Source organism: Bacteroides faecichinchillae JCM 17102 (assembly GCF_000614145.1).
GTDB classification, from domain to species: domain Bacteria; phylum Bacteroidota; class Bacteroidia; order Bacteroidales; family Bacteroidaceae; genus Bacteroides; species Bacteroides faecichinchillae.
The window spans coordinates 1-57,671 of the sequence record NZ_BAKK01000025.1; the positions used below are offsets into that span (position 1 = coordinate 1).

Genomic DNA, 57,671 nt, shown 5'->3' on the forward strand with positions numbered 1-57,671 from the left:
GTAGCTGAATAAAAGAGATAAATAAAATCTACTCTTTAACCAAAAACCGGTAATTACCTTGCCCCACCTTTACTTTACAATAATTATTTTCAATACCCAGCACTTCAATACCAGAACGTGAAGCTAATGTCTTTCCACTCTCTGTTATTTTAGGATCAGAATGATACACAGGTATATAAATCGTCGCTTCACTTCCGACAGGTATAGAAACATTTAATTCTAAAGAACCAATATTCTGTCGAACTTCTGACACCAGTTTACCATAGGGGGTCATATTTGAATAATAGACTTCCGACAATTTCTGAGGTAATGCAGGTTTTATGATAACACGTTTATATCCAGGTGCATTCTCATCTACTTTTACTCCTGCAAGAGTCCGATAAAACCAGGTTAATCCTCCACCAAACATTGGATGATTATGTGAGTCTTTACCATTCCATTGTTCCCAAGTAGTAGTAGCTCCCTGCTTAATCCAATAACCGTAACTAGGAAAATCAGATTGATTCATAACCTCATAAGCCACATCATTCAACCCATTTGCAGCCAAAATTTCAAAAAAGAACTGAGTACCAAAAATTCCCGTATTCAAATGATTCTTATATTTTTCTACTACCTCCTGACGCAAAGTCGCTACAACATCTTTATATGATTCTTCCGGAACTCCCATCACCAAAGCGAAAATATTACTACCATAATCACCATACGTTTTCTTTTCTCTATCATAAAATTTACGATGAAAAGCTCCTTTGACTCGTTCTGCTAACTCTGAATAATATCTAAAATCAGTAACGTTACCTATAGCCTCAGCAGCTTTTGCCGTATAATCAGCACAACGCCATAGATAAAATGTATGCACCAATTCTTCCAAAGGGATAGCAAATGCAGGTGCCCAGTCACCTAAGTTCAGCCAATAATTTGGTTCTTTCGAGTTACAGTTGGTGCTCTTAGCTAACATTGTTCCATCAGCAGTAAGCCATGTCAACATATAACGCACTTGTTCTTTCATCGCCCAATAATTGGCTTCTAACATACGCCTATCTCCATAATGAAGATAAAACTCCCAAGGCATAATATTCATAGCTGCTCCCCACGGAACGCCCCCACCACAACCAGGTTGCCATGGTGCTCCATTGGGTACATACCCTGTTTCGATATTTTGCACGTCCCTTATATCACGAATCCACTTCTGATAAAACGCAGCAGCATTGAAGTTATGCATTACCGTAACACACGCCACTTGTCCGTCTCCTGTATAAGCAGAACGTTCCCGATGCGGACAATCACTGGCTACACCTCCATGCATATTATCTAATTGACTACGTTGCCATATTTCATTAATCTGGTTAAACAGCGAATTGGACGTTTTGAATTCTGACGAAATTTTCACATCCGTATTTACAGCCTCAGCAATTACATTCTTTGCAGACAGATCAGAAAGACCACTTATAATAGCTTTACTAAAAACATACCAAGTAAACCGGGGAGCATAAGACTCCTTCCCTTCACCTTTTAAAATATACTGTTGAATCCCCAACGGAGATTCACAAATATATTTAACATTTAAAGTATCTCCCTTTTGTCCCCTAATATCCTTAAAATGTATCCATCCAGATATCTCTTTACCAAAGTCAACTTCATAGACTGAAGCTTCCAATTTTTTAAAAGAAATCGGCCGAAGAGCTTCTATAATCTTATCTGTAGGAGCAGTATGGGCAGTTAGCATTCCAATCGGAGCCTGGCGCAATACTGCATAATTCCACGTTGAATCATCACATTTTGCGGTTGCCCAATCTTCCACTTCCGCATTTGCATCGTAAATTTCCCCATCAAATACCCCATCCATTATGATAGGAGATTCTTTTACTTTCCACGTCTCATCCGAAGCTATAATATCTTTACTTCCATCCTTATAAGTCACTTCTATCTGACAAAGAAAACGGGGTGAACCGAACGGACATACCCAATGACTCACGCAATCATAAAATCCATTCCCGACAATAGCTCCCGCTACATTTTCTTTTTCCTGCAACAAACCAGTAATATCATACGCTAAATACATCACCCGATAATTACGGAAACGATTGTCAATAGCAATATTTGCATATTTAAGATCATCCCGAACCGTATAATTGGTAAAGTTCGGTACAAGATAATCATCTCCTACCCTTTCACCATTTATATAAAGTTCAAAATATCCCAGTCCAGTGACAAAAACTTTTGCCGAAACAATATCCTCCTTCACATTAAATAGTTTCCGAAAAAGTGGGGATGGATAAGAGGGATACACAGTTGAGTTAGGTTTAAGCGTCTTCTTAGGTGCCTCGCCTTGCCAGGGTACACCAATCCATTTTGCTTTCCATTCGTCAGCAGACAAAAGTCCCATGCCCCAATAAGCAGGCTCACTCCAAGCAGACGCCTCTTCTTGTCGGTTCCAAGTCATGACACGCCACCAATAATCCTTTGCAGATTGTAATTGTTGTCCTTCATAAGGAATCAAATACGAATCTGAAGAACTTCTTTTTCCACTATCCCAAACGTCAAACTCACCATTCAATAATTTATCTTTTGAAGAAGCGACCACAATGCGATAAGCTTTCTGAACTTCACCGCGGATCTGTTTTGAAGTAACTTCATTGATCCACGACAAACGAGGAGACGGAACATCGACTACAGCCGGGTTCTCCATATATTCACAGGTCAGTGAAACTGGTTTTAGTTTGGCATATCCCACTGACACAGCAAACAATGCACAAAACAAATACAAAATTCTCATTGAGTTCAAATTCTTCATGGTATTAAGATCGGTTATTTTAAGGCGTGTATTCTTTTCTACTATTTTTCTTTTCTATGCTTCACACGTTTAAGTAAGATTTGATCAATCTCAGCCAACTCATCAAACGTAAATTCCAAATTATCTAAAGCATGTAGATTATCGTCTAATTGCTTCACAGAACTTGCTCCTACAATTACTGACGTTATCCGTTTATCTTTAAGTGTCCATGCCAATGCCATCTCCGCCAACGTTTGACCACGACGATGAGCGACTTCATTCAGTTGCCGGATAATCTCCACTTTTTCAGGAGTTACCTGTGAGCTTTGTAAAAATCCGGTAGGACGTGCAGCACGTGAATTTTCCGGAATCCCATTCAAATATTTATCTGTCAATAGTCCCTGAGCCAAAGGAGAGAATGCAATAAAACCAGAACCATTCTTTGCTGCCAGACTAAGATTTTCTTTCTCAACCGTACGATCAAACATATTATAACGATATTGACTAATGAGACAAGGCACACCTGCATCTGACAGCATTTCGTAAACTAAATATGCTTTCTCAGGAGGATATTTAGATATTCCGACGTACAAGGCTTTTCCTCTTTCTACAATGTCAATTAGTGCTTGAACTGTCTCCCTGATAGGAGTGACCTCATCATAACGATGAGTATAAAATATATCAAAATACTCTAAACCAGTACGACGAAGGCTTTGGTCAATACTTGCCATCAGATTTTTTCGTGAACTATTTCCACCATAAGGCCCTGCCCACATTTCATGACCAGCTTTAGAAGAGATAATCATTTCATCCCGATAGCCCTGAAAGTTTTCTTTCAGAATCCGACCGAAGTTTATTTCTGCACTTCCAGGAACAGGACCATAATTATTTGCCAAATCAAAGTGTGTAATACCATGATCGAAAGCATATTTAATTATATCTGTTGCTACATCAAAGTCGTCCACACTACCAAAATTATGCCACAATCCCAAAGAAATCACAGGCAACTGCAAGCCGCTCTTACCACAGTATTTATATTGCATCCCATCATAACGATTGGATGCCGGCTGATAATTTACAGAATCATTCATATGATTACTCATTTTAACTTTGTAATTTACAAAGAAAAGATTTTTTTTTTCAATAAACTTCCAATTGCCCGACATTTGTTCGCCTATAATGTAATTTATATATATAAACGTCTAAATGAGAAAGTATCAGAACTGGAAATAAATGAATGGCTGAATTTCCGTACTTTTCATTTGAATCACGAGATAAATCAATGCTACCATCAACAATGCCTTTCCTAAGAACGGTAGACGGATAACTCCACGACAAAGTGCATTTTCCCAACGGTCGGGCGCAAAATGGAGTAAAAAACCGAGTAACATCAAGCAAATACGCGCCAGTATCCCTCCAACAATTGTGGAAAAAGTTGCGGATTGAAAGCCATAAATATTTGCTTCAACATATCTATCGAATTATCAAAATCGGCATTACGGAAGAAAATCCAGCAGAAACAAACAAAATTAAAAGTGATTATGACTCCGAATACACGCCTCCAGCCATGACTCCCCTCTCCTTTCTTACGTCCAGTAAAAGTTATCCACATTTTATGTACAGCCAAAGCAATGCCATGGAAAGTTCCCCAAAGCATAAAGTTCCAAGAAGCTCCATGCCAAAGACCACCCAAAAACATGGTAATAATCAGATTTAAATATTGACGGAACTTTCCTTTCCGGTTTCCTCCTAAAGATATATATAGGTAATCGCGCAACCAACTGGACAAAGAAATATGCCAACGACGCCAAAATTCGGTGATAGAAGCAGATTTATATGGAGAATTAAAGTTTAAATTGAAATGAAATCCTAATAACAAAGCTATACCGATAGCCATATCACTATAACCAGAAAAGTCGCAATATATCTGTAAAGCATACCCGTATACTCCCATCAGATTTTCCACACCCGAATAAAGCGTGGGATTATCAAAAATTCGTTCTACAAAATTGATACTGATATAATCGGAGATCACTGTTTTTTTGAACAGACCGGATGCTATAAGGAAAATACCTCGTCCAAACATTTCCTGCGAAACAAAAAGCGGTTTTCGGATTTGAGGAATAAAATCACGAGCACGCACAATCGGTCCGGCTACCAATTGCGGAAAAAAGGATACATAGAAAGCATAATCCAGCAAATTTCTCAACGGTTTTATCTCCCGGCGATAAACATCAATGGTATAGCTTAATGATTGGAAGGTAAAGAAAGAAATCCCCACCGGCAAGAATATATCGAGCGTAGTAAATTCGCCCCCCATCAAGGAAGCAATAGCCCCTCCCAAAAAGTTCGTATATTTAAAATAAACGAGAAGACCCAGATTAATACATAGACTCAACGTCACCAGCCCTTTACGTTTCCAACGTCCCACTGTATGATCCATCCATTGCGCTAAAAGAAAATCGCAGACTGTTACAATAGCAAGTAAAAAGAAGTATGTGCCACTGCTTTTATAATAAAAGTAATAGGAAAAAAGAGTAACAAACAGGATACGGGCCGTATTCTTTCGTTGCAACAACACATATACTATCATAAAAGCAGTAAACAACCAGAGGAAGATACCACTACTGAATATCATTGGTGCTTGTGGATCATAAGTCAGCACCTCTTTGAGACGGCTGAAATCTATATCAACGGGTAACATAGTCATTATAAGCTTGAATTAAGGCTTGATATAATAGATTCCCCTGTAGAACATATCCTTCGGGTAAATAATGTACATGATCGGGACGCATCAGTTGTGCCTCCGTCCAATTAAGACAAGCGCGTTCACGCCCACCTACGACATCATACATATCCCACACTAATAAGTGATGGTCTTTAGCATAACGGCGAATTGTTTCTGTTGCTGTCGCTGTACGAGGGTTTATTGAATATGTACGTTTTCTCCGACGCTGACGAAAACTTTCGTAAGAACCGGGAGGAGTAGTCAGTAATATAGGAACCTCGGGAAGCCTGTCACGCAACAATTTAATAAGTTCATCCATCTGATTATAATGTACATTAGCGTTGTAACGCCGACTATGGCTTTCATTTGTCCCGAAAGAAAGAATCAACAGTTCGGGCTTCAGTGCAACAATATCAGCAATGCGGTCAGGATGAGTAAATGTCAGACATGTAGCTCCATTTACTCCCATATCTGTATAGGAAATAGCCCCAAAGGCTTCTTTCAGCAGTGTACCCGTAGTCTGCGGATAAATATGACCGCGAACATGGCTATCACCAATATGAACAATGCGCACTGTGTCTTCTGAGATCCCAGCATGTACTTGTCGGAGACGTTCAAAGATAGGAATAAACAAAGCAATACTATCAATAACTTCATTCCGTCCGGTCTTTTTGAAAGCCGAAGGGAAAAAAAGTTGTGGCAGAGAAATGGTATCGGCCATCCAAGTCATTTCCCGCATTGGCTTCACTGTCTTCAAAGATTTTGTTAAGGAAGGACGGGCAGGCATTTGATCTTGAGCTATAACCTTCGACAGAAATCCGGAAACAGTTATACATATAATCAAAAAACAGACAAACAACCGGTTACTCTTTCTCATAAGAACGCCTCCTGTCGTACTGTTCCTTTCCATATATCAACGTCTCATACAATAGCTTTGCCAAATGTTTGCCACCCCGGAAATTTATATGTGTATAATCATAATTTGCCATAGCAGGTTTGGCATTTACCATTTTAACCATACTTCCATCGCCTCCCATTGCCTCAAACATATTCCAAAAAGCAATACTACTTTCCGCTGCTATACTCTGTTGATAACGGATCAGATTCTTGACTCCCGGCATTGTACGTAGATCTCCATTCTCATTTTTAGATTCGCGATCACCAATACTCAACAATAACACTCCGGCTTGAGGGAAATTCTTCTTTATATGCTCGATAGAAGTAAGCAATCCTTTCTTATAATTATCATAATTACGTCCATATTCCGTAGCTACATTCAATCCGTATTCCAAAATAACCAAGTCGTAAGGTCGCTGATGATTGAATTGCCTCATCATCTCTGCCGGTATTCCTCGGAGAGAAAGTCCAGAACTTCCACGCAAAGAGAAATTATCCAGAATGATTCCTTTCTTACCATCCATTGCCACGCCATAAAAAAGAGTGGAATCCGCCTCATTCACTGTCCATCGTACCGAACCGATACGCCCATCCAAATACATCTGTTGCAATTTATTAGAGGGAGTGAATGAATGAGTCTGTTCTGCCCCCCGATTGACACTAACGGAAAGTCGCATATCTCCTTTATTATAGAAGAAAATAGATGTTCGCTGACAAGTATCAAGTAAAGAGGCATATTTGCTTTGTCCATGCAGTTCAACGTAAGCTCCTTTCCTAGGAATAAAATAGTGTCCGGATACTCCTTGCTTTTTCCTATCAAAAGAAATAGTATCGGTTACTGCATGGCTCGACCATCCTCCGAAAGTTTGTCGTACCGTAGGCCGATACCCATTCGTAATTGATGTGATTGTCACAAAACCTACTCCGCACCCACCAAAGCGTTTTTGAAGCATTTCACGTAAGTCAGCAGTAAAAATATCCGCTTCTATAAAAGAATCGCCAAATACAGCGATACGTACCATATTATCTTCGGAACCATTGGCATTAGTAGAAGAAACACGGTCAAGTGCTTCATAGAAAGGGGTCATACCTCGGCTGGTGGAATCACTATAATCCTCAATACAAGTCAGACCCGTCCGGCAAGTATCCACAAAAGCAGGTTTTACTACAGGTGGAAGAACGATACTATCTGAATCGGCAACCACTTCTTCCGGTTCCGGATAGCGCAAGTCTCCTAAAAGATCGACACGCCTCATAGTATGACCGGCAATTGATATTACCGGTAACCAATGTAATCCTATCAGAATGATAAATACAAGCAAAGTTAGCCAGAGCGAATATTTCAGATAATTTTTCATAATCTACCTTACGTTCAAATTTTTGAAACGACTGCAAAGATAGACAAAAGCGACAAAAAGAAAGGAGAATCTACATTATTTAATGCGATTCTCCTTTCCATTTATTTATTCACTGTATGGGTGTCAGATCGTTCGTTCAATATTCCAAACAAAAGCTCGTAAACCTAATTGCTCGGTTTCTAGGTCCATCTTATGCAATGTATCCAATAATGGATCGACTTTATTATCATCAACTACTGTAAGGATTGCCGAACACATACTTGGCCATGCATGGCTACCAAAATGCGGATCACCAGTCTTCGAGCCACGCCCCTGAACCTTCTCCAAATAGCTGAAGCCACGACAATTCAAGCGATCTAGCAATGCAATAATACGTTCAAAATAGGCCTGATCGAATGTTATTAATACTGATTTCATATTTCTTTTCTATTATTTCTTAATATAGTCACTTTTATTTTCCCGGAAGTAAAGATCCAGTTCACGCTGACGGCGTAACTTGCGACGTTGGTTCTTGATTCCTGTACCGGCAAATACACAATATAGTGTCGGAATCAGAATCAATGTCAATATGGTTGATACGCTCAAACCGCCAATTACGGCAATCGCCATTGGGCTCCACATTTCCGAACCTTGACCTCCACCGATAGCCATCGGAATCATACCGAGTACGGTAGTAGCAGTAGTCATTAATACCGGACGAAGACGACTCTTACCAGCCGTTACTACAGAATTCATGACTGTCAAACCACGTTCACGACAAAGAATGATATAGTCAATAAGCACAATACCGTTTTTCACCACAATACCGATCAACATAATTCCTCCCAACAAACTCATGACGCTCAATGTACTTTTTGTGAAAAACAATGCCATCAAAACGCCACTAAATGCAAACGGTAGAGAGAACATAATGATGAACGGATAAGTTAATGATTCGAACTGTGCCGCCATTACAATAAATACGAGGACAACAATCAAAACGGCAAGAGTTCCCAAATCACGAAACGAATCTTGCTGATCTTCGTACGAACCGGCCACCTGAATAGAAATTTCACCGGGGATATCCATTTTATTGATAATAGCATTACCTTCATTTACTATATTACCCAATGCTTCTTTACCGGAAATAACAGCAGATACAGTTACAATACGTTCACGGTCTTTACGTTCAATAGTAGGAGGGGCAAAACGCTCAACTACTTTACCCACATCTTTCACACGAACAGCTTCACCTTGACTGTTATAAATCAGAATATTTTCAATACTTTCCAAGCTAGTACGATATTCTGGCGCGTAACGAACCTTAATGTCATACTCATCACCATCTTCACGATATTTCGAAGCCACTGCACCATTTATCCGGTTACGCAAATAGTTACCGGCAGTAGCCAGGTTCAACCCATGCATAGCAAGTTTCTCCCGGTCAAAGTCTACCTGATACTCTGGCTGGTAGTCACTACGACTAATATTTACTTCCGATACACCTTTTAAAGCCTGCAATTCACGCTTCAAACGAGCTGCCACACTATCAGTGATCGCCATATCATATCCGTATACTTCAAAGTCAGCACTTGCCTGAGCAGACATACCTGTATTACTACCTCCCAAAATTACTTGTGCTTTACTGAATTCCGGATAAGCCTTCAGGTCTTCACGCATCTCGTCACAGACTTGCTCTAATGAAATATCACGATCTCCCGGGTCTACCAAACTGATATTAAAGGAAATAATATGTGAACCGTTGTCCTGCATAGAAGCCCAAGTATTGTCTGAGTCTGCCTGACCAACAGTATAGTTACATACTGTCATGACACCCTTATATTTCTCTAACCATTTCTGGGTCAGTTTTTGGGAAAGGTCTTGCGCTATTTCTTTTCGTGTACCAATCGGTAATTCCAGTTGTACAGCTATACGAGCATTATCCTGTGCCGGGAAGAACTCGGTACCAATACCTTTGGCACAAAGTAAACTAATAATAAAAAAAGCAATACAACCCACAATCACAACCGGACGATGACGTACTGCCCAGTTCAGCATCTTTGCATACCATACGTCAAGCCTATCCAGAGTTTTCTCAATCGGAGTAAAGAAGAGTTTGAACATCTTTGATGGTTTCTTCTGCAAACGAAGTAACTGGGAACAAAGCATCGGAGTCAGTGACAAAGCAGCTACGGTAGAAATAAACATAATAGCACACATCATCCACCCTAACTGCTTGAAGAGTACACCGGACATACCACTAACCATTGTCAGCGGAAAGAATACAGCAATCATCGTCAATGTAGAAGCTATTACAGAGATAGCCACCTCATTCGTTCCATGTACGGCTGCTTGTTTCGGGTCCGAACCACGTTCAATATGGGTCGTTACATTCTCAAGTACTACAATCGCATCATCCACCACCATACCAATTGCAATGGATAGTGATGATAAGGAAATGATATTAATTGTATTTCCGGTAACTGCCAAATAAATGAAGGAGGCAATCAATGAGAGCGGAATGGTAATACAAATAATCAACGTCGCACGCCAACGTCCCAAGAAGAGGAACACAACGATCACAACAAAGAGCAACGCATAGACAACAGTTTCTGTCAAACTGTCAATTGTGTTCAAAATGTTGTCTGAGGTATCGACAATCACACCCAGCTTCACATCGCTCGGCAAACTCTTTTGTAGTTTCGGAAGTGCTTCTGCTACCTTCTTTGAAATTTCTACGGAGTTAGCACCTGACTGTTTCTGAACAATAATCATGGCTCCCTTAACACCATTATTATATGTTTCCTGCGCACGCTCTTCTACAGTATCAACGATTCTGGCAACATCACGCAAGAATACATTAGCTCCGTTGTGTGTACCAACTACAACATCTTCCAGCTGCCGGGAATCGTCGAACTCACCTTCGACACGTAATGAGTACGTCTCACTACCAATGTCAAAGTTACCACCCGGAATGTTCTTATTCTCAGCTCCAATAATCGAACTAATCGTTTCGATTGTCAGATTATAAGCTTCCAATTTATTCGGGTCACAATATACCTGTATCTCTCGTTGCGGTGCACCACTGATTGAAACGGTACCGACACCCGGAATACGTGCTAACGGATTGACTACACGGTCGTCCAATATTTTATAAAGAGCGGATTGACTCTCATTGGCCTGTACTGAAAGCAGCACAATAGGAATCATATCTGTACTAAACTTGAAAATAATCGGATTCTCAACATCGTCAGGAAGTTGAGAGCTTACCATATCCAACTTGTCGCGTACATCGTTTGTTAGTACATCAATATCATTACCAAACTCAAATTCCAACGTGATCAATGACATATTCTCGGAGGAACGAGAGGTGATATGTTTCAAATTACTCACCGCATTCAACGTGTTTTCCAACGGGCGAGTCACATTATTTTCTATATCCGACGCACTTGCACCGGGATAGGCGGTCATTACCATAATCGTGTTTGTATCAATATCCGGATACAAATCGATAGGTAATTTGGACAAAGAGAAAAGACCAAAGATCACCACTGCCAGGAAGCAGAGGGAGGTCATAATCGGTTTCTTAACCGCACCTTCGTATAAACTCATTTCTTTAATTTAATTATTTTTCAACATCTACTTCTGTTCCATTCACTAGACGTGCCTGACCAGCAACGACTACTTGTGAATTATCAGGGACACCGGATATCAACTCATATTCTGATCCCATACGTCTGCCTAATTCGACTTTGTTATAAGATACTTTACCGTCTTTGTAAACAAATACATAACGATCGCCTGAACCAGCCTGCTTCACAATTGCCAAATCTGGAACAACGACGTGATCTGCTGTTCCGAAATTGAGAGTAGCACGAGCAAACATTCCTGGACGTACGCGCTGGTCTCTATTATCAAGTTTGATTTCTACTTGGAAAGTACGTGTAGCTGCGTCGATAGTAGGATAAATCAGGCTAATCGTTCCTTTAAATATCTCGTCACCATATACATCTAATTTCAAATCCACTGGTGCACCCTTCTTTACTTTTGTGAAGTAAGTTTCAGATACGTTGATTAAAAGTTTCACCGGAGTAATTTGTTCGACTACTAGCACAGGACTACCACCACTATACATATCACCATTATCATAATTACGAGCAGTAACAACTCCATTGATCGGACTTAATAATGCTGTATTTTCCAACAGGTTCTTATAAGCGGTCTCCTTCACATCCAACTGCATTTTAGCTGCATCCCATTCTGATTTGGAAGCACCACCTACTTTATAGAGTTCGTCAATGCGATTAAATTCAATCTCCTGATTGTCCAGCTGTAACTTTGTCTGTTTCAGGTTTGCAGCATCCATCTGCACTAACTTCTGCCCCTTTTTTACGCGATCACCTACTTCGACAAAAATCTTATCGATACGCACTGGTGATGAAGGAGCGATATTGTTCTTCACTTCTGCTTCTACTGTTGCCGTATACTCTTGTATTTGCTCTACGGGACGAGCCATTACATCAGCCACCTTCACCTTCAGCTTCTCTTCTTCTTTCACAGCTGCCTTTTCTTTCCCACCTGTACATGAAATCATAAATACCGTCAATAACAGGGCTACTAATTGGATACCTTTTTTCATATTCCTTAGTTGTTTTAGTTGTCTATCTTTGTTCTTTTCCCAAAACCTGGTCAAGATCTGCTCTAGATACCAGGTAATCATAAATTGCTTGATTGTAAGTCAGCTGCGCCTGAGTTAACGATACCTGCGAACTATTCAGTTCAAGCACTGTTCCTTTACCGATATCATAACGCTTCTCAGCAATCTGAACTGCCTTTTCTGCTTGCATCACATTCTCTTTGTTACTAGCTAACTGTTCCGAACTGGCAGTCATATTATTGCGGTAACTCGTTATCTGCATATTCAACTTTCTTTCCGTATCGATACGATTCCAATCGAGCTGTCGCATTTGAATCCGGTTAGATTTCAACTTAGTGAAATTGCTTGCCCGATACAAAGGAATACTCAAATTAAACATCAAAGAGGAACTATTGCTCCAGTTATACTTCAAGAAATTAATATTCGGATTATACAGAGACTGATATTGATAAGAGAAGCTCATTGACAATGTAGGCATGAAGTTTGCCCGCAAAGATTTTACATTCTTCTCCAACAGTTTCATGTTCAGGTCCATCTGCTTCATTGTCGTATTATCCTCCAATCCCAGATGTTCTTCTGATAGTCGATTAGCGAAAACAGCAGTTTCGTAATTTGTCAGATTGTCATTGATCTTAATATCTACATTCGCAGTAATGCCCATCAATACTCTCAACTGTAATTTTGCCAAAGTAATAGCATTCTCGGCGGAAATCAGATTAGGCTTAATGCTACGCATCTGTACTTCCGCACTGATCTTATCAAATTCACTAACACTTCCTTGTTCAAATTTTGCTTTCACTACATTATAATTGTCTTCTGCTACTTTATAACTTCCTTGAAGTACATTATAACTATCTTGTGCAAGCATCAACTGATAGTATGCCTTACTAACCTGATTTATTAAATCCTGTTAGATGCACGCGACTTCTCCACAGCCAGTTCTATGTCTGTTTTCGTCATCGACATAGCCCGATAAACAGACGGTACAAACAATGGCAGATTAATACTCAACCCTGCATTTGCTGTATTAGTGTTGTCTTGTCCCATTTTGAACGACTGATTGTTCAATTTCATTTCAGCTGCTTTAATCGTATGATCTAACGTTCCCGTCAGGCTAGCCTCGGGTAATAAGTTCTGCCAGGCTTCTTTACCTGCCACTTTTTTCAAGGCTATTTCATCTGCAGCCACTTTCATCGTTGGATTCTCATCCAATGCGATTTCTATGGCTTTATTCAACGTCAGAACCAACGTGTCCTGCGGTGAATCTGCTATCTGAGCCTTTGCAAGACCAAATGCTCCAACCGCTATCGCTGTCAAAAGTAACCTCTTGCCTGTCAATTTCTTCATTCTGTTCATAATCTCATTCTTAATTAATCCTTAATTGTTTGTCACCGGAATTCAGTCATTAATATGCCCGATCCGGTTTTTACGATATTCTTGTATAAAGTCTTCTAATACTTTCGCTCCTTTTTCTGTTGAAATTCCCCGTATATATGTGAACATAATGGATTCGTACACTTCAATAAAAGGATACTCACTGCAAATATCTGTATTCAAAAGAACATCAAATTGCTCACGTACCAGTAGATTAACGATCGCAAAATTGACATCCGAACGGAAAATTCCTTGTTCAACACCCGATTTAAAGAAAAACATAGTTTTCTCTGAATCACTATCCTGACGATCTTGCATCATTGCATATACCTTTGGATATTTCTTAATGTCTTCAAAGAAACGCTTATTCGTCTTATGGAAGATTTCTATACTCTTCTGGAAAACAGCAAGAATCACCTCCAATACATTCGATGAATGCTCATATACTTCCTGCAGATATTTATCCCTATCTTGCTGAATCTTCAAAATACTTTCTTTCAGCAACGTTTCTTTATCTGCAAAGACTTCATAAAGAGTACGTTTTGATATTCCTAAGGCTGCCGCAATATCATCCATTGTAATGCACTTGATACCTTTTGAAGTAAATGCTTCTGTTGATGTCATTATGATCCGTTCTCTCAATTCCGCCCTTTGTGAAGCGTCTTTTCCATGTTCCATCATCACTCGTTTTCTATTTGGTTAGACTCCTAGTTTTCTTCAATTTCACCTCAATAATAGGAAAAACGGAACAAAGATATATAGAAAACTCAATTAACAGATTAAGTTTCCATATATTTATAGCCTTATTGATAAATATTATCATTCTAACAACAAATATAAAAACAAGTGTTAATAGGAAATGCGGAGCAAAAGTAGAAAAGATAGAGAAATAGCGTAAAGTTTTCTAGCCATCTAAAGGATGAGAATCGACAAATGCCGGATAAAAGTCGATAAGAAAACGACTTTTTATCCGGCATAACAGTTACCAGTATTAACGAGATGAAAAAGGATAAAGAATGTGTTAGTACTCTAACTCCGTTCTTTCTAAAAAGGCAACCGTCTTATGTTTCTCTTTATATATTTATTATCTTTTATAAATTGTACTTCTTTCCTTTACTCTTAGGAAACACTCCCGAAATAACGACGTTTTCCAAAGGTTATGGTAGTCGATTCCTTAAACAAAATATTCTAATAAATCAACGATATTATATTACTATAATAAACCGAACAAAGTTTATATCTTTTCACGACTTCTTTTAGCCCCAAAGATACTTCCAGAATATCTTCTATCCACTTCCGGATATATCGTGTGAAATATGTGAACTATCGCCTTCAGCTATGATAGAAATAATCCCTACTCTATAAGTAGCTTTACGCTGTGAAACATTCATTTCTCCTAAATTGGAAAAAACAAACAGACGTTCTTGTAATTTTTCGTCTTGAATAAGATTAAGTTTCAATCGTTTTGCATTCAAAAGCGTATTGAGTATGTCAAAAGCAATATCTCGAAAATTTATGTACATCCATTCTTTTGCGGATATCTGAACATTATTAGCAACATCCATTTGTACCGAAATACGCCTATTGAACTGATTATGGAATTGGCTGGTCACCATGGAGTTGGTTACATTAATACGCAAAACACTGAGACGTGGTGAAATAAAAAAATTCTAACATATATCTGGATTCAATAACATAAGCTTGCTCATGAATCAGCTTTCTAAGGCATTGTGTAACCAGACTATATTGCATCATTTTTTGCCAATTCTGGCCTGTTCCACCATACAAAAGTAACTTATAAAAACATATAATAATACTATTGTCAATTATCGTCTGAAAAGCTTTTACCTCAATATATCTATCATGCATTCTTCAATAGACTTTAAGATCATTTTTTTTGCCGGACGGAAATAGTATCTGCAATTTCCGATACAAGGTTTTTCTATTAATTCAATAGTGAGTTGCTTAGTTGGTTCAGAAAGGATATAACGTAATGTATTATTGGGTGTTACAGGAACTTTTCCCGAGGTAAGTATATAACCACGGTTGGAAGCTCTCCGGATACCTTCTACAAAAGTTGGATAGAGAAGTAATGTGTCGCCAAGAGTCATTCTCATAATAAACAGAATCAAAGATTACAAACCGTAAACAAGACTGTCTTATAACTCTTCGCAAGATAAGAAAAAACTTATATAAAGACAAGAAAATCAACTTATTTATTATATGAAAATTGATTAGCTTTAGTTCTAGTAAATAACAGTATTCAAATGAGTCTCAAAACCAGAATATAAAATAGGAATTTTATAAAAATAGCTACTTCTTTTGCTTTTGTAACATCAATAGGTATTTAAAAGTGTTCTCCGCTTCCTGACTACCATCATTCAGATAAGCCTCCTTCCAATCCGGATATTTTTTTAGTAATTTGAGCATTTCTTCTTGCCCCAGAAAATCAATTTTACCAATTTCACCATTGAGTACGTAACATACACGTTTGGTTACCAAACCTGATGCTGCCAAAGCATCTCCAACATTACCTCCAAGTTTTACATCGTCCGCCTCTACAAAATTCTCACCAATCTTGGAACCTAAGGGCATCGCACAAAAATAAATATTATTACCCAACTGAACTGCAGGAGCATACCAAGCTCCAAACCGTAACTTCTTATAGCGCAATTTACGACAATTTACATAAAGATCTCCTTCATTTGTACGCACAGCAAAACAACGCTTCTTCAATAAACGACACATCGACTCATCCTCACCAGCCGTTATCCGGTAATCAGCCCCCCCTGATAAGACAATCTGATTCCTAGAACGCTTTTCAACCCTTAATACAGCAACTGTATCACCATCCTGAGTGAGTAATTCTTTCAGATTGGAATAAATAACATTTTGCGCAATTGATGGAAGACTAATTGCACCTAAAAGTAACCATAAAATACATCTTCTTTTCATAAGCTATCCTCCTTCTCTCTTACTTAACGCCTTTTTGTGTGGAAAGTTATATATTAAACCGCATAAAAACAAGTTTGGAAAAAGAAAAAATGTAAAATGATAAACGATAATACTCTCTCCAGAAGGAAGATCATACTCTGCTATATAACCATGCAGAAGAAATAGATGTATTTATACGAACGTTAATAAACAGTAAATCTACATTTATGAGTGATAATCTTCTTTCTTAACCTTTACAATAAATAGTACCTTTGTCCAAAGCTAATTTATTTTAAGTAAACTAATTTATGGAAACATTGGAAAACATCATAGAAAACTATCAGAAAATAATCCTCGAATCAGAGCAGGAATTACAAAAAACCCGCAAGCAGATCCGAAATATCAGCTTATTACGATTATTTATGTTTATAGAAGCCGTAGTAGCTGCTTTTTACTTTTGGGATAAGGGTTGGGAATATATCCTTCTTTTTTCTTTTTTTCCTCTCCTCCTGTTTATCTGGCTAGTGAAACGGCATAATCGATGGTTTTATAGAAAAGACTTTTTAAAAAAGAAAATAGAGATTAATGACCAAGAACTCTGTGCTATCCAATACGACTTTTCTAATTTTGACGGTGGTAAAGAATATATCGATCCATCTCATCTCTATACTTTCGACTTGGATGTATTTGGAGATCACTCACTCTTTCAATACATCAACCGAAGTTCGACTCCTATTGGCAAGCAACAACTTGCCGAATGGTTCAACCACCATCTCGAAGATAAAGAAAGTATTGAACAACGGCAAATAGCCATACGCGAATTATCTTTAGACCTGGAATTTCGGCAAAAGTTTCGCGTATTAGGTTTACTATACAAAGGGAAATCTGCTGATATTTTCGAAATCAATCAATGGGCTGCCAGTGCTAGTTATTATCGCAAACACTCATTTCTTAGAATATTACCAAGTATAGTCACTATTGCTAATATGTTATGTATCAGTGCTTCTATTTTGGGAGTTATTCCAGGTAGTATTGCCGGAGTAGTATTTGTATGCTTTGTCACATTTAGTTTCATTTTCTCAAAAGGAATTACTAAAATGCAGGTGACTTACGGAGAAAAGCTGCAAATATTATCTACGTATGCAGACCAAATTCTTCTCACTGAGAAAAAAGAGATGCATAGTTCTATCCTAAAAGAATTAAAAACTGAATTAACCAGCAAAAATCAAACAGCTTCACAAGCTGTACATAGCCTCTCCAAACTGATGAATGCACTTGACCAACGCAATAACTTATTAATGAGTACTATCTTGAATGGTCTCTTATTTTGGGAGTTACGACAAGTAATGCGAATTGAAAAATGGAAAGAATCTCATGCCTCTGATCTTCCTCGTTGGTTAAAAGCTATTGGAGAATTTGATGCGTATTGTTCGCTAGCTACCTTTTCCTACAATCATCCGGAGTTTATCTATCCGCAAATAAGCTTGCAATCATTTCATCTACAAGCAAAAGCTTTAGGACATCCACTTATGGATCGAAATAAATGTGTTAGAAACGGAATAAGTATAGAAAAACGTCCATTCTTTATAATTATTACGGGGGCAAATATGGCAGGAAAAAGCACTTACTTACGTACGGTAGGAATCAACTATCTTTTAGCCTGCATAGGTGCGCCTGTATGGGCCAAACAGATGGAGATATTTCCTGCCCGTCTTATCACCAGTCTACGGACAAGTGACTCACTGACTGATAACGAGTCTTATTTCTTTGCAGAACTAAAACGACTAAAATTAATCATTGATAAGCTTCAAACAGGGGAAGATTTATTCATTATCCTCGACGAAATTCTAAAAGGAACAAATTCGGTAGATAAACAAAAAGGTTCTTTTGCTCTTATAAAACAATTTATGAATATGAATGCTAATGGCATTATCGCCACCCATGATCTATTATTAAGTAGTTTGGCAAATTCCTTCCCAAAGAATATCCATAATTATTGTTTTGAAGCAGATATCACTAATAACGAACTGACTTTTTCTTATAAAATGAAAGACGGAGTTGCACAAAACATGAACGCCTGCTTCTTAATGAAAAAAATGGGGATAGCCGTCATTGACGACTAAATCCCCATCAAATTTAAAGAATCAAAATCTTATTAATTCATTTTACTTTTTGCAAGAAAAGCAGCCACAGTTGCAGCCTCTCCATTCGTAAAATAATGAACAGTAGTTATGGGCTGATATGTATAAGGAACAAATTGAGACAACTGAACAGCGGCAAATTTATTATCCTCAGAAAGTATTATGTCCATACGAAGATTCCCGCTTGTTTCACTTTTGATTTCTGAATCTATCGAAAAATTTCCAGAATTCACTAGTTCTTTCAACTTATCCATATGCTTTAAATCAAAGAAAGCACTCCGCTCTTTAGCAACACTGCCAGTTGGAACATAAACAACTTCTTTTGATTTCCAAAACATACGGAATATTCCAATAAGGAATAAACCTGTTCCCAATACCATTAATATCATACTAACTGTAGATGACTTATCTTCCAACTCAAAAGTAGAAACAAAAGATAAGATACCTATTAATAACATTATACATGAGAATACAATTCCAGAAATACTCGTACGTTTAGCGATATCAGGATGTGAAGAAGCAAATATAGTTGCATCAATAGTTTGAGTTGCCATATTATTTGAAATTTTGATTATTAGTAAAAATAGATAATAAAAGGTCTGCTAATATATAATCATTACATAGAAGCAATTAACAAGTTTACACTAATAATCAAACTCCTAAACAATAATATGCTTTAAAGTAAATACATAATATTCACACGATGGTTGACAATAGTACGAAACCGTTGTTGCGTAGATTTTTTCCCGATGCAATGATAAAGAATTCTCTCTTTCTGCACAATTTTGTAGGAAGTTTTTTAATAAAAAGAAATATTCACTGGTTTGCACACGTTGTATACGTGAGACTACAACCTGATGACTTTGCAAATTGTTAGTCAATTCTGCAACAGGCAAATATGGGAATTCCGGGGCACCGATTTGATCTTGATGTACTATATGAACTACAGAGGTATACTCTGCTCGTTCCAATTTTTCATTGGAAATATTGCTTGCAATCCCATGCAGGACAACTGTTAGCAACAGAAATAATATTACCTTTACAAATCTTGCCATATTCTTCTACAAATATAACAGAATATTTATGAGAATTGTTCACCCTGAAAATCTTTTAATGTATCTTTAGAAAATAAACAAAAAAGACTACTCCATTATGAGTAGTCTTTTTTATATCTATAAGAATAACTGTTGAATTATTCTGCTGATTCAGCTTTTGGTTCTTCAGTTGCAGGAGCTTCAACAGCAGGAGCAACTTCAGCACTCTTCTTAGAACGACGAGTACGAGTAGTTTTCTTAGCAACTTTCTCTTTAGCCATGTTTTCATTGTAGTCTACCAACTCAATGAAACACATTTCAGCATTATCACCTAAACGATTACCAGTCTTAATAATACGAGTATAACCACCTGGACGATCAGCAATCTTAACTGAAACTTCTTTGAACAATTCAGTTACCACAAACTTATCTTGCAAATTACTAAATACAACACGACGAGAATTTGTTGTGTCGTCTTTAGCTCTTGTAATCAAAGGCTCAACAAACTTCTTCAAAGCTTTTGCCTTTGCAACAGTCGTAGTGATTCTTTTGTGCTTGATCAAAGAACAAGCCATGTTAGATAACATTGCACTTCTATGAGAAGCAGTACGACCTAAATGATTGAATTTTTTATTATGTCTCATTTTTTATTCTTTATCTAATTTATATTTAGAAATATCGGTTCCAAACGACAGATTCAGACTTTCCAGCAAATCATCCAGCTCGGTAAGCGATTTCTTTCCGAAGTTTCTAAACTTCAACAAGTCAGTCTTATTGAATTGTACTAAGTCACCAAGTGTTTCTACATCAGCAGCTTTCAAACAATTGAGTGCACGAACAGATAAGTCCATATCAACAAGTTTAGTTTTCAACAACTGACGCATATGCAATACTTCCTCATCAAACTCTTCATTGCCATCAGAATCATTACTTTCAAGCGTGATCTTCTCATCTGAGAACAGCATAAAGTGATAAATCAGAATTTTTGCAGCCTCTTTCAGCGCTTCCTTCGGGTGTATAGAACCGTCGGTAGTAATTTCAAGTACCAACTTTTCATAGTCAGTCTTTTGTTCAACACGATAGTTTTCTACCGCATACTTGACATTACGTATCGGTGTATAAATAGAATCAATTGGAATTACATTAACATCCGTACAAAATTCGCGATTTTCATCAGCGGGAACATATCCACGACCTTTGTTAATTGTAATATCAATCTGCATAGTTGATTTGGAATCTAAATGACAAATAACTAATTCCGGATTTAACACTTCAAATCCAGTCAAATACTTACCTATGTCACCTGCTTTAAATTCACTAGAATTCTCGACAGTGATACTCACTTTTTCGCTCTCGAACTCTTCAACTACTTGCTTAAATCTTACTTGTTTCAGATTCAAGATAATGTTGGTAACATCCTCTTTTACTCCCGGTACACTAGAAAATTCATGCTCCACACCATCAATTCTGATAGTAGTGATAGCAAAACCCTCTAATGAAGAGAGAAGGATACGGCGTAATGCATTACCGACAGTAATACCAAAACCCGGTTCCAACGGACGAATTCGAATTTACCGAATCTGGAGTCCGCCTCCAACATTAATACTTTATCAGGTTTTTGAAATGCTAATATCGCCATGAAATTAATTATTTATTTAGAATACAATTCAACGATCAAATGTTCTTTAATGTTCTCAGGAATGTCTGCTCTTTCAGGTATATGTAACAACTTACCAACTTTTGAAGTTTCGTCCCACTCCAACCAAGCATATTTACTATGATTGAAACCTGCGAGAGAATTAGCAATAACTTCCAAAGATTTAGATCTTTCACGAACACCAATCAATTGTCCTGGTTTTACTGCATATGAAGGAATATTTACCACTTCACCGTCTACTGTAATATGCTTGTGACTAACCAACTGACGAGCAGCAGCACGCGTAGGAGCAATACCCAAACGGAATACTACGTTGTCAAGACGACCTTCCAACAACTGAAGCAATACCTCACCGGTAATACCTTTAGCTGTTGCTGCCTTCTCAAACAAATTACGGAATTGTTTTTCTAAAACTCCATAGGTGTATTTTGCTTTTTGCTTTTCACGAAGTTGCACACCATATTCAGAAGTTTTTCTTTTTCTAGAATTACCATGTTGTCCGGGAGGATAGTTCTTCTTTGACAAAACTTTATCAGCTCCAAAGATTCCTTCACCGAATTTACGGGCGATTCTTGATTTTGGTCCAGTATATCTAGCCATTTCTTTTAAATATTTAATTGTTTATTCATGAACTCAATTTGTTGCAGCCGCGATTGCAGAGAAGAAATTATTGCAATCCAAAAACAAAATCAAGATCATTTTAAGTTAAAGGTAAATTAAACTCTACGTCTTTTCGGAGGACGACAACCATTGTGCGGAAGCGGAGTTACATCAATGATTTCAGTAACTTCGATACCAGCTCCGTGGATAGTTCTAATAGCAGACTCGCGTCCGTTACCTGGACCCTTCACATACGCTTTTACCTTTCTCAGGCCAAGATCAAATGCTATTTTAGCACAATCCTGGGCAGCCATCTGAGCTGCATAAGGAGTATTCTTTTTAGAACCTCTAAATCCCATCTTTCCCGCAGATGACCAAGAGATAATCTGCCCTTCACTGTTTGCAAGAGAAACAATAATATTGTTGAAAGATGAATGAACATGTAACTGTCCATTAGCGTCTACTTTCACATTTCTCTTCTTAGCTGCAACTGTTTTTTTTGCCATATCAACAATTATTATTTAGTAGCTTTTTTCTTATTAGCAACGGTTTTCTTTCTACCTTTACGAGTACGTGCATTATTCTTAGTGCTCTGACCTCTAACCGGCAGACCAATACGATGACGTACACCACGATAGCAACCAATATCCATTAATCGCTTAATATTCAATTGGATTTCAGAACGAAGATCTCCTTCTACTTTAAACTCTGCACCGATAATCTCACGAATCTTAGCAGCTTGTTCATCTGTCCAGTCTTTAACTTTCAGATCTTTGTTTACACCAGCTTTATCTAAAATTTTTGCTGAACTACTGCGACCTATTCCATATATATAGGTCAACGCAACTTCACCTCTTTTATTCTGAGGCAAATCTACACCAACTATTCTTATAGCCATATACTAAATTATTTTTTTTGCAAAAATAATAAATTATCCTTGACGTTGTTTATACTTAGGATTTTTCTTGTTAATAACATACAAACGGCCATTACGTCTAACGATCTTACATTCTGGCGTGCGTTTCTTTAATGATGCTCTTACTTTCATATCTTATTTTATTTATATCTAAACACAATTCTTCCTTTCGATAAGTCGTAAGGAGACATTTCGACTCTCACTTTATCACCCGGCAGGATTTTGATGTAATGCATCCTCATCTTACCTGATATATGCGCAGTAATCTCATGTCCGTTTTCTAATTCAACACGAAACATTGCATTTGACAATGCTTCAACTATAACTCCATCTTGTTCTATTGCAGATTGCTTTGCCATACTATATTGCTTTATCTCCTAAAACTTCCTCAATGAATTTGAACGAAGACAATATATCTGCCTCACCAGATCCAACGGCTACCGTATGTTCAAAATGCGCTGCGCACTTTCGATCTCTGGTTCTCACAGTCCATCCGTCACGTTCCATAATCACTTGTCTGTCGCCCTGTGTTATCATTGGCTCAATCGCAATGCAAAGACCTTTTTTCATCAAAGTGCCATAACCTCTTTTACCATAATTAGGGACCTGAGGATCTTCGTGCATTTCTTTGCCAATGCCATGACCAACAAACTCACGCACTACACCATAAGAATGAGATTCACAATATTGCTGAATAGCATATCCGATATCTCCGATTCTTTTGCCTTGCACTGCATTCTGAATGCCAATATATAACGCTTCTTTAGTTACCTTCAATAAATTACGAATTTCTTCGTCCACCTCTCCTACACAAAAAGTATAAGCAGAATCACCACAAAAACCATTCATATAAGCTCCACAATCCACAGATACAATATCACCGTCTTTTAAAATGATATCACCAGGAATTCCATGTACTACTTGCTCATTTACAGAAGTACAGATTGAAGCGGGAAATGGTTCACCATATTGATTCGGAAATCCTTTAAAAGTTGGAGTTGCTCCATTATCTCTAATAAACTCTTCGGCAACTTTATCCAACTCACGTGTAGTAACACCAGGTTTCACTAATTTGGCAACTTCAGCTAATGTCTTACCAACAAGTAAATTGCTCTGACGAAGCAATTCTATTTCATCTTCTGTTTTAAGAAATATCATTTCCAATCAAAGAATTAATATGCCGCCACACCAGCACGTCCCTTAATACGACCAGACTTAAGCAAACCGTCATAATGTCTCATCAACAAATGACTTTCTACTTGTTGCAATGTATCAAGAACAACACCAACAAGAATTAACAAAGATGTACCACCGAAGAATTGAGCAAAACCGGCCTGCACTCCAAATACACCAGCAAAAGCAGGCATAATAGCAACCAATGCCAAGAAGAAAGAACCAGGCAAAGTTATATGGGACATAATATCATCAATATACTCAGCTGTTTGCTTTCCTGGTTTGATTCCCGGAATAAAACCATTATTTCTCTTCATATCCTCAGCCATCTGAGTCGGATTAATTGTAATTGCAGTATAAAAATATGTAAATAATATAATCATTACCGCAAAAACGAAATTATACCAGAAACTTGTATGATCAGTAAACGCATGCAAGAAGCCACCTGCTGCATTATCACCATTGGAATAACCGATAAAAGCGATTGGAATAAACATAATTGCCTGAGCAAAAATAATCGGCATTACACCAGCAGCATTCACCTTCAAGGGAATATACTGTCTTGCACCACCATATTGCTTATTACCTACAATTCTCTTTGCATACTGTACAGGAATTTTTCTAGTACCTTGCACCAAAAGAATAGCAGCACCAATCACTAATAACAGGAACACTACTTCAATTATAAACATGACCAGACCACCGCTCTTATTCGTAACTCTAGAAACAACTTCCTGAATTAAAGCATCCGGGAAACGAGCAATAATACCAATCAAGATAATAAATGAAATACCATTACCAATACCTTTATCAGTAATTCTTTCACCAAGCCACAAAATAAACATACTACCTGCTGCCAAAATAACAGTAGAGGTAAACATAAACAGAGTCCAATCTAATGAAGCATTCAAGGAAGTGCCAGTCTGCGCCCTAAGATTGAGCAAATAAGAAGGAGCCTGAACTAACAATATAGCAATCGTCAAATAACGAGTATATTGATTCATCTTTCTTCTGCCGCTCTCACCTTCACGTTGCAGTTTTTGGAAATATGGTACAGCAATTCCTAACAACTGAATTACGATAGATGCAGAGATATAAGGCATAATTCCCAATGCAAAAATAGATGCATTAGAGAATGCTCCTCCAGAAAACATATTTAACAAGGCCAAAAGCCCTTCACTTGTTTGTTCGTGCAATTTTGTCAGCATAGCCGGACTAATACCTGGCAATACTACATAAGACCCAAAACGATAAATTGCCACAAACAATATGGTGATGAGGATCCGCTGTCTCAGATCCTCAATCTTCCATATATTCTTTAATGTTTCAATAGCTTTTCTCATTGAATCAGAGTTTTACTACACTTCCACCAGCAGCTTCGATAGCAGCAATTGCAGTCTTAGAGAATGCATGAGCTTCTACTTCCAGCTTATTAGTTAAAGTTCCGTTACCTAATACTTTTACCAACTGATTTGAAGAGATAAATCCTGCTTCAATAAAGTCACTTAAACCAATTTTTACCAAATTCTTAGCTTCAGCAAGCGTCTGAATAGTATTCAAATTAATAGCTTTATATTCCACACGATTAATATTCTTAAAACCAAATTTAGGTACCCGACGTTGAAGAGGCATCTGCCCACCTTCAAAACCAATCTTCTTAGAGTATCCAGATCTTGATTTAGCTCCTTTATGACCTCTTGTAGAAGTACCACCTAGACCAGAACCGGTACCACGTCCTATTCTCTTTCTTGTCTTAGTAGATCCCTCTGCAGGTTTTAAATTACTTAAGTTCATATTGTAATTCGTTTTTTTTATTCAACAAATAATTACTTAACAATGGCAACCAAGTGTTTTACTTTATCTACCATTCCAAGAATTGAAGGAGTGCATTCGTGTTCAACCACACGATTCAGCTTACGAAGTCCCAGTGCATCGAGAGTTCTTTTTTGATCAGCCGGAGCACCAATTCTACTTTTAACTTGTTTAATCTTTATAGTTGACATATCCCCTCCTTATCCTCTAAATACTTTTTCAACACTAATACCTCTGTTCTGAGCTATCATTCTTGCATCACGCATTTCACTCAAAGCCTCAATTGTAGCTTTAACAAGATTATGCGGATTTGAAGAACCTTTAGATTTTGCTAAAACATCAGTAATACCAACACTTTCCAATACAGCACGCATTGCACCACCAGCTACAACACCAGTACCATGAGATGCAGGTTTGATAAATACTTCAGCACCACCAAATCTAGCTGATTGTTCGTGAGGAACTGTCCCCTTCAATACAGGTACTCTAACAAGATTCTTTTTAGCTGATTCAACACCTTTAGCGATAGCAGCTGTTACTTCACCTGCTTTACCAAGTCCCCAACCGATAATTCCTTCTTCGTTACCTACAACAACGATTGCAGAGAAACTAAAAGTTCTACCACCTTTGGTAACCTTAGTAACACGATTAATAGCAACCAATCTATCTTTCAGTTCTATATCGTTAGTAATCTTAACTCTATTATTAACTCCTGCCATAATGATTAAAATTTAAGTCCACCGTTACGAGCAGCATCAGCTACTTCTTTTACTCTCCCATGATATAAGTAACCATTACGGTCGAAAACAACAGTTGTAATACCTGCTTCCTGAGCCTTTTTAGCAATCATTTCACCAACTTTAGCAGCTTGTTCTTTCTTTGCAACTTTTTCAGTCATCCCCAAAGAAGAAGCAGCAGCTAATGTCTTACCAGAAAGATCATCGATAATCTGGACGTAAATTTGCTTGTTACTTCTAAATACACTCATACGCGGACATTCAGTAGTACCTGAAATTTTATTGCGCACTCTATATTTGATCTTAACTCGTCTTTCTATTTTTGTTGTCATAATGTTCAAATTTTATATGAATTACTTAGCACCGGCTGATTTACCAGACTTTCTGCGAATAATTTCGCCAACAAACTTAATACCTTTACCTTTATATGGTTCAGGCTTACGGAAAGAACGTATTTTAGAGCAAACTTGACCAAGCAACTGTTTGTCACACGATTCTAATATAATAAGGGGGTTCTTATTTCTTTCAGACTTAGTTTCAACCTTCACCTCAACAGGCAATTGAATGAAAATATTGTGTGTATAACCTAAAGCCAGTTCAATAATGTTACCTTGATTAGAAGCACGATAACCAACACCAACAAGTTCCAGTTCTTTTTATATCCTTCTGATACACCAACAACCATGTTGTGAATCAAAGAACGATATAAACCATGGAAAGCATGTTTTTGCTTTGGGTTATCAACCATTTCTTTTTCATTTTCTGTTAAAATAACGTGTCCGTCTTCAATGGCAACATTGATTGCAGGATTCACATATTGCTCATTTCGCCTTTCGGTCCCTTTACGGTAACCACATCATCCTTTAGAGTGACAGTCACTCCTGCAGGAATACTAATGGGTAATTTTCCTATTCTTGACATTGCTAATTCCTCCTAATTAATATACATAACACAAAACTTCACCACCGATCTTCAGTTCAGCAGCTTCTTTGTTAGTCATTACACCTTTGGAAGTAGATATTATAGCAATACCCAACCCATTAATAACACGCGGCATATCTTTATAACCAGTATACTTACGCATACCCGGAGAAGATATTCTTTCTAATTTTTTGATTGCATTAACTTTGTTAACAGAATCATACTTCAAGGCAACTTTTATGGTTCCTTGAGGACCATCTTCTACAAACTTATAATTAAGAATGTAGCCTTTCTCAAAAAGAATCTTGGTGATTTCTTTTTTCAAATTCGAAGCAGGAACTTCAACAACTCTGTGCTTTGCACCAATTGCGTTCCGTAACCTCGTCAAATAATCTGCTATTGGATCAGTCATATAAAAATAAATTAAATTAATCAGGACTTCCCTGACAATATTTAAACAATAATTACCAGCTTGCTTTCTTCACGCCAGGAATCAGCCCGTTAGATGCCATCTCACGGAACTGAATTCTTGAAATTCCGAACTGACGGATATAACCTTTTGGACGACCAGTCAGTTTGCAACGGTTGTGCATACGAATTGGATTAGAATTCTTTGGCAACTCTTGCAATTTCTGTGCAGCCTCAAAAGCATCAGCAGGATCACCTGTTCTTACGATTTGCTTCAAAGCAGCTCTTTTTTCGGCGTATTTGGCTACTAATTTAGCACGCTTAACTTCACGTGCTTTCATTGATTCCTTTGCCATATCTATTAATCTTTTTTAGCGTTTTTAAAAGGTAAACCAAATTCCTTCAGCAATGCATAACCTTCTTCATCTGTCTGCGCAGAAGTTACAAAGGTAATATTCATTCCGAGAATTCTCGTAATACTATCGATATTTATTTCAGGAAAAATGATTTGTTCCTGAATACCAAGGGTATAGTTACCTTTACCATCAAACTTACTTTCAATACCTTTGAAGTCACGTATACGAGGAAGAGCTACACGAACTAATTTTTCTAAGAATTCGTACATTCTTTCGCGACGTAAAGTTACCATCACACCAATAGGCATTTTCTTACGCAATTTAAAATTTGCAATATCTTTACGGGAAATGGTAGCTACAGCCTTTTGACCTGTAATAGCCGTCATTTCATTGATTGCTACTTCAATAATCTTCTTATCAGCAACAGCCATACCCAAACCTTGATTGATGACAATCTTCTTAAGTACGGGTATCTGCATTGAAGAAGAATACTGGAACTGTGATTTCAATGCAGGTGCTATACGCTCTGCATATTCTTTCTTAAGACTAGCAGTATTACTCATTACTTAATCTCCTCTCCTGATTTTTTAGAATAACGCACTACAGTTCTTTTTCCATCCAAAGAACTTACTTTTCTCCCAATACGCGTTGCTTTACCTGTTTTTGGATCAACCGGGTTCAAGTTTGAAATGTGGATAGAAGCTTCTTGCTTCACGATACCACCTTGCGGGTTCTTAGCACTTGGTTTTGTACTCTTAGATACCATATTGATACCTTCAACGATTGCACGACCTTTACTAACAAGAACCTTCAATACACGACCAGTTTTGCCCTTATCTTCACCAGCATTTACGTAAACTGTATCGCCTTTTTTAATATGTAATTTACTCATTACTCAAATCTTTTACAAATTAAAGTACCTCAGGCGCAAGTGAAACAACTTTCATGTTTGTAGCACGAAGTTCTCTTGCTACAGGACCGAAAATACGACTACCTCTAATTTCACCTGCATTATTCAGCAACACGCAAGCATTATCATCAAAACGTATATAAGAACCATCAGGACGACGAATTTCTTTCTTTGTACGTACAATCAAAGCCTTTGATACTGCACCTTTTTTAACATCACTAGAAGGGATAACACTCTTCACTGAAACAACAATGACATCCCCCACTGAAGCATAACGACGACCTGTACCACCCAAAACACGGATACACAAAGCCTCTTTAGCTCCACTGTTATCACATACTGTAAGTCTGGATTCTACTTGTATCATAATTACTTAACTCTTTCAATTATTTCTACTAATCTCCATCTTTTAGTCTTGCTCAAAGGACGAGTTTCCATAATGCGTACAGTATCACCGATATTGCATTCATTCTTTTCATCATGAGCATGGTACTTCTTCGTCTTACTAACGAACTTACCATATATAGGGTGTTTTTCCTTAAATTTAGAAGCAACTGTGATAGTTTTCTCCATCTTATTGCTCAACACAACCCCTGTTCTTTCTTTTCTTAAATTTCTTGCTTCCATCAAGCTGATCATTTATTATTAAGTTCTCTCTGGCGTAACTCAGTTTTCATACGCGCAATAGTCCTGCGTAATTGTTTTATTTGAGCAGGATTTTCCAAAGGAGAAATAGAATGATTAATAACCATTTGGTTATAATTTGTTGTTTCTGCCTCTACTCTCTCTACCAAATCACTAGTAGACATTTCTTTAATTTCTGCAATTTTCATAAACATTACGCATTTTGATTTTGGATATCATAATCACGTCTTACGACAAACTTCGTTGTAATAGGAAGCTTTTGAGCAGCTAAGCGCAATGCTTCTTTCGCGATTTCGTAAGATACTCCTTCAGCTTCAATAATGATTCTACCTGGAGTCACAGGAGCCACAAATCCTTCCGGAGCGCCTTTACCTTTACCCATACGTACATCAGCTGGTTTTCTAGTGATCGGTTTATCCGGGAATATACGGATCCAGATCTGTCCTTGACGTTGCATATATCTTGTTACTGCAATACGAGCAGCTTCGATCTGACGGCCTGTAATCCATTTAGTCTCCAAAGCCTTTATGCCAAAAGAACCGAAGGCCAGTTGGTTACCTCTTTGGGCATTACCTTTCTGACGACCTTTCTGTTGTCTTCTGAATTTTGTCTTTTTCGGTTGTAACATAGTTTCCTAAAATTCAAATTCGTTTAGCGATTATTTTTCTTTCTTTTGAAGTTTTTTCCGCCGTTGCTTCCACCATTGTTTCCACGACCACTTTCTTTGCTTTGTGTAAAGTTCGGAGCTAATTCTTTCTTACCAAACACTTCACCTCTACAAATCCAAACTTTAATACCTAAAAGACCCACTTTAGTCAATGCTTCTGCATGGCAGTAGTCAATATCAGCTCTGAAAGTGTGTAACGGAGTTCTTCCTTCTTTATACATTTCAGAACGAGCCATTTCAGCTCCATTCAAACGTCCTGAAATCTGAATTTTGATACCTTCAGCACCCATACGCATTGTATTTGCGATAGCCATCTTAATGGCACGGCGATAGGCAATTTTACCTTCTACTTGGCGAGCGATGTTATTAGCAACAATCACAGCGTCAAGTTCAGGCCTTTTCACTTCAAAGATATTGATCTGAATATCTTTGTCGGTAACCTTCTTCAACTCCTCTTTTAACTTATCAACTTCTTGGCCACCTTTACCGATAATAATACCCGGGCGAGCAGTACAAACAGTAATAGTAACGAGCTTCAGCGTACGTTCAATTACGATTCTTGATACACTTGCCTTTGCAAGTCTTGCATTAAGATATTTACGGATTTTGCTATCTTCCAGCAAAGAATCTCCGTAATCATTTCCACCATACCAATTAGAATCCCATCCTCTGATAATTCCTAAACGGTTGCTTATTGGATTAACTTTTTGTCCCATCTACCTTAATTTTGATCTTCGTTATTACTTTTAGAACCAACGAACAATGTTACGTGATTTGAACGTTTGCGAATTCTGTAACCTCTACCCTGTGGTGCCGGTCTCATTCTTTTCAAAGTTGCGCCACCATCAACAAAAATCTTAGTTACATATAGCTCTCCACTTTCTGCTTTACGTTCATTTTTCTGCTCCCAGTTAGCAATTGCAGAGCGAAGCAATTTTTCCACTCTTGCAGCAGCTTCTTTTGAAGAAAACTTCAAAACACCAAGTGCTCTGTTCACTTCCATACCGCGAATCATATCTGCAACCAGACGCATCTTACGCGGAGAAGTAGGAACATTTTGCAATTTAGCAAAATACATGGTCTTAAGGGCCTCTTTTCTTTTTTCAGCCGATATTTTTTTTCTTGCTCCCATTATATTTATTACTTTATTATTTCAAATAATCCTGTTATCTTTTCTTGTTACCAGCGTGTCCTCTGAATGTACGAGTTGGAGCAAATTCGCCCAACTTGTGTCCTACCATATTTTCGGTAACATAAACAGGAATAAATTTATTTCCATTGTGAACTGCAACTGTATGGCCTACAAAATCAGGCGAAATCATTGAAGCTCTGGCCCAAGTCTTTACTACGACTTTCTTGCCCGATTCATTCATCGCAAGAATTCTCTTTTCAAGCTTTACGTTAATATATGGACCTTTTTTTAATGAACGACTCATAGTTTACTCAATTAATCAGATTACTTTTTTCTTCTCTCAATAATGTACTTAGACGATTGTTTCTTAGGAGCTCTAGTCTTAAGTCCCTTAGCATACAATCCTTTACGAGATCTTGGGTGACCTCCGGAAGCACGTCCTTCACCACCACCCATTGGATGATCAACCGGGTTCATTACAACACCACGGTTACGAGGACGACGTCCTTGCCAACGAGAACGTCCAGCTTTACCCGAACTTTCCAGTCCATGATCCGAGTTACCAACACTACCGATAGTAGCTTTACATGTGCTAAGAATCTGTCTTACTTCACCTGAAGGCAATTTAATTACACAATATTTACCCTCACGAGAAGTCAACTGAGCAAAATTACCTGCTGATCTAACCAGAGCCGCGCCCTGTCCCGGACGTAATTCAATATTGTGAATTACAGTACCCACCGGTATGTTCTGAAGAGGAAGAGCATTACCAATCTCTGGCGCTGCGTTTTCACCTGACATCAAAGTCACACCAACTTGCAATCCATTGGGAGCAATAATATATCTTTTTTCTCCATCAGCATAAAACAACAAAGCGATACGAGCCGAACGATTCGGATCATATTCAATTGTCTTAACTACCGCTGGAACACCGTCTTTATTTCTCTTGAAATCGACAATTCTAATCACTTTTCTATGACCGCCACCAATGTAGCGCATAGTCATCTTACCTTCGTTGTTACGACCACCAGATGATTTTTTACCATATACAAGTGACTTTTCTGGTACTGATGCAGTAATTTCTTCGAAAGTACCAATAATTTTATGTCTTTGCCCCGGTGTAGTGGCTTAAATTTACGTACTGCCATTTTTATTAAATATTGCTATAAAAATCAATAGTATCTCCTTCTTTCAATGTCACGATTGCTTTTTTAAAGGCATTCGTACGACCATTGATGATACCTGCTTTGGTATAACGGCTCTTATTTTTGCAGCATACTTCACAGTATTCACATCAACTACAGTAACATTATAAAGAGCTTCAACTTCCTTCTTAATTTCCAGTTTGTTAGCTTCAGGACGCACAACAAAGCCAAAACGGTTCAGCTTATCAGTGATTGCAGTCATTTTCTCTGTTACCAACGGTTTAATAATAATTCCCATTATTTAAGCCTCCTTTTTAAATTAAGATATTGTCAATAGCTTGCAAAGAGTTTTCTGTAAGCACAACAACCCCAGCATTTAATACCCTGTAAGTATTTAATCCTGAGATAGTCTGTACGTTAACACCCTCAATGTTACGAGCTGACAAATATACGTTTTTATTTGCTTCCGGTAAAATCACAAGTAGCTTTTTATCGGAAACTTTAAGATTTTTTGTCATTGCAACAAAATCTTTTGTCTTAGGAGCTTCAAAAGTAAAGTCTTCTACGACAACAATTGCATTGCTTTGAGCTTTATAAGACAAAGCTGACTTACGAGCCAATGCCTTAACTTTTTTATTCAACTTGAAGAAGTAATCTCTTGGTTTTGGACCAAAAACACGAGCACCACCTACAAGTACTGGTGAATTCATATCGCCACGACGAGCTCCACCGCCACCTTTTTGACGGCCGATTTTACGAGTTGAACCACTGATTTCGCTTCTTTCTTTTGACTTATGAGTACCCTGACGCTGATTAGCCATAAATTGTTTTACGTCCAAATAGATAGCGTGGTCGTTGGGCTCAATTCCGAAGATAGATTCGTTTAACGTAACCTTTCTCCCAGTGTCTTCACCTTTAATGTTATATACGTTAACTTCCATTATTTCTCAATTAAAACGATTGAACCTTTGCAACCCGGGATAGAACCTTTAATCAAAAGAAGGTTATGATCCGCGATTACTTTTAATACCTGCAAGTTTTGTACAGTGACTCTGTCGCCACCAAGCTGCCCCCCCATGCGCATTCCTTTGAATACTTTTGCAGGGTAAGAACAAGCACCAATAGAACCCGGTTTACGAGCGCGGTTATGCTGACCATGAGTAGCCTGACCTACACCACCAAAACCATGTCTTTTTACTACACCCTGAAAACCTTTACCCTTAGAAGTACCAACAACATCTACAAAGCTAGCGTCATTGAACATCTCTACGGTAATGGTATCACCCAGATTTAACTCTGTTTCAAATTCTTTGAACTCAGCCAAGTGTCTCTTTGGCGTTACTCCAGCTCTTTTAAAATGACCCATCAACGGTTTAGTTGTATGTTTCTCCTTTTTGTCTTGGAAGCCCAACTGAACAGCTGCATAACCGTCTTTTTCTACAGTTTTAACCTGAGTAACAACACAAGGACCTGCTTCGACAACAGTGCATGGTACATTTTTACCATCGGCACTGAAAACGGATGTCATTCCGATTTTTTTTCCTAATAATCCTGGCATTTCACTAATTTTTAATTATCAAACTTTAATTTCTACTTCTACACCACTTGGTAATTCCAACTTCATTAGAGCGTCTACAGTTTTAGCTGTTGAGCTATAAATGTCGATCAGTCTCTTGTAAGAAGAGAGTTCAAACTGTTCACGAGACTTCTTATTAACGAAAGTCGAACGGTTTACAGTAAAGATACGCTTATGCGTAGGTAGAGGAATTGGACCACTAACAATAGCACCTGTAGCCTTTACAGTTCTTACAATCTTCTCAGCTGATTTATCAACCAAATTGTGGTCGTAAGATTTCAATTTAATTCTAATTTTCTGACTCATTATATTTTTTTATTAAGATAATTATAAATAAAATAAAGCGGCAGACTAAGAGTCATTCGCTAGTCTGCTGCCTTAGATATTTTAGAGTAAATCAGCACGTCCTTTCACTTCTTCCAATACAGCCTTAGCAATAGAAGAAGAAACCTGAGCGTGATGAGAATAAGTCATTGAAGAAGTTGCACGACCTGAAGTTATGGTGCGCAACGCTGTTACATAACCAAACATTTCTGCCAATGGAACCATTGCTTTTACAATACGAGCACCAGAGCGGCTTGATTCCATTCCTTCAACCTGACCACGACGCTTATTCAAGTCACCAATTACATCACCCATATTTTCCTCCGGAGTTACAACTTCCAGTTTCATAATAGGCTCCATCAATACCGGACCAGCTTTAGCACATGCGTTCTTATATGCCTGAATAGCACAGATTTCGAAAGACAGCTGATCAGAGTCAACCGGATGGAATGAACCATCGATCAAAGTTACTTTCATTGAATCCAACGGATACCCAGCCAACACGCCGTTCTTCATCGCGCTTATGAAACCTTTCTGAACTGAAGGAATAAATTCTTTGGGAATATTACCACCCTTCACTTCATCGATAAACTGCAATCCACCTTCTTTGAAATCTTCATCAACAGGACCAATCTTAACAATGATATCAGCAAACTTACCACGACCACCAGACTGTTTCTTATAAACTTCACGAAGATCAACTGTCTTAGTGATAGCTTCTTTATAATTAACCTGAGGTTTACCTTGGTTACATTCTACTTTAAATTCACGTTTCAAACGGTCAATAATGATATCCAAGTGTAACTCACCCATACCAGAGATTACAGTCTGTCCTGTTTGCTCATCAGTCTTAACTGTAAATGTCGGATCTTCTTCAGCGAGCTTAGCCAAACCGTTAGACAACTTATCCATATCTTTCTGGGTTTTAGGCTCAACTGCAATACCGATTACTGGTTCTGGGAAGTCCATAGATTCTAATACGATCGGAGCTGTTTCATCACAAAGCGTATCACCTGTATGAATATCTTTAAAACCTACACCTGCACCAATATCACCAGCACCAATTACTTCAACCGGATTCTGCTTGTTTGAATGCATCTGGAACAGACGAGAAACACGTTCTTTCTTACCAGAGCGAGAATTATAGATATAAGAACCAGCTTCAATCTTACCCGAATATACACGGAAGAAAGTCAAACGACCTACATAAGGGTCAGTAGCAATCTTAAATGCCAAAGCTGATGTTTTCTCATCATCACTTGGTTTACGATCTTCTTCTGCACCAGTATTCGGATTTGTACCAATTACATTCTCAGTATCTAATGGAGAAGGTAAGAAAGCACAAACATAGTCCAGCAATGTCTGAACACCCTTATTCTTAAATGAAGAACCACACAACATTGGTACAACTGCCATCTGAACTGTTGCATTGCGAAGAGCTCTCAACACTTCTTCTTCTGTAATAGTAGAAGGATCATCGAAATATTTCTCCATCAAAGCGTCGTCAAATTCAGCTACCTTTTCAAGCATTTTATCTCTCCATTCATTTGCTTCATCAATTAGATTAGCAGGGATTTCTTCCACTGTATAATCAGCTCCCATCGTTTCATCATGCCAATAGATAGCTTTCATCTTAATCAAATCAACTAGACCTTTGAAAGTTTCTTCAGCACCAATAGGAATAACAATAGGACAAGGATTAGCACCCAAAACATCCTTCATCTGACGTACAACCTCAAAAAAGTCCGCACCAGAACGGTCCATTTTATTAACGTATGCGATACGCGGTACATTATATTTATCAGCTTGACGCCATACAGTTTCAGATTGTGGTTCAACACCACCAACTGCGCAGTAAGCAGCAACAGCTCCATCAAGAATACGCAATGAACGCTCTACCTCAGCGGTAAAATCCACGTGTCCCGGAGTATCAATCAAGTTGATTTTATAAGTATCACCTGCATATTTCCATCTAGTTGTTGTAGCAGCAGATGTAATAGTAATACCACGTTCTTGCTCCTGTTCCATCCAGTCCATTGTAGCTGCCCCATCATGAACTTCACCAATCTTGTGAGTCAATCCAGTATAAAACAAAATACGTTCAGAAGTTGTAGTCTTACCAGCATCGATATGCGCCATGATACCGATATTACGAGTCAAATGTAAATCATTTTTAGCCATTTCCTAATTCTTTTACTTTAAGTTTATAATTTATGTTTCTTACAGTATTAGAATCTGAAATGAGCAAATGCACGATTAGCTTCAGCCATTCTGTGCATATCTTCTTTACGTTTGAAAGCACCGCCTTGTTCATTAAATGCATCCATGATTTCAGCTGCTAATTTATCAGCCATAGATTTACCACCTCTTTTACGAGCATACAGAATCAGATTCTTCATAGAAATTGATTCTTTACGATCTGGGCGAATTTCAGTAGGGACCTGGAAAGTAGCACCACCTACACGACGAGATTTTACTTCCACTTGTGGAGTCACATTATCCAAAGCTTTTTTCCAGATTTCGAGAGCAGATTTTTCCTCATTAGGAAGTTTTGTTTTCACTGTTTCCAGAGCGGCATAAAAGATTTCATAAGATGTATTCTTCTTACCATCATACATCAAATGGTTTACAAATTTAGAAACCTTTTGGTCATTAAACACAGGATCCGGAAGGATAACGCGTTTTTTTGGTTTTGCTTTTCTCATTTGTTTGAAAAATAATGTTTTTGTTCTTGGTTGTCTACTTCTTGACTTCTTCAATTCTCCCTCCGGAAAATTTACTCAACCTTTAGCATCTCCAACAAACTAAAACGTAAATTATTACTTTAAATTTTAATTAGGTTTTAATCCTTATTTTTTCTTCTTAGTTGCTGCAGCTTGTTGTCCTGGTTTAGGACGCTTAGCTCCATACTTTGAACGTCTTTGGGTACGACCTGCAACACCTGCTGTATCTAGTGTACCACGTACAATGTGATAACGTACACCTGGTAGGTCTTTCACACGACCACCGCGTACCAATACAATAGAGTGTTCTTGCAAATTGTGTCCCTCACCTGGAATGTATGAGTTTACTTCTTTTTGGTTAGTTAAACGCACACGAGCTACTTTACGCATTGCAGAGTTCGGTTTTTTCGGAGTAGTAGTATATACTCTCACGCAAACGCCACGTCTTTGAGGACATGAATCTAAGGCCGGAGATTTACTTTTCTCCACCAGCACTTCGCGTCCTTTTCTTACTAATTGCTGAATTGTAGGCATTTTAATTGTTTTTTGATTTATATTATTGTTATATTAATTTCGCAACTATACATTTTGGGCTGCAAAAATACGAATAATATTTGAATTTTCAATGCGCTACATCTTTTTTTTATTTTTTAATACTTTGTATATTACTCATGCTTCGCCTTTTATACCATTCAAAGGAGGCAAAGGTGCTCCATCAGAAGTTTTTATTGAGCCAAACACATGTTCATATTTTGCTATATTATCTTCTAAAGCACGCAACAATCGTTTCGCATGTTCAGGTGCTAATATTATACGAGACTGAACACCAGCCTTAGGTATTCCAGGCATTACACGTACGAAATCAAGAATAAATTCTGAACTTGAGTGAGTAATAATAGCTAGATTAGCGTAAGTTCCCTGAGCTATTTCCTCTTTTAGCTCAATCTGTAACTGACCATCGTTAGTTTGTTCTTCCATATTAAATGTGATTAAAAGTTTCTCTGCAAAATAACACAAATTTCCTGAAACAATAGCAGGTTAGAATAAAAAGAAATAAAAAAGGAGTAACTATCAATTATGACAATCACTCCTTTTTACATATAATCAATTGACTTGTATTATTCTACTTCATTGTAGTCAAGTACTGTTTTTTTGTTTGCCAAAATACGATCATATTCCTCTTTTGATCCAACAATGATCTTTTCGAACTCACGCTGGCCTGTACCTGCCGGAATTAAGTGACCACAAATCACATTTTCTTTCATGCCTTCGAGTTTATCAATCTTACCGTTGATAGCAGCCTCATTCAGCACCTTCGTAGTTTCCTGGAAAGATGCAGCGGACATGAAGCTTGAAGTCTGTAATGCAGCACGAGTAATACCTTGAAGAATCTGAGTAGACGTAGCAGCAACAGCATCACGAACATCAACCGGACGCAAGTCACGACGTTTCAACATACTATTCTCATCACGCAATTTACGAGCAGTCACAATCTGCCCTGGTTGCAAATTCTGAGAATCTCCCGCATCTACTACCACTTTCTTACCCCAAATACGATCATTTTCCTCCATGAACTCCAGCTTATCTACCACTTGTTGTTCCAAGAAGCGAGTATCACCCGGTTCATCAATTTGTACTTTACGCATCATCTGGCGAACAATGATTTCGAAGTGCTTATCATTGATCTTCACACCCTGTAAACGATATACATCTTGAACTTCATTCACGATATATTCCTGTACAGCCGTAGGACCTTTAATTGCCAAGATGTCTGCCGGAGTAATAGCGCCATCAGATAATGGAGTACCAGCGCGCACATAGTCATTCTCCTGCACCAGTATCTGTTTAGACAAAGCAACCAAATACTTTTTCACCTCGCCAGTTTTGGAAGTTACAATGATTTCACGATTACCACGTTTGATCTTACCCATAGTAACCTCACCGTCAATTTCAGAAACAACGGCGGGATTCGAAGGATTACGAGCCTCAAACAACTCAGTAACACGCGGAAGACCACCTGTGATATCACCTGCTTTACCAACAGCACGCGGAATCTTCACGATAACTTCACCAGCTTTTACTTTTTGTCCATTCTCAACAATAACGTGGCCACCTACCGGTAGGTTATAAGTACGAATCAAATCACCATCTTCAGTCAGAATATGAGCTGAAGGAACCTTTGTCTTATCTTTAGATTCAATAATAATAATCTCGCGAAGACCGGTTGCTTCATCCGATTCGATTTTATAAGTCACGTTCTCAATAACACCTTCGAACTCTATCTTACCAGTAGCCTCAGTGATAATAACAGCATTGAACGGGTCCCACTTAGCAATCAATTTACCCTTTTCTACCAAATCACCATCAGATACATATAATGTTGAACCATAAGGCACATTATGCGTAGAAAGGACAATACCCGTATTTACATCTACGAAGCGTACTTCAGCCAAACGACCGACTACTACTTTTGCAGACTCGCCCATTTCATCTACAATATCTACTGTACGAAGTTCCTCAAACTCCAAACGAGCATTGTTCTTAGCAACAATACTAGCATTTGCTGCAATATTTGCAGCCGTACCGCCGGCATGGAATGTACGCAATGTCAGCTGTGTACCCGGTTCACCAATAGATTGAGCAGCGATCACACCAACAGCTTCACCCTTCTGAACCATTTGGCTCGTAGCCAAGTTACGTCCGTAACATTTAGCACAAACACCCTTTTTAGCTTCACAAGTTAATACCGAACGAATCTCCACACTTTCAATTGGAGAATCCTGAATCTTCTTAGCTATTTCTTCTGTAATTTCCTCACCACCAGCAACAAGAAGTTCGCCTGTAGTAGGATGAATTATATCATGTACGGAAACACGACCCAGAATACGTTCGAACAAAGTAGCAATAACTTCATCGTTATTCTTCAAATCTGTACAAACCAATCCGCGAAGAGTACCGCAATCTTCTTCTGTAATAATCACATCGTGAGATACATCTACCAGACGACGAGTCAAATATCCCGCATCAGCAGTCTTCAACGCTGTATCAGCCAAACCTTTACGAGCACCATGAGTAGAGATAAAGTACTCCAACACAGACAGTCCTTCTTTAAAGTTTGACAAGATAGGGTTTTCAATGATCTGACCACCTTCAGCACCAGCTTTTTGCGGTTTGGCCATCAAACCACGCATACCTGACAACTGACGAATCTGTTCTTTAGAACCACGAGCACCTGAGTCAAGCATCATATATACAGAGTTAAATCCCTGATCATCAGAAGATATAGTCTTCATCAAGATATTAGACAACTCTGAATTCACATGCGTCCAAATATCAATCACCTGATTATAACGTTCATTATTTGTAATGAAACCCATGTTGTAGTTATTTACAACCTGTTCAACCTCATCATAACCCTTCTGTACTAATGCCTCTTTCTCTTCTGGAATAATGATATCCCCTAAGTTGAATGACAAACCACCCTTGAAAGCCATCTGGTAACCTAAATTCTTAATACCATCCAAGAAATCAGCAGCTTTGGCAACACCACAGACCTTAATTACATTACTAATAATATCGCGCAATGATTTCTTAGAAATGATCTCATTAATATATCCAGCTTCAGGCGGAACAATCTCATTCACAATGACACGTCCTATTGAAGTCTCACGCATGACATCTATAATGTTACCATTTTCGTCAAGGTCTTTCACAATAACTTTTACAGGAGCATGAATATCTACTTTACCTTCATTATATGCGATCAGTGCTTCTTCCGGTCCATAGAATGTCAAACCTTCACCTTTTGCACCAGCACGTAACTTAGTAATGTAATACAAACCAAGAACCATATCCTGCGCAGGCACAGTAATAGGTGCACCGTTTGCCGGGTTCAAAATATTATGTGATTGAAGCATCAACATTTGAGCTTCAAGAACAGCTTCATTACTCAAAGGCAAATGAACAGCCATCTGGTCACCGTCGAAGTCAGCATTAAATGCCGTACATGCCAACGGGTGTAATTGAATAGCCTTACCCTCAATCATTCTTGGTTGAAATGCCTGGATACCCAAACGGTGCAATGTCGGAGCACGGTTCAGTAATACAGGATGCCCCTTCATTACGTGTTCAAGGATATCCCAGATCACTGGTTCTTTACGATCTACAATTTTCTTTGCAGACTTAACAGTCTTCACAATACCGCGTTCGATCAATTTACGAATAATAAACGGTTTGTACAACTCTGCTGCCATTAATTTCGGAATACCGCATTCACCCATTCTTAATTCCGGACCAACAACGATAACCGAACGTGCAGAATAATCGACACGTTTACCTAACAAGTTCTGACGGAAACGTCCTTGCTTACCTTTCAAACTATCAGACAAAGACTTCAAAGGGCGATTAGCATCTGTCTTAACAGCACTTGATTTACGTGAATTATCGAATAATGAATCTACAGATTCCTGAAGCATACGTTTTTCATTACGCAAAATGACTTCTGGAGCCTTAATTTCAATTAAACGTTTCAAACGATTATTACGAATAATTACACGACGGTAAAGGTCATTCAAGTCTGATGTAGCAAAACGGCCACCATCTAACGGTACCAAAGGACGAAGTTCAGGAGGAATAACCGGTACAATACGTACAATCATCCATTCCGGTTTATTACGCCCACGTGAAGAACGGAAAGATTCTACTACTTGAAGACGTTTTAAAGCTTCATTCTTACGCTGCTGTGAAGCATCGTTACTTGCACGATGACGAAGTTCATAAGACAAAGCATCCAAATCCAAATGAGCAAGCAAATCATAAATAGCTTCAGCTCCCATCTTAGCGATAAACTTATTCGGATCGTTATCCTCAAGATATTGATTATCTTTTGGAAGAGTATCTAAGATATCTAGATATTCTTCTTCAGAAAGCAAATCATATTCAGCTATACCATCTTCGGCTTTTACACCTGGCTGAATGACAACATAACGTTCGTAATATATAATAGAATCCAACTTCTTTGTCGGCAATCCAAGCAAATATCCGATTTTATTCGGGAGTGAACGGAAGTACCAGATGTGTGCAACAGGCACTACCAACTGTATATGTCCCATACGTTCACGACGTACTTTCTTCTCTGTAACTTCCACACCACAACGGTCGCAGACGATACCTTTATAACGGATACGTTTGTACTTACCACAATGACATTCATAATCCTTGATAGGACCGAAGATACGCTCGCAAAACAACCCGTCACGTTCAGGTTTGTACGTACGGTAATTAATGGTTTCAGGCTTCAAAACTTCACCACTCGAATTCTCTAGGATTTCTTCCGGAGAAGCCAGACCTATTGAGATCTTCGAGAAATTACTTTTTGTCTTATTTTCTTTTCTAAAAGCCATACTCTATATAATTGAGATTTTGATAATTGAATCTTTGGAAAATGAAGAGCGAGCAAATGCCAACACGCCATCAGCGGCATATTGGCATCTGCAATCTTCTATTACTTATTCTAGGTTGATACTCAAACCTAAACCTCTCAACTCATGCAACAATACGTTCAGAGATTCCGGAATACCCGGCTGTGGCATCGGTTCTCCCTTCACAATTGCTTCATAAGCCTTTGAACGTCCTACAACGTCATCAGACTTAATTGTCAAGATTTCCTGCAAAATATGAGCAGCACCGAAACCTTCGAGTGCCCAAACTTCCATTTCTCCGAAACGCTGGCCACCAAATTGAGCTTTACCACCAAGAGGCTGCTGAGTAATCAATGAATACGGACCGATAGAACGAGCATGCATCTTATCTTCAACCATGTGACCCAATTTCAACATATAAGTCACACCGACAGTTGCCGGCTGGTCGAACTGTTCACCAGTACCACCATCACAAAGATAAGTCTTACAATAGCGAGGTAATCCTGCTTTATCCGTCCACTCATTCAAATCATCCATAGTAGCACCGTCAAAAATAGGAGTTGCAAACTTAACACCTAATGTTTTTCCAGCACGTCCCAATACAGCCTCGAAAATCTGTCCAATGTTCATACGTGAAGGCACACCCAACGGATTCAATACGATATCAACCGGAGTACCATCTTCCAAGAATGGCATATCCTCCTGACGTACAACGCGTGATACAATACCTTTATTACCGTGGCGACCAGCCATCTTATCACCTACACCGATCTTACGTTTCTTAGCAATATATACTTTAGCCATTTGAATGATACCTGCAGGAAGCTCGTCACCAATAGTGATAGCAAACTTCTTACGCTTCAACTCAGCATCCAATTCTTTATATTTCTTGATGAAGTTCATCACCAAATCGCGAATCATGCTATTAGTATGATCGTCATTAGTCCAATTACTCAGTTGAATAGAAGTGAAATCAAGAGAATCAAAATCAGAAGCACTAAACTTAGCACCTTTAGCTATTACTTCTGCACCCAGATAATCTTTCACTCCCTGAGAAACCTTCCCTTCAGTCAAAGTCATCAACTTCTTAACTAAAATACGTTTCAAGTCAGCAACTTTAGATTCAAACTCATCATCAATCTTAGGCAATAATGCTTTATCAGCCAATTTCGAACTACGATTCTTGATTACACGTGAGAATAACTTCTTATCAATTACCACACCCTTCAAAGAAGGAGAAGCTTTCAAAGAAGCATCTTTCACATCACCAGCCTTATCACCAAAGATTGCACGAAGCAATTTTTCTTCCGGTGATGGATCAGACTCTCCTTTCGGAGTAATCTTACCAATCATGATATCACCAGGTTCGATACGAGCACCAATCTAACGATACCATTTTCATCAAGATCTTTAGTTGCCTCTTCACTAACATTAGGAATATCAGAAGTCAATTCCTCCATACCACGTTTTGTCTCACGAACTTCCAAAGAATATTCTTCAACATGAACAGAAGTCAATAAATCTTCACGCACTACGCGCTCGTTCAAAACAATAGCATCCTCATAGTTATATCCTTTCCAAGGCATATAAGCTACCAATAGGTTCTTACCCAAAGCTAGCTCACCATTTTCAGTAGAATAACCTTCCGTTAAGATATCCCCTTTCTTCACACGCTGACCTTTGGTACAAATCGGACGCAAATCAATCGTCATGTTCTGGTTAGTCTTACGGAACTTCGGAATTCTATATTCTTTCAAAGCAGGTTCAAAGCTTACAAACTCTTCATCTTCTGTACGATCATACAAAATACGAATAGTTGTAGCATCAACGAAATCAATAATACCATCTCCTTCAGCAGTTATCTGCGTACGAGAATCTCTTACTAACTGACGTTCAATACCTGTACCCACAATCGGAGCTTCACTTCTCAACAAAGGAACAGCCTGACGCATCATGTTTGACCCCATCAATGCACGGTTAGCATCATCATGTTCAAGGAACGGAATTAAAGAAGCCGCTATTGATGCTATTTGCTGAGGAGAAACATCCATCAAATCAACCTCCAACGGTTCCACAACCGGAAAATCTGCATCCTGACGAGATTTAACTTTATTACGTATAAATGTTCCGTCATCATTCAATGGTGCATTCCCCTGCGCTATGACTTTATCCTCTTCCTCTTCAGCAGTCAGATATATCAAACCATTATCAGAAAGATCCACCTTTCCATTATCTACCTTACGGTACGGGGTTTCAATGAATCCCAGATCATTAATCTTAGCAAATACACATAATGAAGAAATCAAACCAATATTCGGACCTTCAGGAGTCTCAATCGGACAAAGACGACCATAGTGTGTATAGTGAACGTCACGAACTTCAAAGCCAGCACGCTCACGAGACAAACCACCAGGACCTAGTGCAGACATACGACGTTTATGAGTAATTTCAGCCAACGGGTTTGTCTGGTCCATGAACTGAGACAATGCATTTGTTCCGAAAAAAGAATTGATTACAGAAGAAATAGTCTTTGCATTAATCAAATCAATCGGAGTAAACACTTCATTATCACGAACGTTCATGCGCTCACGAATCGTACGAGACATACGAGCTAAGCCTACAGCAAACTGATTAGAAAGCTGTTCACCTACTGTACGTACACGACGGTTACTTAAGTGGTCAATATCATCCACATCTGCTTTTGAGTTAATCAACTCAATCAGATATTTGATAATTTCAATAATATCTTCCTTAGTGAGGACGCGCACATCCATATCAGTCGTTAAATTTAACTTTTTATTGATTCTATAACGCCCTACATCACCAAGGTCATATCGTTTTTCAGAGAAGAACAAGTTATTGATAACTTCACGAGCACTTGCATCATCAGCCGGATCAGCATTACGTAACTGACGGTAAATGTACAATACAGCTTCTTTTTCTGAGTTACTCGGGTCCTTCTGTAAAGTATTATATATGATAGAAAAATCAGATTGGTTCGGCTCATCCTTATGCAAAAGAATATTCTGAACACCCGATTCTAAAATTTCATCAATATGCTCCTCGTCCAGAACGGTTTCACGATCAATAATAACTTCGTTACGTTCGATTGAAACCACTTCACCGGTATCTTCATCAACGAAATCTTCAATCCATGTTTTCAAGACACGTGCAGCCAACTTACGGCCAAGCACTTTCTTCAGATTTGTCTTGTTCACCTTTACATCTTCTGCAAGGTTAAAAATCTCAAGAATATCTTTATCATTTTCGAAACCAATAGCGCGCAACAGAGTTGTAACAGGCAACTTCTTCTTACGGTCGATGTATGCATACATCACATTATTGATGTCAGTGGCAAACTCAATCCACGAACCTTTAAACGGAATAATACGAGCCGAATAAAGTTTCGTACCATTGGCATGTACACTCTGACCGAAGAATACACCCGGAGAACGGTGAAGCTGCGACACAACTACACGTTCGGCACCGTTAATGACAAAAGTAGCTTTGTCAGTCATATAAGGGATCGGGCCGAGGAATACGTCCTGAATTACTGTGTCAAAATCCTCATGATCGGGATCTGTACAGTAAAGCTTAAGTTTCGCTTTTAAAGGAACACTATAAGTGAGCCCACGCTCTATACAATCGTCGATGGTATAACGCGGCGGATCAATATAATAATCCAAAAACTCAAGAACAAAATTGTTTCTTGTATCGGCAATAGGGAAGTTTTCAGCAAATACTTTATACAAACCCTCATTCTTACGCTTTTCAGGTGGGGTATCTAATTGTAGAAAGTCTTGGAATGACTTCAATTGTACTTCCAGAAAATCCGGGTATTCAAGCGGATTCTTAGTCGAAGCAAAATTAACTCTTTGATTTACAGTATTTGAAGACATCTGTCAATGAATTTGGAGAACTTAATTTGAAATATATACACAAAAAGGTTAAGAATCCTCTTGCGAAGGATTCCTAACCGAATTACCTGATTACCAGGCTAATGTTATTTAAGTTCAACTTCAGCTCCAGCTTCTTCCAATGTTTTCTTCAATGATTCTGCCTCGTCTTTAGCCAAACCTTCTTTTACTGTGCTAGGAGCACCGTCTACTAAATCTTTAGCCTCTTTCAAGCCAAGACCACAAGCTTCCTTCACAGCTTTAACAACCTGAAGTTTAGCTGCACCAGCACTTTTTAATACTACGTCAAAAGAAGTTTTTTCTTCTGCGGCTGCAGCACCACCAGCTGCAGGACCAGCAGCAACAGCTACAGCTGCAGCAGCAGGTTCAATACCGTACTCTTCTTTAAGGATAGTTGCAAGTTCATTAACTTCTTTTACTGTCAAGTTAACTAATTGTTCTGCAAAAGCTTTCAAATCTGCCATTTTTTTGTATGATTTTAATGTTTAAATACTAGTTGATTTTTGAAAAATTATTCGGGTCTCTCACCAAGGGTTTTGAGTAATCCGTGAATGGTGTTACCACCTGATTGAAGAGCAGAAATAACATTCTTGGCTGGAGATTGTAGCAATGCCACGATATCAGCAATAACTTCATTCTTACTCTTGATAGCAACGAGAGCATCCAATTGGTCTGCACCAACATAGAAGCTTTCTTCTGCATATGCAGCTTTCAGTCTAGGAATTCCGTCTTTAGCTTTGTCTTTAATCAGTTTAGCAGGAATATTTGCAGTATTGCAAAACATCACAGCTGTTGTACCTTTCAAACTATCATAAAGAGGAGAAAAATCTTCTTCCAGGCTTTCTAGTGCTTTATGAAGCAGTGTATTCTTCACTAACATCAATTTAATGTCAGCTTTGAAACACTCCCTTCTTAATGCGCTAGTAGCAGCAGCATTCATAGCTGTAACGTCTACCAAATAGAAGTGACCATACTCCTTTACTGTAGCAGCAATTTGCTCTATAATCGTACTTTTATCTTCCTTTCTCATTTTTTCTCTGTTTTATTAGATTTCTTCCACTGATTTCGGGTCAATTTTAATACCCGCACTCATTGTGCTAGAAAGATAAATACTCTTAATATATGCACCTTTTGCTGCAGTAGGTTTCAGTTTAATCAGTGTAGAGATAAACTCTTTCGCATTATCACGAATCTGATCAGCACTGAATGAAACTTTACCAATTGAAGTATGAACGATACCACTCTTATCAACTTTAAAGTCAATTTTACCTTGTTTTACTTCTTTTACAGCCTTAGCAACATCCATAGTTACAGTACCACTCTTAGGGTTCGGCATCAATCCACGAGGACCAAGTACACGACCGAGTGCACCAATTTTACCCATAATAGATGGCATAGTGATAATCACATCAATATCAGTCCATCCACCTTTGATCTTTTCAATATATTCGTCAAGACCAACATAGTCAGCGCCAGCTTCTTTCGCAGCAGCTTCAGCATCCGGTGTACAAAGTACTAAAACACGTACTTCCTTACCAGTACCATGAGGAAGTGAAACAACACCTCTCACCATCTGGTTAGCTTTACGTGGATCAACACCTAAACGTACATCAATATCCAATGAAGCATCAAATTTGGAAAAAGTGATTTCCTTTACCAAAGATGCAGCTTCTTTCAGTGAGTATGCCTTCCCTGCTTCAATTTTTTCTGCAGCTAACTTTTGATTTTTTGTCAGTTTACCCATTACAATTGAAGTTTATTAATTATTAACCGGGAACTCCCCTTTTACAGCGATACCCATACTTCTAGCTGTACCTGCAACCATTCTCATGGCAGCTTCCACAGTAAAACAGTTCAAGTCTACCATTTTGTCCTGAGCAATCGTACGAATCTGTTCCCAAGTAAGCTCGGCAACTTTCTTACGGTTAGGCTCAGCAGAACCACTCTTTACCTTAGCCACCTCAAGCAATTGAATGGCAACGGGAGGAGTCTTGATTACAAAATCGAAAGACTTATCTGCGTAGTAAGTAATGATAACAGGTAAAATCTTACCTGCTTTGTCTTGGGTTCTGGCATTGAATTGCTTGCAAAATTCCATAATATTAATACCCTTAGAACCCAGAGCAGGTCCAACGGGAGGTGATGGATTTGCAGCGCCTCCTTTAATCTGTAATTTGATTAGTCCAGCAACTTCTTTAGCCATTTTTTTATTGATTTATATATAAACATTAAACGAAGAACAACAACAGCGTAACAATTCCGTGTTATTCCTTTTCCACTTGCATAAAGCCTAATTCAAGCGGCGTTTTGCGCCCGAATATTTTCACCATGACTTTCAGTTTCTTTTTTTCACTATTCACTTCTTCAATGATGCCACTGAATCCGCTGAAAGGGCCAAAAGTAACCTTCACAGTCTCACCCACTACATAAGGAATATTGAGTTCTTCACCCGTTTCCTGTAGTTCGTCTACTGTACCAAGTATACGATTCACTTCTGATTGTCTAAGGGGAACCGGTTTTTCGGAACCACCTAAAAAGCCTATCACATTTGGAGTATTGCGCAGATGATGAGCGACCTCACCAACTAAAGCAGCTTCCACTAAGACATACCCAGGAAGATAACTTCTCTCTTTCACAATTTTTTTTCCATTGCGAACCTGGTAAACCTTTTCAGTAGGAATCAATACCTGAGATACATATTCACCAAGGTCACTGTTTTTAATATCAGCTTCAAGATACTCTTTTACCTTAGCTTCTTTTCCGCTAATAGCACGCAAAACGTACCATTCTTTTCTACCTCAGCCATTTTCAATTCCTATTTTTTAATGTGGATAAACAATTTTTTCCATGAAGTTCTGGAAACAGACATCCATACCCCATACCACCAATGCAATAAGCAGGGAAGCATATAAAACAACTACTGCACTGTTAGCAAGTTCGGAATACGTAGGCCACGATACTTTATGAACAAGTTCGTCGTAAGATTCTTTGATATAAGTTATTACCTTTTTCATTTCAATAATATTAGCACGGGAGGAGAGGCTCGAACTCCCGACACCCGGTTTTGGAGACCGGTGCTCTACCAACTGAGCTACTCCCGTGTGTACATAATCAGTTCCCGATCGAAACCGGGAACTGATTAATTATAGTATATTAGTCAAGAATTTCAGTAATCTGACCAGCACCTACTGTACGTCCACCTTCGCGGATAGCGAAACGAAGACCTGGATTCAATGCTACAGGGTAGATCAATTCTACTGTGATAGTAACGTTATCACCTGGCATTACCATTTCAGTTCCTTCTGGCAAAGTGATTTCACCTGTACAGTCCATAGTACGTAAATAGAACTGAGGACGATATTTGTTATGGAATGGAGTATGACGACCACCTTCTTCTTTTTTCAAGATATAAACCTCAGCTTTAAATTTAGAGTGCGGTTTAATCTGACCTGGTTTACAAAGAACCATACCACGTTTGATTTCGTTCTTGTCGATACCACGAAGCAATAAACCTACGTTGTCACCAGCTTCACCTTGATCCAACAATTTACGGAACATTTCAACACCAGTTACAACAGATTTCTTGTCTTCACCTAAACCAAGGATTTCTACTTCATCACCTACGTGGATAACACCAGTTTCAATACGACCTGTTGCTACAGTACCACGTCCTGTGATTGAGAACACGTCCTCAACCGGCATCAAGAAAGGTTTATCAACATCACGTGGAGGAAGTGGAATCCATGTATCAACTGCATCCATCAATTCCATAACTTTGTCTTCCCATTTTTCAACACCGTTCAATGCGCCAAGAGCAGAACCCTGAATGATAGGAGTATTGTCACCATCGAAATCATAGAATGAAAGAAGTTCTCTCATTTCCATTTCAACGAGTTCCAACATTTCAGCATCATCAACCATATCACACTTATTCAAAAATACAACCAAACGAGGCACATTTACCTGACGAGCTAACAAGATATGTTCGCGAGTCTGAGGCATCGGACCATCAGTTGCAGCACAAACGATAATAGCACCATCCATCTGAGCAGCACCAGTTACCATATTCTTTACGTAGTCAGCGTGTCCCGGGCAGTCAACGTGTGCGTAGTGACGGTTAGCTGTTTCATACTCAACGTGTGAAGTATTAATAGTAATACCTCTTTCTTTTTCTTCAGGAGCGTTATCGATAGAATCGAAAGAACGCAATTCAGAAAGACCTTTTTTTGCCAACACAGTTGTGATAGCAGCTGTCAACGTTGTCTTACCGTGGTCTACGTGACCGATTGTACCAATGTTTACGTGCGGTTTGGTACGTTCAAATTTCTCTTTAGCCATAGCTTTACTTGTTATTTATTTGATTAATAATCAGCTTTCATCTTTTATGAGCTGTTACCGGGACTTGAACCCGGGACCTCTTCCTTACCAAGGAAGTGCTCTACCACTGAGCTATAACAGCAAGAAAATTGAGAGCGGAAGACGGGACTCAAACCCGCGACCCTCAGCTTGGAAGGCTAATGCTCTATCAACTGAGCTACTTCCGCATTCTTGCCAAAGTTGTCACTCTGTTTGTGGGCAAAGATGGATTCGAACCACCGAAGGCGTAAGCCAGCAGATTTACAGTCTGCCCCATTTGGCCACTCTGGTATTTGCCCTTTTAAAATCAAGAACGAATCATAAAAAATTAAGAATTAAAAGCGAACAATACATTGAATATTTATGTTCTTCTTTATGACTATTCTTTCTTCATTTTCAATTCATCAATTTCTCGCCAAGCGAATTAGATTAACTTCCATCAATCTTTGAGCCTCTTGTCGGATTCGAACCAACGACCCCGAGATTACAAATCACGTGCTCTGGCCAACTGAGCTAAAGAGGCGTTTAGCTAAAAATGCAACCGTCACGTTCTAACGCGAGCGAAACGGCTGCAAATTTAGTTATTTATTTCTTTCCCGCAAAACATTTGCAGTTTTTTTATTTGCTACGTTGTTTTTCCTTGTATTTCACCAGTTGTTTTTCAAGTGCTTCCACATCTAAGTCTATTGCTTCCTCAAATGTATCACACACTTTACTAGCATAAAATTCCCCGTTAGGGATTAGTATTTTAATGCCTGCTTCTTTATTAGAAGCAGTTTCCGGCTTAATTACCTTTAATGACACCTCTACTTTCTTTATATCTTCGTAATATTTCTCCAACTTAGACACTTTCTTTTGAATAAATGCCTGCAATTGCTCTGACGCATCAAAGTGAATTGATTGAATTCTAATATCCATACTTACCTCCTTTTTTTAAGCTCTTGGATGAGCTTGTTTATACACTTTTTTAAGTTCTTCAAACGTGGCGTGCGTATAAATCTCGGTAGTCGCAAGACTCTCGTGACCTAAAAGTTCTTTAACCGCTCCCAACTCTGCATCATGATTCAACATCGTTGTAGCAAAAGTATGTCTCAACACGTGAGGACTCTTTTTTTTCAGCGTCACCACCTTTGACAGGTTCCGTTTCACTAAATTATAGACTAAATTCTTATAAAGCCTTTCACCAGTTTCTCTAACGAATAAAGCTTCTGACTTTTTTTGAATTGCTTCGTTTCTTACATTAATATATTCCAGCATCAAATCTCGCAGTTCGTCTCCGAACGGAATCAATCGCTGTTTATTTCTTTTCCCAGTCACTTTCAGAAGAGAAGCCGAAAAATCCACATCTTTATCATCTAGCCCTATCAACTCCGAGAGCCTCATACCTGTGGCATAAAACATTTCGATAATTAAACGGTCTCGACATCCTATAAACCCTTCGCCAAAATCGGTCTCGTCCAACAACTTATTCATTTCACTTTCTTTAAGAAAAACGGGTAGTGGTTTCTTATTTTTAGGGCCCGTTATTTTACGTAACGGATCCACAGCCACTTCCCCTTGCCTTAAAAGATACTTATAAAACGACCGGAGCGAACTTAGCTTACGATTTACAGAAGTAGAAGTATACCCCTGATCCATTAATGAAACAATCCATTCACGAATCAGTTCACTTTCCACCTCCAGCGGATCAAATTTTCCGTACTCTTCCTGAGCAAACTCCTGTAGTTGCTTTATATCCTCACCATACGCAAGTACGGTTTTATCGGAATAATTCCGTTCATACCGGAGATAATCAAGAAAAGATTCTATCAACATAATATCGCTACATCTAAAATCTTGCAACGAATGTATGAAAAGAATTCAATAATTCAAAGGAATTTACGAATTATTAATCTTCTACTTGCTGAAGTTGTTGTACGTATACTGCACGTTCTTTTTTAAGTCTTTTAGTTACAGACGGTTTATCAAACTGCTGTCTGCTTCTCAACTCCTTTACAATGCCAGTTTTCTCAAATTTTCTTTTAAACTTCTTCAGCGCTTTTTCAATGTTTTCGCCTTCTTTTACAGGTACTACAATCATTTTGTTTTTATTAAATATGTTATGGTTAAAAATTTCTGCAGTCAAATTGCGCCGCAAAATTACACATAGTTTCTTTATTCACAAAACTTTCGGCAAATATTTCTCAAAAACTATTCATAAACAAGCCATTAACCATGGAAAGTTATTACCTTTGAATTCACTTATGTATCTAATAATATAATAATGTATGAAAGAGAATATAAAAGAACGGATACAAGCATTACGGATGATGTTCAAGCCTAACCATATAAAGGCTTTTATTATTCCAAGTACCGATCCTCATCTAAGTGAGTATGTAGCACCGCATTGGAAATCACGTGAATGGATTTCCGGCTTCACAGGTTCTGCAGGAACAGTTGTTGTTTTGGAAGACAAAGCCGGTTTATGGACTGATTCCCGATATTTCCTTCAAGCAGCTGAAGAATTAGAGGGTAGCGATATTACACTATTTAAAGAAATGCTACCCGACACACCCAGTATCACCGATTTTCTATGCGACAATTTAAAGTCTGGAGAATCAATTGGTATCGATGGAAAGATGTTTTCCGTACTTCAAATAGAACAGATAAAGAAAGAACTTGCTGTTCATAATATCCATGTGGATCTATCCGGTGACCTCATGGATTATATCTGGAAAAATCGTCCCGCCATGCCCAAAGCACCGGCTTTCATCTATGAACTCCAATATGCGGGAAAAAGTTGCAGTGAAAAAGTGGAAATTCTTCGCAATGAGCTAAAAAAGCAAGGTATCGATGCTTTATTGCTATCAGCTCTCGATGAAATAGCATGGACTCTCAACTTAAGAGGTAATGATGTTCATTGCAATCCGGTTGTCATAAGCTACTTACTGATTACTCAAGACGAAGTTGTCTTTTTCATTTCACCAGAGAAAGTTACTAAAGAAGTTGAAAAGTATTTAAAGAAGGAGCATATCAATCTCCGAGATTACAATGATGTTGAAACTTTCCTAAACTCGTATACAGGGAAGAACCTACTTATCGATCCCAAGAAAACAAATTATGCCATTTACTCAACCATTCCTCCTCAATGTTCGATCATCCGGAGAGAATCACCGGTTAGTCTGTTGAAAGCTATCCGCAATGAGCAGGAAATTAGTGGTATACATGCTGCCATGCAAAGAGATGGAGTAGCATTAGTAAGATTTTTGAAATGGTTGGAAGAAGCTGTTCCTTCAGAAAAAGAGACTGAATTAAGCATTGATAAAAAGCTACATGATTTTCGAGCAGCCCAACCGCTTTATATGGGAGAAAGTTTCGATACGATTGCTGGATATAAGGAGCATGCAGCCATTGTGCACTATTCTGCTACCTCGGAAAGTAATGCAACTCTTTTGCCTAAAGGCTTTCTACTTTTAGATTCAGGTGCTCAATACTTAGATGGAACTACCGACATCACCCGTACTATTGCACTAGGAGAACTTACAGAAGAAGAAAAAAACGACTATACCTTAATATTAAAAGGACATATAGCACTGGCTATGGCCAAATTTCCAAATGGTACCCGAGGTGCACAACTCGATGTATTAGCCCGTATGCCAATCTGGAAGCATGGAATGAACTTCCTTCATGGTACAGGACATGGCGTCGGGCATTTTCTAAGTGTACATGAAGGTCCCCAAAGTATCCGCATGAACGAAAATCCTGTTGTGTTACAACCCGGTATGGTTACCTCTAATGAACCTGGTATATATAAATCAGGCAGTCATGGAATACGTACAGAAAATCTGATATTAGTTTGCAAAGATAAAGAAGGCATGTTTGGAGAATATTTCAGATTCGAAACACTCACTTTATGTCCTATCTGCAAGAAAGGAATTATCAAAGAGATACTAACAGAAGAAGAAATTAAGTGGTTTAATGATTATCATCAAACTGTTTATGAAAAACTTTCTCCACATCTCAACGAAGAAGAGAAAAACTGGCTACAAAAAGCTACCTCTTCCATTTAAAACAAATCTTGCTCTACTTCAGATGCGAATTATACAAGACTTCCGTTATAAATTTCACGACATCCAGAGGGAGGAAGAACAACATATTATAACATATTAAATTAGAAACATTATTATAACCAAAGATTTATGGCTTTAATCAAATCAGTACGAGGATTTACTCCCGAAATCGGAGAAAACTGTTTTTTAGCAGACAATGCAACCATCATAGGAGATGTTAAGATAGGAAATGACTGTAGCATCTGGTTTTGTACCGTCTTACGTGGAGATGTCAATTCCATACGAATTGGCAACGGAGTAAATATCCAAGACGGAAGTGTTCTACATACTTTATATGAGAAATCGACTCTTGAAATCGGTGATCATGTTTCTGTTGGACACAATGTAACCATTCATGGAGCAACTATCAAAGACTATGCTTTGATTGGAATGGGGTCAACAATATTAGATCATGCTATAGTAGGGGAAGGAGCAATAGTTGCTGCCGGTTCTCTAGTATTAAGCAATACGGTAATTGAACCTGGTAGTATCTGGGGAGGAGTGCCGGCTAAATTTATCAAAAAAGTAGATCCGGAACAAGCAAAAGAACTAAATCAAAAGATTGCTCACAACTATTTAATGTACTCACAATGGTATAAATAACAAAATATTGCTTTAGAAAAAGATCAAAAACTTTACCAATTCACCTTTTTAAACACAATTATTAGCGTCCAAAAGATTACAGATTGAAAGGTACTGTTTTTCACAGTACCCTTCAACTTATATTTAGAAGTTAATCATATGCATTATTTTCTCTGCAGCTCCGGAATTACTTGTCACATAATACCCTGCATTATCACCCGTTTCACGTAAGAAAACTTCATCCGATTGAAAACGATCTAAAAGTTTTTTCAAATCCTCATAATCTTTAATAGAATATGCGCCTTTCGCTTCGAGTAACTGAATTGCTTCCATGAACTTCTGATACTTTGGACCAAAAATAACCGGAATACCATAAACAGCAGCTTCCAATGTATTATGAATGCCAACTCCAAAACCACCTCCAATGTAAGCGATTTCACCATACCTGTAAATAGAAGAAAGCAATCCGAAACAGTCGATAATTAAACAATCTACTTTCAATACATTCTTCTCATCAGCACGAGTATAACGGACATACGGACGTTTCAATTTGCTAATTATCTCAACCAGATGGTTCTCCTCAATGACATGGGGAGCAATAATCAATTTCATTTCCGGATGAGAATTGAAATACTCAAGAAATATATCTTCATCCGGTCCCCATGAACTTCCAGCGACAAATGTAAAAGAGTTATTTCCTTTAAATTTCTCAACCAATGGAAGATCCTTAGCTTCCTGGCGAATCTGTAACACCCGGTCAAAACGAGTATCCCCCACCACAGTTACACGTCCAATACCAATCCTAGACAAGTAACGTTTGGAAGCCTCATTCTGCACAAACAAGTGATCGAAGTCCTTCAATACATTCCGATAAGTTCCTCCATACCATTTAAAAAAGATTTGATCTCGACGAAAAATAGAAGAAACACTATATACTGGAATACGGCGTTTATGCAGTTCATCTAGATAATTCTTCCAAAATTCATATTTTATAAAGAACGCCATACAAGGATTCGCAATATCCAAGAATTTTTTCACATTTCGTGGCTTATCAAAAGGCAGGTAACAAACGATATCTGCCCCTCTATAATGCTTACGAACTTCATAACCAGACGGAGAAAAGAATGTCAGCAAAATCTTATAATCCGGATACTTTGCCCGGATCATTTCGATTAATGGACGTCCTTGTTCAAATTCCCCCAATGAAGCAGCATGAAACCAAATATATCGTTCCCCTTTTTCCACTTGCTGACGCAGAAGTTCATATACCACCCAATGCCCCTTCATCATTTTCCGGGGCTTACGGCTAAACGGTGCAGCTAAATGGACCAGAAAGTCATAAATGACTATTGCCAGGTTGTAAAGCATAGTGTTGTGTTTACTTCAATACCTCTACGGCACGTTTCATACGAGCCAATGTTTCTTCTTTACCCAATACCCAAGAAATATCGAACATGTGCGGACCTTTTCCTTCGCCAACCAATGTCAAACGAAAGGCATTCATGATATTACCTGTATGATATCCTCTTTCCGCAATCCAGTCCATAACAACTTTTTCCTGCCCTTCAATACTAAAATCCTCAATTCCAGCAATCACTTCCGCTAATTCGGTCATACACTTAGCTGAATCTTCTTTCCAGCGCTTCTTTACCGTTTTTTCATCATATTCAGTAGGTGCAACAAAGAAGAAACTGCATACATCCCATAATTCTTTAATGAAACTTACCCGGTCTT

General features: G+C 38.3%; 60 protein-coding genes, 5 tRNA genes and 7 pseudogenes (1 of these 72 running past the window's edge). 3 read left to right on the forward strand and 69 right to left on the reverse strand.

Translation table 11 applies throughout. From position 1 onward, the window contains the following. Positions 1 to 28: 28 nt before the first annotated feature. From JCM17102_RS12865 to JCM17102_RS12930, 14 genes and pseudogenes are all read right to left on the reverse strand, one after another. Positions 29 to 2,791 carry an alpha-L-rhamnosidase-related protein gene (locus JCM17102_RS12865; protein ID WP_025075430.1) on the reverse strand — a complete coding sequence of 921 codons (2,763 nt, stop codon included), beginning with the start codon at positions 2,789 to 2,791 and terminating at the stop codon, positions 29 to 31. 41 nt (positions 2,792 to 2,832) lie between these two features. Continuing rightward, on the reverse strand, positions 2,833 to 3,861 hold the full coding sequence (locus JCM17102_RS12870; protein WP_025075431.1) for an aldo/keto reductase: 1,029 nt from the start codon (positions 3,859 to 3,861) through the stop codon (positions 2,833 to 2,835). Between the two features lie 126 nt (positions 3,862 to 3,987). Further along, a pseudogene (locus JCM17102_RS27575) lies at positions 3,988 to 5,474 on the reverse strand (MBOAT family O-acyltransferase). Further along, complete coding sequence (locus JCM17102_RS12880) at positions 5,461 to 6,375, reverse strand: SGNH/GDSL hydrolase family protein (RefSeq protein WP_025075432.1); 915 nt, start codon at positions 6,373 to 6,375, stop codon at positions 5,461 to 5,463. The pseudogene JCM17102_RS27575 and the gene JCM17102_RS12880 overlap by 14 nt, the downstream one beginning before the upstream one ends. Next, positions 6,362 to 7,753 (reverse strand): SGNH/GDSL hydrolase family protein, encoded by a 1,392-nt coding sequence (locus JCM17102_RS12885; protein ID WP_033886837.1) that lies wholly within the window; start codon positions 7,751 to 7,753, stop codon positions 6,362 to 6,364. Before JCM17102_RS12885 ends, JCM17102_RS12880 begins: the two co-directional genes overlap by 14 nt. Before the next feature lie 123 nt (positions 7,754 to 7,876). Beyond that, positions 7,877 to 8,170, reverse strand: a complete 294-nt coding sequence (locus JCM17102_RS12890) for a PG0541 family transporter-associated protein (RefSeq protein WP_025075434.1) — start codon at positions 8,168 to 8,170, stop codon at positions 7,877 to 7,879. Positions 8,171 to 8,182: 12 nt separating this feature from the next. Beyond that, the gene (locus JCM17102_RS12895; protein ID WP_025075435.1) at positions 8,183 to 11,344 is read right to left on the reverse strand and encodes an efflux RND transporter permease subunit; all 3,162 of its coding nucleotides are present in this window, start codon (positions 11,342 to 11,344) and stop codon (positions 8,183 to 8,185) included. Between the two features lie 13 nt (positions 11,345 to 11,357). Then, a complete protein-coding gene (locus JCM17102_RS12900) occupies positions 11,358 to 12,371 on the reverse strand; it encodes an efflux RND transporter periplasmic adaptor subunit (RefSeq protein WP_025075436.1) in 1,014 nt (337 codons plus the stop codon). Between the two features lie 22 nt (positions 12,372 to 12,393). Next, a pseudogene (locus tag JCM17102_RS27580) lies at positions 12,394 to 13,745 on the reverse strand (TolC family protein). Positions 13,746 to 13,787: 42 nt separating this feature from the next. Continuing rightward, positions 13,788 to 14,444: a TetR/AcrR family transcriptional regulator gene (locus JCM17102_RS12910; protein ID WP_033886838.1), complete on the reverse strand. Its 657-nt coding sequence runs from the start codon at positions 14,442 to 14,444 to the stop codon at positions 13,788 to 13,790. 605 nt (positions 14,445 to 15,049) lie between these two features. After that, positions 15,050 to 15,379, reverse strand: a complete 330-nt coding sequence (locus JCM17102_RS29040) for a urocanate hydratase family protein (protein WP_025075438.1) — start codon at positions 15,377 to 15,379, stop codon at positions 15,050 to 15,052. Between the two features lie 13 nt (positions 15,380 to 15,392). After that, the gene (locus tag JCM17102_RS32500) at positions 15,393 to 15,632 is read right to left on the reverse strand and encodes a hypothetical protein (protein WP_025075439.1); all 240 of its coding nucleotides are present in this window, start codon (positions 15,630 to 15,632) and stop codon (positions 15,393 to 15,395) included. Beyond that, positions 15,608 to 15,880, reverse strand: a complete 273-nt coding sequence (locus JCM17102_RS30920; RefSeq protein ID WP_148302059.1) for a hypothetical protein — start codon at positions 15,878 to 15,880, stop codon at positions 15,608 to 15,610. Before JCM17102_RS30920 ends, JCM17102_RS32500 begins: the two co-directional genes overlap by 25 nt. Before the next feature lie 196 nt (positions 15,881 to 16,076). Next, positions 16,077 to 16,718: a DUF6563 family protein gene (locus JCM17102_RS12930; RefSeq protein ID WP_025075441.1), complete on the reverse strand. Its 642-nt coding sequence runs from the start codon at positions 16,716 to 16,718 to the stop codon at positions 16,077 to 16,079. 287 nt (positions 16,719 to 17,005) lie between these two features. Between JCM17102_RS12930 and JCM17102_RS12935 the strand changes: the two genes are divergently transcribed. Then, positions 17,006 to 18,820 carry a MutS family DNA mismatch repair protein gene (locus JCM17102_RS12935; protein WP_025075442.1) on the forward strand — a complete coding sequence of 605 codons (1,815 nt, stop codon included), beginning with the start codon at positions 17,006 to 17,008 and terminating at the stop codon, positions 18,818 to 18,820. Between the two features lie 32 nt (positions 18,821 to 18,852). Here JCM17102_RS12935 and JCM17102_RS12940 read toward each other — a convergent pair whose 3' ends face one another. The 53 genes and pseudogenes from JCM17102_RS12940 to rpsU all read right to left on the reverse strand — a co-directional run bounded on the left by JCM17102_RS12940 (position 18,853) and on the right by rpsU (position 53,347). Continuing rightward, the gene (locus tag JCM17102_RS12940) at positions 18,853 to 19,392 is read right to left on the reverse strand and encodes a DUF8460 domain-containing protein (RefSeq protein WP_025075443.1); all 540 of its coding nucleotides are present in this window, start codon (positions 19,390 to 19,392) and stop codon (positions 18,853 to 18,855) included. Between the two features lie 105 nt (positions 19,393 to 19,497). Continuing rightward, positions 19,498 to 19,893 (reverse strand): DUF8440 family protein, encoded by a 396-nt coding sequence (locus JCM17102_RS12945; RefSeq protein WP_025075444.1) that lies wholly within the window; start codon positions 19,891 to 19,893, stop codon positions 19,498 to 19,500. A 137-nt stretch (positions 19,894 to 20,030) separates the two neighbouring features. Further along, positions 20,031 to 20,516, reverse strand: a complete 486-nt coding sequence (gene rplQ / locus JCM17102_RS12950; protein ID WP_025075445.1) for a 50S ribosomal protein L17 — start codon at positions 20,514 to 20,516, stop codon at positions 20,031 to 20,033. A gap of 3 nt (positions 20,517 to 20,519) precedes the next feature. Next, positions 20,520 to 21,511 (reverse strand): annotated as a pseudogene (locus JCM17102_RS27590) (DNA-directed RNA polymerase subunit alpha). Positions 21,512 to 21,523: 12 nt separating this feature from the next. Continuing rightward, complete coding sequence (gene rpsD / locus JCM17102_RS12960; RefSeq protein WP_025075446.1) at positions 21,524 to 22,129, reverse strand: 30S ribosomal protein S4; 606 nt, start codon at positions 22,127 to 22,129, stop codon at positions 21,524 to 21,526. A gap of 116 nt (positions 22,130 to 22,245) precedes the next feature. After that, the gene (rpsK, locus tag JCM17102_RS12965) at positions 22,246 to 22,635 is read right to left on the reverse strand and encodes a 30S ribosomal protein S11 (RefSeq protein WP_004296327.1); all 390 of its coding nucleotides are present in this window, start codon (positions 22,633 to 22,635) and stop codon (positions 22,246 to 22,248) included. An 11-nt stretch (positions 22,636 to 22,646) separates the two neighbouring features. Then, entirely contained in the window at positions 22,647 to 23,027 is a 381-nt protein-coding gene (gene rpsM, locus JCM17102_RS12970; RefSeq protein ID WP_025075447.1) for a 30S ribosomal protein S13, read from the reverse strand. Positions 23,028 to 23,060: 33 nt separating this feature from the next. Further along, complete coding sequence (gene ykgO, locus JCM17102_RS29770) at positions 23,061 to 23,177, reverse strand: type B 50S ribosomal protein L36 (protein WP_002558051.1); 117 nt, start codon at positions 23,175 to 23,177, stop codon at positions 23,061 to 23,063. Positions 23,178 to 23,185: 8 nt separating this feature from the next. Beyond that, positions 23,186 to 23,404: a translation initiation factor IF-1 gene (gene infA / locus JCM17102_RS12975; protein WP_002558052.1), complete on the reverse strand. Its 219-nt coding sequence runs from the start codon at positions 23,402 to 23,404 to the stop codon at positions 23,186 to 23,188. A 1-nt stretch (position 23,405) separates the two neighbouring features. Beyond that, positions 23,406 to 24,203, reverse strand: coding sequence for a type I methionyl aminopeptidase (gene map / locus JCM17102_RS12980; protein ID WP_025075448.1), 798 nt, complete (start codon positions 24,201 to 24,203; stop codon positions 23,406 to 23,408). 14 nt (positions 24,204 to 24,217) lie between these two features. After that, on the reverse strand, positions 24,218 to 25,561 hold the full coding sequence (secY, locus tag JCM17102_RS12985; RefSeq protein WP_025075449.1) for a preprotein translocase subunit SecY: 1,344 nt from the start codon (positions 25,559 to 25,561) through the stop codon (positions 24,218 to 24,220). Between the two features lie 4 nt (positions 25,562 to 25,565). Continuing rightward, positions 25,566 to 26,012, reverse strand: a complete 447-nt coding sequence (gene rplO / locus JCM17102_RS12990) for a 50S ribosomal protein L15 (protein WP_025075450.1) — start codon at positions 26,010 to 26,012, stop codon at positions 25,566 to 25,568. A 32-nt stretch (positions 26,013 to 26,044) separates the two neighbouring features. After that, positions 26,045 to 26,221: a 50S ribosomal protein L30 gene (gene rpmD / locus JCM17102_RS12995; RefSeq protein WP_025075451.1), complete on the reverse strand. Its 177-nt coding sequence runs from the start codon at positions 26,219 to 26,221 to the stop codon at positions 26,045 to 26,047. Between the two features lie 9 nt (positions 26,222 to 26,230). Next, positions 26,231 to 26,749: a 30S ribosomal protein S5 gene (gene rpsE, locus JCM17102_RS13000; protein ID WP_025075452.1), complete on the reverse strand. Its 519-nt coding sequence runs from the start codon at positions 26,747 to 26,749 to the stop codon at positions 26,231 to 26,233. Between the two features lie 5 nt (positions 26,750 to 26,754). Further along, on the reverse strand, positions 26,755 to 27,099 hold the full coding sequence (gene rplR / locus JCM17102_RS13005) for a 50S ribosomal protein L18 (protein ID WP_024988108.1): 345 nt from the start codon (positions 27,097 to 27,099) through the stop codon (positions 26,755 to 26,757). Between the two features lie 21 nt (positions 27,100 to 27,120). Further along, positions 27,121 to 27,688 (reverse strand): annotated as a pseudogene (gene rplF / locus JCM17102_RS13010) (50S ribosomal protein L6). A gap of 16 nt (positions 27,689 to 27,704) precedes the next feature. After that, entirely contained in the window at positions 27,705 to 28,100 is a 396-nt protein-coding gene (gene rpsH, locus JCM17102_RS13015) for a 30S ribosomal protein S8 (RefSeq protein ID WP_004296336.1), read from the reverse strand. A gap of 52 nt (positions 28,101 to 28,152) precedes the next feature. Further along, complete coding sequence (gene rpsN / locus JCM17102_RS13020) at positions 28,153 to 28,452, reverse strand: 30S ribosomal protein S14 (protein ID WP_004310885.1); 300 nt, start codon at positions 28,450 to 28,452, stop codon at positions 28,153 to 28,155. Positions 28,453 to 28,457: 5 nt separating this feature from the next. Next, the gene (gene rplE / locus JCM17102_RS13025) at positions 28,458 to 29,015 is read right to left on the reverse strand and encodes a 50S ribosomal protein L5 (protein ID WP_013546680.1); all 558 of its coding nucleotides are present in this window, start codon (positions 29,013 to 29,015) and stop codon (positions 28,458 to 28,460) included. Continuing rightward, positions 29,015 to 29,344 carry a 50S ribosomal protein L24 gene (rplX, locus tag JCM17102_RS13030; RefSeq protein WP_025075454.1) on the reverse strand — a complete coding sequence of 110 codons (330 nt, stop codon included), beginning with the start codon at positions 29,342 to 29,344 and terminating at the stop codon, positions 29,015 to 29,017. Before rplX ends, rplE begins: the two co-directional genes overlap by 1 nt. A 19-nt stretch (positions 29,345 to 29,363) precedes the next feature. Beyond that, positions 29,364 to 29,729 (reverse strand): 50S ribosomal protein L14, encoded by a 366-nt coding sequence (gene rplN, locus JCM17102_RS13035; protein WP_004296340.1) that lies wholly within the window; start codon positions 29,727 to 29,729, stop codon positions 29,364 to 29,366. Between the two features lie 2 nt (positions 29,730 to 29,731). Continuing rightward, the gene (rpsQ, locus tag JCM17102_RS13040) at positions 29,732 to 30,001 is read right to left on the reverse strand and encodes a 30S ribosomal protein S17 (RefSeq protein ID WP_136498619.1); all 270 of its coding nucleotides are present in this window, start codon (positions 29,999 to 30,001) and stop codon (positions 29,732 to 29,734) included. After that, positions 29,998 to 30,195, reverse strand: a complete 198-nt coding sequence (rpmC, locus tag JCM17102_RS13045; RefSeq protein ID WP_025075456.1) for a 50S ribosomal protein L29 — start codon at positions 30,193 to 30,195, stop codon at positions 29,998 to 30,000. Before rpmC ends, rpsQ begins: the two co-directional genes overlap by 4 nt. A 5-nt stretch (positions 30,196 to 30,200) precedes the next feature. Next, complete coding sequence (gene rplP, locus JCM17102_RS13050) at positions 30,201 to 30,635, reverse strand: 50S ribosomal protein L16 (RefSeq protein WP_004291234.1); 435 nt, start codon at positions 30,633 to 30,635, stop codon at positions 30,201 to 30,203. A 23-nt stretch (positions 30,636 to 30,658) separates the two neighbouring features. Next, positions 30,659 to 31,390, reverse strand: a complete 732-nt coding sequence (gene rpsC, locus JCM17102_RS13055; protein WP_025075457.1) for a 30S ribosomal protein S3 — start codon at positions 31,388 to 31,390, stop codon at positions 30,659 to 30,661. A 5-nt stretch (positions 31,391 to 31,395) separates the two neighbouring features. Next, on the reverse strand, positions 31,396 to 31,806 hold the full coding sequence (rplV, locus tag JCM17102_RS13060; protein ID WP_025075458.1) for a 50S ribosomal protein L22: 411 nt from the start codon (positions 31,804 to 31,806) through the stop codon (positions 31,396 to 31,398). Between the two features lie 34 nt (positions 31,807 to 31,840). Next, positions 31,841 to 32,110: a 30S ribosomal protein S19 gene (rpsS, locus tag JCM17102_RS13065; protein WP_004296345.1), complete on the reverse strand. Its 270-nt coding sequence runs from the start codon at positions 32,108 to 32,110 to the stop codon at positions 31,841 to 31,843. Positions 32,111 to 32,130: 20 nt separating this feature from the next. After that, positions 32,131 to 32,954 (reverse strand): annotated as a pseudogene (gene rplB / locus JCM17102_RS23805) (50S ribosomal protein L2). Between the two features lie 5 nt (positions 32,955 to 32,959). After that, a pseudogene (rplW, locus tag JCM17102_RS27595) lies at positions 32,960 to 33,249 on the reverse strand (50S ribosomal protein L23). 16 nt (positions 33,250 to 33,265) lie between these two features. Further along, positions 33,266 to 33,892: a 50S ribosomal protein L4 gene (gene rplD / locus JCM17102_RS13080; RefSeq protein ID WP_025075459.1), complete on the reverse strand. Its 627-nt coding sequence runs from the start codon at positions 33,890 to 33,892 to the stop codon at positions 33,266 to 33,268. After that, positions 33,892 to 34,509 (reverse strand): 50S ribosomal protein L3, encoded by a 618-nt coding sequence (gene rplC, locus JCM17102_RS13085; RefSeq protein ID WP_025075460.1) that lies wholly within the window; start codon positions 34,507 to 34,509, stop codon positions 33,892 to 33,894. Before rplC ends, rplD begins: the two co-directional genes overlap by 1 nt. A gap of 18 nt (positions 34,510 to 34,527) precedes the next feature. After that, complete coding sequence (gene rpsJ / locus JCM17102_RS13090; protein ID WP_002558075.1) at positions 34,528 to 34,833, reverse strand: 30S ribosomal protein S10; 306 nt, start codon at positions 34,831 to 34,833, stop codon at positions 34,528 to 34,530. Between the two features lie 81 nt (positions 34,834 to 34,914). Continuing rightward, positions 34,915 to 37,032, reverse strand: coding sequence for an elongation factor G (fusA, locus tag JCM17102_RS13095; protein WP_025075461.1), 2,118 nt, complete (start codon positions 37,030 to 37,032; stop codon positions 34,915 to 34,917). Positions 37,033 to 37,079: 47 nt separating this feature from the next. Then, positions 37,080 to 37,556, reverse strand: coding sequence for a 30S ribosomal protein S7 (gene rpsG, locus JCM17102_RS13100; protein WP_025075462.1), 477 nt, complete (start codon positions 37,554 to 37,556; stop codon positions 37,080 to 37,082). Between the two features lie 144 nt (positions 37,557 to 37,700). Further along, entirely contained in the window at positions 37,701 to 38,108 is a 408-nt protein-coding gene (gene rpsL, locus JCM17102_RS13105) for a 30S ribosomal protein S12 (protein ID WP_025075463.1), read from the reverse strand. Positions 38,109 to 38,243: 135 nt separating this feature from the next. Then, on the reverse strand, positions 38,244 to 38,552 hold the full coding sequence (locus JCM17102_RS13110; RefSeq protein ID WP_025075464.1) for a DUF3467 domain-containing protein: 309 nt from the start codon (positions 38,550 to 38,552) through the stop codon (positions 38,244 to 38,246). Between the two features lie 140 nt (positions 38,553 to 38,692). Next, positions 38,693 to 42,976 (reverse strand): DNA-directed RNA polymerase subunit beta', encoded by a 4,284-nt coding sequence (gene rpoC, locus JCM17102_RS13115; RefSeq protein WP_025075465.1) that lies wholly within the window; start codon positions 42,974 to 42,976, stop codon positions 38,693 to 38,695. 105 nt (positions 42,977 to 43,081) lie between these two features. Then, positions 43,082 to 46,893: pseudogene (gene rpoB, locus JCM17102_RS27600) on the reverse strand (DNA-directed RNA polymerase subunit beta). Between the two features lie 104 nt (positions 46,894 to 46,997). After that, positions 46,998 to 47,375: a 50S ribosomal protein L7/L12 gene (gene rplL / locus JCM17102_RS13125; protein ID WP_005941908.1), complete on the reverse strand. Its 378-nt coding sequence runs from the start codon at positions 47,373 to 47,375 to the stop codon at positions 46,998 to 47,000. A gap of 47 nt (positions 47,376 to 47,422) precedes the next feature. Then, positions 47,423 to 47,941 (reverse strand): 50S ribosomal protein L10, encoded by a 519-nt coding sequence (gene rplJ / locus JCM17102_RS13130; protein WP_025075466.1) that lies wholly within the window; start codon positions 47,939 to 47,941, stop codon positions 47,423 to 47,425. A 15-nt stretch (positions 47,942 to 47,956) separates the two neighbouring features. Next, a complete protein-coding gene (rplA, locus tag JCM17102_RS13135; RefSeq protein ID WP_025075467.1) occupies positions 47,957 to 48,655 on the reverse strand; it encodes a 50S ribosomal protein L1 in 699 nt (232 codons plus the stop codon). Between the two features lie 15 nt (positions 48,656 to 48,670). Continuing rightward, entirely contained in the window at positions 48,671 to 49,114 is a 444-nt protein-coding gene (gene rplK, locus JCM17102_RS13140) for a 50S ribosomal protein L11 (RefSeq protein WP_004307548.1), read from the reverse strand. Positions 49,115 to 49,175: 61 nt separating this feature from the next. After that, positions 49,176 to 49,688, reverse strand: a complete 513-nt coding sequence (gene nusG, locus JCM17102_RS13145; protein WP_025075468.1) for a transcription termination/antitermination protein NusG — start codon at positions 49,686 to 49,688, stop codon at positions 49,176 to 49,178. Positions 49,689 to 49,733: 45 nt separating this feature from the next. Continuing rightward, positions 49,734 to 49,925, reverse strand: coding sequence for a preprotein translocase subunit SecE (gene secE / locus JCM17102_RS13150; protein WP_025075469.1), 192 nt, complete (start codon positions 49,923 to 49,925; stop codon positions 49,734 to 49,736). A 14-nt stretch (positions 49,926 to 49,939) separates the two neighbouring features. Further along, positions 49,940 to 50,012, reverse strand: a tRNA-Trp gene (locus JCM17102_RS13155). Positions 50,013 to 50,064: 52 nt separating this feature from the next. Next, positions 50,065 to 51,249, reverse strand: a complete 1,185-nt coding sequence (gene tuf / locus JCM17102_RS13160) for an elongation factor Tu (protein ID WP_025075470.1) — start codon at positions 51,247 to 51,249, stop codon at positions 50,065 to 50,067. 49 nt (positions 51,250 to 51,298) lie between these two features. Then, positions 51,299 to 51,370, reverse strand: a tRNA-Thr gene (locus tag JCM17102_RS13165). 12 nt (positions 51,371 to 51,382) lie between these two features. Next, a tRNA-Gly gene (locus tag JCM17102_RS13170) sits at positions 51,383 to 51,455 on the reverse strand. 28 nt (positions 51,456 to 51,483) lie between these two features. Further along, positions 51,484 to 51,566 (reverse strand) — tRNA-Tyr (locus tag JCM17102_RS13175). A gap of 150 nt (positions 51,567 to 51,716) precedes the next feature. Beyond that, positions 51,717 to 51,790: transfer RNA gene (locus tag JCM17102_RS13180), tRNA-Thr, on the reverse strand. Positions 51,791 to 51,885: 95 nt separating this feature from the next. Next, positions 51,886 to 52,185 carry a ribosome hibernation-promoting factor, HPF/YfiA family gene (gene hpf, locus JCM17102_RS13185; protein WP_025075471.1) on the reverse strand — a complete coding sequence of 100 codons (300 nt, stop codon included), beginning with the start codon at positions 52,183 to 52,185 and terminating at the stop codon, positions 51,886 to 51,888. Positions 52,186 to 52,200: 15 nt separating this feature from the next. Next, positions 52,201 to 53,082 (reverse strand): tyrosine recombinase XerC, encoded by an 882-nt coding sequence (gene xerC, locus JCM17102_RS13190; protein WP_025075472.1) that lies wholly within the window; start codon positions 53,080 to 53,082, stop codon positions 52,201 to 52,203. 73 nt (positions 53,083 to 53,155) lie between these two features. Continuing rightward, the gene (gene rpsU, locus JCM17102_RS13195; RefSeq protein ID WP_002558090.1) at positions 53,156 to 53,347 is read right to left on the reverse strand and encodes a 30S ribosomal protein S21; all 192 of its coding nucleotides are present in this window, start codon (positions 53,345 to 53,347) and stop codon (positions 53,156 to 53,158) included. Positions 53,348 to 53,534: 187 nt separating this feature from the next. On the opposite strand from rpsU, the gene JCM17102_RS13200 reads away from it, so the two are divergent. Together JCM17102_RS13200 and JCM17102_RS13205 are read left to right on the forward strand one after the other, a co-directional pair. Continuing rightward, entirely contained in the window at positions 53,535 to 55,316 is a 1,782-nt protein-coding gene (locus tag JCM17102_RS13200) for an aminopeptidase P family protein (protein WP_025075473.1), read from the forward strand. A 129-nt stretch (positions 55,317 to 55,445) separates the two neighbouring features. Further along, entirely contained in the window at positions 55,446 to 55,958 is a 513-nt protein-coding gene (locus JCM17102_RS13205; protein ID WP_025075474.1) for a gamma carbonic anhydrase family protein, read from the forward strand. A 123-nt stretch (positions 55,959 to 56,081) separates the two neighbouring features. Here the strand turns inward: JCM17102_RS13205 and JCM17102_RS13210 are convergent, their stop codons facing one another. Next, positions 56,082 to 57,305: a 3-deoxy-D-manno-octulosonic acid transferase gene (locus JCM17102_RS13210; RefSeq protein WP_025075475.1), complete on the reverse strand. Its 1,224-nt coding sequence runs from the start codon at positions 57,303 to 57,305 to the stop codon at positions 56,082 to 56,084. Between the two features lie 10 nt (positions 57,306 to 57,315). Then, positions 57,316 to 57,671, reverse strand: partial view of a glutamate--tRNA ligase gene (gene gltX / locus JCM17102_RS13215; RefSeq protein WP_025075476.1) — the final stretch only. The gene runs 1,162 nt beyond the window's last position; 356 of the gene's 1,518 nt are visible here — the last part of the coding sequence; the start codon falls outside the window, past its right edge; the stop codon is at positions 57,316 to 57,318.

What these genes read in the sequence shown, in the direction of transcription:
- JCM17102_RS12865 (WP_025075430.1), bottom strand. Translation starts at nt 2,791, where the DNA reads ATGAAGAATTTGAACTCAATGAGAATTTTGTATTTGTTTTGTGCATTG.
- JCM17102_RS12870 (WP_025075431.1), bottom strand. Translation starts at nt 3,861, where the DNA reads ATGAATGATTCTGTAAATTATCAGCCGGCATCCAATCGTTATGATGGG.
- JCM17102_RS12880 (WP_025075432.1), bottom strand. Translation starts at nt 6,375, where the DNA reads ATGAGAAAGAGTAACCGGTTGTTTGTCTGTTTTTTGATTATATGTATA.
- JCM17102_RS12885 (WP_033886837.1), bottom strand. Translation starts at nt 7,753, where the DNA reads ATGAAAAATTATCTGAAATATTCGCTCTGGCTAACTTTGCTTGTATTT.
- JCM17102_RS12890 (WP_025075434.1), bottom strand. Translation starts at nt 8,170, where the DNA reads ATGAAATCAGTATTAATAACATTCGATCAGGCCTATTTTGAACGTATT.
- JCM17102_RS12895 (WP_025075435.1), bottom strand. Translation starts at nt 11,344, where the DNA reads ATGAGTTTATACGAAGGTGCGGTTAAGAAACCGATTATGACCTCCCTC.
- JCM17102_RS12900 (WP_025075436.1), bottom strand. Translation starts at nt 12,371, where the DNA reads ATGAAAAAAGGTATCCAATTAGTAGCCCTGTTATTGACGGTATTTATG.
- JCM17102_RS12910 (WP_033886838.1), bottom strand. Translation starts at nt 14,444, where the DNA reads ATGATGGAACATGGAAAAGACGCTTCACAAAGGGCGGAATTGAGAGAA.
- JCM17102_RS29040 (WP_025075438.1), bottom strand. Translation starts at nt 15,379, where the DNA reads ATGGTGACCAGCCAATTCCATAATCAGTTCAATAGGCGTATTTCGGTA.
- JCM17102_RS32500 (WP_025075439.1), bottom strand. Translation starts at nt 15,632, where the DNA reads ATGCATGATAGATATATTGAGGTAAAAGCTTTTCAGACGATAATTGAC.
- JCM17102_RS30920 (WP_148302059.1), bottom strand. Translation starts at nt 15,880, where the DNA reads ATGAGAATGACTCTTGGCGACACATTACTTCTCTATCCAACTTTTGTA.
- JCM17102_RS12930 (WP_025075441.1), bottom strand. Translation starts at nt 16,718, where the DNA reads ATGAAAAGAAGATGTATTTTATGGTTACTTTTAGGTGCAATTAGTCTT.
- JCM17102_RS12935 (WP_025075442.1), top strand. Translation starts at nt 17,006, where the DNA reads ATGGAAACATTGGAAAACATCATAGAAAACTATCAGAAAATAATCCTC.
- JCM17102_RS12940 (WP_025075443.1), bottom strand. Translation starts at nt 19,392, where the DNA reads ATGGCAACTCAAACTATTGATGCAACTATATTTGCTTCTTCACATCCT.
- JCM17102_RS12945 (WP_025075444.1), bottom strand. Translation starts at nt 19,893, where the DNA reads ATGGCAAGATTTGTAAAGGTAATATTATTTCTGTTGCTAACAGTTGTC.
- rplQ (WP_025075445.1), bottom strand. Translation starts at nt 20,516, where the DNA reads ATGAGACATAATAAAAAATTCAATCATTTAGGTCGTACTGCTTCTCAT.
- rpsD (WP_025075446.1), bottom strand. Translation starts at nt 22,129, where the DNA reads ATGGCTAGATATACTGGACCAAAATCAAGAATCGCCCGTAAATTCGGT.
- rpsK (WP_004296327.1), bottom strand. Translation starts at nt 22,635, where the DNA reads ATGGCAAAAAAAACAGTTGCAGCTAAGAAGAGAAATGTGAAAGTAGAC.
- rpsM (WP_025075447.1), bottom strand. Translation starts at nt 23,027, where the DNA reads ATGGCTATAAGAATAGTTGGTGTAGATTTGCCTCAGAATAAAAGAGGT.
- ykgO (WP_002558051.1), bottom strand. Translation starts at nt 23,177, where the DNA reads ATGAAAGTAAGAGCATCATTAAAGAAACGCACGCCAGAATGTAAGATC.
- infA (WP_002558052.1), bottom strand. Translation starts at nt 23,404, where the DNA reads ATGGCAAAGCAATCTGCAATAGAACAAGATGGAGTTATAGTTGAAGCA.
- map (WP_025075448.1), bottom strand. Translation starts at nt 24,203, where the DNA reads ATGATATTTCTTAAAACAGAAGATGAAATAGAATTGCTTCGTCAGAGC.
- secY (WP_025075449.1), bottom strand. Translation starts at nt 25,561, where the DNA reads ATGAGAAAAGCTATTGAAACATTAAAGAATATATGGAAGATTGAGGAT.
- rplO (WP_025075450.1), bottom strand. Translation starts at nt 26,012, where the DNA reads ATGAACTTAAGTAATTTAAAACCTGCAGAGGGATCTACTAAGACAAGA.
- rpmD (WP_025075451.1), bottom strand. Translation starts at nt 26,221, where the DNA reads ATGTCAACTATAAAGATTAAACAAGTTAAAAGTAGAATTGGTGCTCCG.
- rpsE (WP_025075452.1), bottom strand. Translation starts at nt 26,749, where the DNA reads ATGGCAGGAGTTAATAATAGAGTTAAGATTACTAACGATATAGAACTG.
- rplR (WP_024988108.1), bottom strand. Translation starts at nt 27,099, where the DNA reads ATGACAACAAAAATAGAAAGACGAGTTAAGATCAAATATAGAGTGCGC.
- rpsH (WP_004296336.1), bottom strand. Translation starts at nt 28,100, where the DNA reads ATGACTGATCCAATAGCAGATTATTTGACGAGGTTACGGAACGCAATT.
- rpsN (WP_004310885.1), bottom strand. Translation starts at nt 28,452, where the DNA reads ATGGCAAAGGAATCAATGAAAGCACGTGAAGTTAAGCGTGCTAAATTA.
- rplE (WP_013546680.1), bottom strand. Translation starts at nt 29,015, where the DNA reads ATGAGTAATACTGCTAGTCTTAAGAAAGAATATGCAGAGCGTATAGCA.
- rplX (WP_025075454.1), bottom strand. Translation starts at nt 29,344, where the DNA reads ATGAGTAAATTACATATTAAAAAAGGCGATACAGTTTACGTAAATGCT.
- rplN (WP_004296340.1), bottom strand. Translation starts at nt 29,729, where the DNA reads ATGATACAAGTAGAATCCAGACTTACAGTATGTGATAACAGTGGAGCT.
- rpsQ (WP_136498619.1), bottom strand. Translation starts at nt 30,001, where the DNA reads ATGATCAGCTTGATGGAAGCAAGAAATTTAAGAAAAGAAAGAACAGGG.
- rpmC (WP_025075456.1), bottom strand. Translation starts at nt 30,195, where the DNA reads ATGAAAATTGCAGAAATTAAAGAAATGTCTACTAGTGATTTGGTAGAG.
- rplP (WP_004291234.1), bottom strand. Translation starts at nt 30,635, where the DNA reads ATGTTACAACCGAAAAAGACAAAATTCAGAAGACAACAGAAAGGTCGT.
- rpsC (WP_025075457.1), bottom strand. Translation starts at nt 31,390, where the DNA reads ATGGGACAAAAAGTTAATCCAATAAGCAACCGTTTAGGAATTATCAGA.
- rplV (WP_025075458.1), bottom strand. Translation starts at nt 31,806, where the DNA reads ATGGGAGCAAGAAAAAAAATATCGGCTGAAAAAAGAAAAGAGGCCCTT.
- rpsS (WP_004296345.1), bottom strand. Translation starts at nt 32,110, where the DNA reads ATGAGTCGTTCATTAAAAAAAGGTCCATATATTAACGTAAAGCTTGAA.
- rplD (WP_025075459.1), bottom strand. Translation starts at nt 33,892, where the DNA reads ATGGAAGTTAACGTATATAACATTAAAGGTGAAGACACTGGGAGAAAG.
- rplC (WP_025075460.1), bottom strand. Translation starts at nt 34,509, where the DNA reads ATGCCAGGATTATTAGGAAAAAAAATCGGAATGACATCCGTTTTCAGT.
- rpsJ (WP_002558075.1), bottom strand. Translation starts at nt 34,833, where the DNA reads ATGAGTCAGAAAATTAGAATTAAATTGAAATCTTACGACCACAATTTG.
- fusA (WP_025075461.1), bottom strand. Translation starts at nt 37,032, where the DNA reads ATGGCTAAAAATGATTTACATTTGACTCGTAATATCGGTATCATGGCG.
- rpsG (WP_025075462.1), bottom strand. Translation starts at nt 37,556, where the DNA reads ATGAGAAAAGCAAAACCAAAAAAACGCGTTATCCTTCCGGATCCTGTG.
- rpsL (WP_025075463.1), bottom strand. Translation starts at nt 38,108, where the DNA reads ATGCCTACAATTCAGCAATTAGTAAGAAAAGGACGCGAAGTGCTGGTG.
- JCM17102_RS13110 (WP_025075464.1), bottom strand. Translation starts at nt 38,552, where the DNA reads ATGGAAGAACAAACTAACGATGGTCAGTTACAGATTGAGCTAAAAGAG.
- rpoC (WP_025075465.1), bottom strand. Translation starts at nt 42,976, where the DNA reads ATGGCTTTTAGAAAAGAAAATAAGACAAAAAGTAATTTCTCGAAGATC.
- rplL (WP_005941908.1), bottom strand. Translation starts at nt 47,375, where the DNA reads ATGGCAGATTTGAAAGCTTTTGCAGAACAATTAGTTAACTTGACAGTA.
- rplJ (WP_025075466.1), bottom strand. Translation starts at nt 47,941, where the DNA reads ATGAGAAAGGAAGATAAAAGTACGATTATAGAGCAAATTGCTGCTACA.
- rplA (WP_025075467.1), bottom strand. Translation starts at nt 48,655, where the DNA reads ATGGGTAAACTGACAAAAAATCAAAAGTTAGCTGCAGAAAAAATTGAA.
- rplK (WP_004307548.1), bottom strand. Translation starts at nt 49,114, where the DNA reads ATGGCTAAAGAAGTTGCTGGACTAATCAAATTACAGATTAAAGGAGGC.
- secE (WP_025075469.1), bottom strand. Translation starts at nt 49,925, where the DNA reads ATGAAAAAGGTAATAACTTATATCAAAGAATCTTACGACGAACTTGTT.
- tuf (WP_025075470.1), bottom strand. Translation starts at nt 51,249, where the DNA reads ATGGCTAAAGAGAAATTTGAACGTACCAAACCGCACGTAAACATTGGT.
- hpf (WP_025075471.1), bottom strand. Translation starts at nt 52,185, where the DNA reads ATGGATATTAGAATTCAATCAATTCACTTTGATGCGTCAGAGCAATTG.
- xerC (WP_025075472.1), bottom strand. Translation starts at nt 53,082, where the DNA reads ATGTTGATAGAATCTTTTCTTGATTATCTCCGGTATGAACGGAATTAT.
- rpsU (WP_002558090.1), bottom strand. Translation starts at nt 53,347, where the DNA reads ATGATTGTAGTACCTGTAAAAGAAGGCGAAAACATTGAAAAAGCGCTG.
- JCM17102_RS13200 (WP_025075473.1), top strand. Translation starts at nt 53,535, where the DNA reads ATGAAAGAGAATATAAAAGAACGGATACAAGCATTACGGATGATGTTC.
- JCM17102_RS13205 (WP_025075474.1), top strand. Translation starts at nt 55,446, where the DNA reads ATGGCTTTAATCAAATCAGTACGAGGATTTACTCCCGAAATCGGAGAA.
- JCM17102_RS13210 (WP_025075475.1), bottom strand. Translation starts at nt 57,305, where the DNA reads ATGCTTTACAACCTGGCAATAGTCATTTATGACTTTCTGGTCCATTTA.